The sequence below is a fragment of the Streptomyces sp. NBC_01197 genome, from assembly GCF_036010505.1.
Classification (GTDB): Bacteria; Actinomycetota; Actinomycetes; order Streptomycetales; family Streptomycetaceae; genus Streptomyces.
This window is the reverse complement of record NZ_CP108569.1, coordinates 2,946,445-3,001,797: the sequence shown is the minus strand read 5'-3', so window position 1 is coordinate 3,001,797 and position 55,353 is coordinate 2,946,445. Positions and strand designations below refer to the sequence as shown.

Sequence of the window (55,353 nt, the reverse complement as noted above, 5' to 3'; positions counted from 1 at the left end):
GCCGCCCGCGAGGCCGCCGAGGCCGAGGGCAAGCCGGCTCCGGCCCGCAAGGTCGAGGTCCAAGTGCTCGACTTCGAGGTCGGCGACTCGGTCACCGTCACCGACGGCCCGTTCGCGACGCTCCAGGCGACGATCAACGAGATCAACGCCGACTCGAAGAAGGTCAAGGGCCTCGTCGAGATCTTCGGCCGCGAGACCCCGGTCGAGCTCAGCTTCGACCAGATCCAGAAGAACTAGCAGTTCCCCGGAGCTTCTGAGGCTTCTGGAACACACGCCTTCCAAGCAGGTCAGACCGGCTCACGCAGGGGGTACCTCCCGCCTGCGGGGGACCGTCTGACCTGCTTGGTTTTTGGTCGCGCAGCTATACCCGTTATCGTTGCGCGGTATGCCTCCGTCCGGATGACCGGATGGCGGCGAAACACTCTCACTAGGACCCGGAGAGAGCAATGCCTCCCAAGAAGAAGAAGGTCACGGGGCTTATCAAGCTCCAGATCAAGGCCGGCGCGGCCAACCCGGCTCCGCCGGTCGGCCCCGCGCTGGGCCAGCACGGCGTCAACATCATGGAGTTCTGCAAGGCCTACAACGCCGCGACCGAGTCGCAGCGTGGCATGGTCGTGCCGGTGGAGATCACGGTCTACGAGGACCGCTCCTTCACCTTCATCACCAAGACCCCGCCGGCCGCGAAGCTGATCCTCAAGGCCGCGGGCGTGGAGAAGGGCTCCGGCGAGCCGCACAAGACCAAGGTCGCCAAGCTCACCGGCGAGCAGGTCCGCGAGATCGCCACGACCAAGATGCCCGACCTGAACGCCAACGACATCGAGGCCGCGGCCAAGATCATCGCCGGCACCGCCCGTTCCATGGGCGTCACGGTCGAGGGCTGATCAAGCCCCCCTCCGCACCACAGTGGCAGGGCCAGCGCCGGCCCGCACCACGACTCCCACTCCCCATCTAGGAGCAGAAGTGAAGCGCAGCAAGACTCTCCGCGCTGCGGACGCCAAGGTCGACGCGGACAAGCTGTACGCCCCGCTCGAAGCCGTCCGCCTCGCCAAGGACACCTCCGCGACCAAGTTCGACGGCACCGTCGAGGTCGCCATGCGTCTGGGCGTCGACCCGCGCAAGGCCGACCAGATGGTCCGCGGCACCGTGAACCTGCCGCACGGCACCGGCAAGACCGCCCGGGTCCTGGTCTTCGCGACCGGTGACCGTGCTGCGGCCGCGGAGGCCGCGGGCGCCGACATCGTCGGCGCCGACGAGCTCATCGACGAGGTGGCGAAGGGCCGTCTGGACTTCGACGCCGTCGTCGCCACCCCGGACCTCATGGGCAAGGTCGGCCGCCTCGGCCGCGTGCTCGGTCCGCGTGGGCTCATGCCGAACCCGAAGACCGGAACGGTCACCCCGGACGTGACGAAGGCCGTCACGGACATCAAGGGCGGCAAGATCGAGTTCCGCGTCGACAAGCACTCGAACCTGCACTTCATCATCGGCAAGGTCTCCTTCGACGAGACGAAGCTGGTCGAGAACTACGCCGCCGCGCTGGAGGAAGTCCTCCGTCTGAAGCCGTCGGCCGCCAAGGGCCGCTACATCAAGAAGGCCACGCTGGCCACCACGATGGGCCCCGGCATCCCGCTGGACTCCAACCGCACCCGCAACCTCCTCGTCGAGGAGGACCCGGCCGCCGTCTGATCCTCCGGATCGACAGGCAGCCGCGGGACACGAGTGCTGTGAGCCGGGCCCGCACCTCTCCGGAGGTGCGGGCCCGGTTTCTTTGCGTGGGCCCGTGGAGAAGCGCACCCGGGTCAAGGGCGCCGTGGCCCGGATCGGCGGCGTCACGGGGCGCCCTGGGCATCACGTACACCCGGCGGCACCCTGGTACGGCGCGGGACCTCTCCCGGCTCATGGAGGTCTCAGGCGCCGCTGGTGAAGACGCCGCCCTGTACCCCTGAGCCGGGCGCTCAATCAGCTGCCGGGGAACGGATTTGCTCGGCGTGCCCCCGTTCGCGTAGTCTTCCGACGAAGCCAAAGACCGCTGGTCGTTGCCGTGTGCTCGTAAGAGGGCGCGGTGGCCGAAGGATCCGCTGGAAGCGGGCGACTCGCGCAGGTGATCGTGGAAGTGCTCCCGGATTCGTCCGGTCGAGCTCGCGCCCCGTGCACCTGTGCCGGGGCGTTTCGTCTGTCCAGCCCCTTCTGAGCGGTCCTCATCACCCGGAAGGAGGCCGACGCTCTATGGCAAGGCCCGACAAGGCTGCCGCGGTAGCCGAGCTGGCGGACAAGTTCCGCAGCTCGAACGCCGCTGTGCTGACCGAGTACCGGGGTCTCACCGTGGCCCAGCTCAAGCAGCTGCGCCGTTCGCTCGGTGAGAACGCCCAGTACGCCGTGGTGAAGAACACGCTGACCAAGATCGCGGCCAACGAGGCCGGGATCAACACGCTGGACGACCTGTTCGCAGGTCCGACGGCGGTTGCCTTCGTCACCGGTGACCCGGTGGAGTCGGCGAAGGGTCTTCGTGACTTCGCCAAGGAGAACCCCAACCTCGTCATCAAGGGCGGTGTCCTTGATGGTAAGGCGCTGTCCGCGGATGAGATCAAGAAGCTCGCGGACCTCGAGTCCCGCGAGGTTCTGCTCGCCAAGGTGGCCGGTGGAATCAAGGCGTCGATGGCCAAGGCCGCGGCGACTTTCCAGGCCCCGCTGTCGGAGTTCGTCCGCACTGCGGACGCCCTCCGCGCCAAGGTCGAGCAGGGCGGTGCCGGTACGCCGGCTCCCGCCGAGGCCGACGCCGAGTAATTCGGCTTCGCGTCGCAGCGGGCCCCGTACGCCCGCCGTCATATACATCCGGCACCTGCCGAAAAGTGGAAGGACGCCATCATGGCGAAGCTGTCCCAGGACGAGCTGCTCGAGCAGTTCGAGACCCTGACCCTCATCGAGCTCTCCGAGTTCGTCAAGGCCTTCGAGGAGAAGTTCGACGTCAAGGCTGCCGCCCCGGTCGCCGTAGCCGCCGCTGGTGGTGCCGCTGCCGGCGCCACCGAGGCCGCTGAGGAGCAGGACGAGTTCGACGTCATCCTCACCGGTGCCGGCGACAAGAAGATCCAGGTCATCAAGGTCGTGCGTGAGCTGACCTCGCTGGGTCTCAAGGAGGCCAAGGACCTCGTGGACGGCGCCCCGAAGCCCGTCCTCGAGAAGGTCGCCAAGGAGGCCGCTGAGAAGGCCGCCGAGTCCCTCAAGGGCGCCGGCGCCTCGGTCGAGGTCAAGTAATACCCGGGAGTCCCCGGACTCCCTCGTACGCCCTCGGCGTACACCTGCACAGCGAAGGGCGATCACCCATCCGGGTGGTCGCCCTTCCGCGTGCCTGACGCCCCTCCTGCCTGCCTTGCTCTTCCCGCCGTGACGAGTATGGTGATCTTCGTTGCGCGCCGGGCCAGGTGGCTTCTCTCGCTCCGGCAGTGCGGCTGACGGCGACCCCCGAGGGGTGGGGGGCCTTGACGAACCGCACGGAGCGCGCAATTCTCAGGACGCGTCGTCACATCGATCCGTATCCGAGGCATGGATCGGCGACGAAGAGGGAAGCTTTGACGCAGGTGTTGAGAAGAAGAATGAGGGTCTCCCAGAACCCGCTCTGGACATCAGTGAGCCCAGTGGCTACACTGACCCTTTGCGCTGCCTGTTAGCTGCCTCCTGCCCGTCACCAGGGGCATGCCCACGCTTGAGCATTGACGACTGCCCTCCCTGACCTGGGATGTCTCTCTCTGTGCCCCGCTTGGGACCGGTACGCGCGTAGTGAGTCCGAGCCCTCGGAAGGACCCCCTCTTGGCCGCCTCGCGCAACGCCTCGACCTCCAATACGAACAACGGCGCCAGCACCGCCCCGCTGCGCATCTCCTTTGCAAAGATCAGGGAGCCCCTCGAGGTTCCGAACCTCCTTGCGCTGCAGACCGAGAGCTTTGACTGGCTGCTCGGGAATGCCGCTTGGAAGGGTCGCGTCGAGGCCGCTCTCGAGAGCGGACAGGACGTTCCCACCAAGTCCGGTCTGGAAGAGATCTTCGAAGAGATCTCGCCTATCGAGGACTTCTCGGGGTCGATGTCGCTGACGTTCCGCGACCACCGTTTCGAGCCCCCGAAGAACTCGATCGACGAGTGCAAGGACCGCGACTTCACGTTCGCTGCGCCGCTCTTCGTCACGGCCGAGTTCACCAACAACGAGACCGGTGAGATCAAGTCTCAGACGGTCTTCATGGGCGACTTCCCGCTCATGACCAACAAGGGCACGTTCGTCATCAACGGCACCGAGCGTGTCGTGGTGTCGCAGCTGGTCCGTTCGCCCGGTGTCTACTTCGACTCCTCCATCGACAAGACGTCCGACAAGGACATCTTCTCGGCCAAGATCATCCCGTCCCGGGGTGCCTGGCTGGAGATGGAGATCGACAAGCGCGACATGGTCGGTGTCCGCATCGACCGCAAGCGCAAGCAGTCCGTCACCGTCCTCCTCAAGGCTCTCGGCTGGACCACTGAGCAGATCCTTGAAGAGTTCGGCGAGTACGAGTCGATGCGCGCCACCCTGGAGAAGGACCACACCCAGGGCCAGGACGACGCACTGCTCGACATCTACCGCAAGCTGCGACCGGGCGAGCCGCCCACCCGCGAGGCTGCTCAGACGCTGCTCGAGAACCTCTACTTCAACCCCAAGCGCTACGACCTCGCGAAGGTCGGCCGCTACAAGGTGAACAAGAAGCTCGGCGCCGACGAGCCGCTCGACGCCGGTGTCCTCACCAGCGACGACGTCATCGCCACCATCAAGTACCTGGTCAAGCTGCACGCGGGCGAGACCGAGACGGTGGGCGAGTCCGGCCGTCAGATCGTCGTCGAGACCGACGACATCGACCACTTCGGCAACCGCCGTCTGCGCAATGTCGGCGAGCTCATCCAGAACCAGGTCCGTACCGGCCTGGCCCGGATGGAGCGCGTCGTGCGTGAGCGCATGACGACCCAGGACGTCGAGGCGATCACGCCGCAGACCCTGATCAACATCCGGCCCGTCGTCGCCTCCATCAAGGAGTTCTTCGGCACCAGCCAGCTGTCCCAGTTCATGGACCAGAACAACCCGCTGTCGGGTCTCACCCACAAGCGCCGCCTGTCGGCTCTTGGCCCGGGTGGTCTCTCCCGTGAGCGGGCCGGCTTCGAGGTCCGTGACGTGCACCCGTCCCACTACGGACGCATGTGCCCGATCGAGACGCCCGAAGGCCCGAACATCGGTCTGATCGGTTCGCTCGCCTCCTACGGCCGGGTCAACGCGTTCGGCTTCGTCGAGACGCCGTACCGCAAGGTCGTCGAAGGGGTCGTCACCGACGACGTCGACTACCTGACGGCCGATGAGGAAGACCGCTTCGTCATCGCCCAGGCCAACGCGACGCTCTCCGAGGACATGCGGTTCACCGAACCGCGCGTCCTGGTCCGCCGTCGTGGTGGCGAGGTCGACTACATCCCCGGCGACGACGTCGACTACATGGATGTCTCGCCGCGCCAGATGGTGTCGGTCGCGACCGCCATGATCCCGTTCCTCGAGCACGACGACGCCAACCGTGCCCTCATGGGCGCGAACATGATGCGTCAGGCCGTGCCGCTGATCCAGTCCGAGGCGCCGCTGGTCGGCACCGGCATGGAGTACCGCTGCGCGGTCGACGCCGGTGACGTCCTCAAGGCGGAGAAGGACGGTGTGGTCCAGGAGGTATCCGCGGACTACATCACCATCGCCAACGACGACGGCACGTACTCGACGTACCGCATCGCCAAGTTCTCCCGCTCGAACCAGGGCACATCGGTCAACCAGAAGGTCGTCGTCAACGAGGGCGACCGGGTGATCGAGAGCCAGGTGCTGGCCGACGGTCCCGCGACCGAGAACGGCGAGATGGCGCTCGGCAAGAACCTCCTTGTCGCCTTCATGCCGTGGGAGGGTCACAACTACGAGGACGCGATCATCCTGTCGCAGCGCCTCGTGCAGGACGACGTCCTCTCCTCGATCCACATCGAGGAGCACGAGGTCGACGCCCGTGACACCAAGCTCGGCCCGGAGGAGATCACCCGGGACATCCCGAACGTCTCCGAAGAGGTCCTCGCCGACCTCGACGAGCGCGGCATCATCCGTATCGGTGCCGACGTCGTCGCCGGCGACATCCTGGTCGGCAAGGTCACGCCCAAGGGCGAGACCGAGCTCACCCCGGAGGAGCGCCTGCTCCGTGCGATCTTCGGTGAGAAGGCGCGCGAAGTGCGCGACACCTCGCTGAAGGTGCCGCACGGTGAGATCGGCAAGGTCATCGGCGTCCGCGTCTTCGACCGCGAAGAGGGCGACGAGCTGCCGCCGGGCGTGAACCAGCTGGTCCGCGTCTACGTCGCGCAGAAGCGCAAGATCACCGACGGTGACAAGCTCGCCGGCCGTCACGGCAACAAGGGCGTCATCTCGAAGATCCTGCCGATCGAGGACATGCCGTTCCTGGAGGACGGCACGCCGGTCGACATCATCCTCAACCCGCTGGGTGTCCCGTCCCGGATGAACCCGGGCCAGGTCCTGGAGATCCACCTCGGCTGGCTCGCCAGCCAGGGCTGGAAGGTCGAGGGCAACGAGGAGTGGATGGAGCGCCTCAAGTCCATCGGCGCCGACGATGTGGCCCCCGGCACCAACGTCGCCACCCCGGTCTTCGACGGTGCGCGCGAGGACGAGATCTCCGGTCTCTTCGAGTCCACCATCCCGAACCGCGACGGTGACCGCATGGTCCTCCCGTCCGGCAAGGCCCGGATGTTCGACGGCCGCTCCGGCGAGCCTTTCCCGGACCCGGTCTCGGTCGGGTACATGTACATCCTCAAGCTCCACCACCTGGTCGACGACAAGCTGCACGCGCGCTCGACCGGTCCGTACTCGATGATCACCCAGCAGCCGCTGGGTGGTAAGGCTCAGTTCGGTGGACAGCGCTTCGGTGAGATGGAGGTGTGGGCGCTGGAGGCTTATGGCGCCGCGTACGCCCTCCAGGAGCTGCTGACGATCAAGTCCGACGACGTGACCGGCCGCGTGAAGGTCTACGAGGCCATCGTCAAGGGCGAGAACATCCCCGAGCCCGGCATTCCCGAGTCCTTCAAGGTGCTCATCAAGGAGATGCAGTCGCTCTGCCTCAACGTGGAGGTGCTGTCCTCGGACGGCATGTCCATCGAGATGCGCGACACGGACGAGGACGTCTTCCGTGCAGCGGAGGAGCTCGGTATCGACCTGTCCCGGCGCGAGCCGAGCAGCGTCGAAGAGGTCTGACGGGTTGGCCGGCCGCCTCGCACTGAGGCGGCCGGCTCTCCCCGGACCCGTTCAGACCATTGCTGAAGTGCCCATTTTTCTCGCTGACGCGAGGGGCTCGAACCCCCGAAAGAGGGATTGACGACAAGTGCTCGACGTCAACTTCTTCGACGAGCTGCGGATTGGCCTCGCCACCGCGGACGACATCCGGACCTGGTCCCACGGCGAAGTGAAGAAGCCGGAGACCATCAACTACCGCACGCTCAAGCCCGAGAAGGACGGACTCTTCTGCGAGAAGATCTTCGGCCCCACCCGGGACTGGGAGTGCTACTGCGGCAAGTACAAGCGTGTCCGCTTCAAGGGCATCATCTGTGAGCGCTGCGGCGTCGAGGTCACTCGCGCCAAGGTGCGCCGTGAGCGGATGGGCCACATTGAGCTGGCCGCTCCCGTCACCCACATCTGGTACTTCAAGGGTGTCCCGTCCCGTCTGGGCTACCTGCTCGACCTCGCGCCGAAGGACCTCGAAAAGGTCATCTACTTCGCCGCGTACATGATCACCTTTGTGGACGAGGAGCGCCGGACGCGCGACCTGCCCTCGCTGGAGGCACACGTCTCCGTCGAGCGCCAGCAGGTCGAGAACCGCCGCGACTCCGACCTGGAGGCCCGCGCCAAGAAGCTCGAGACCGACCTGGCCGAGCTGGAGGCCGAGGGCGCCAAGGCCGACGTGCGCCGCAAGGTGCGCGAAGGCGCCGAGCGCGAGATGAAGCAGCTGCGTGACCGTGCGCAGCGCGAGATCGACCGTCTCGACGAGGTGTGGAGCCGCTTCAAGAGCCTCAAGGTCCAGGACCTGGAGGGCGACGAGCTGCTCTACCGTGAGCTGCGTGACCGCTTCGGCACGTACTTCGACGGCTGCATGGGCGCTGCCGCCCTGCAGAAGCGCCTGGAGTCCTTCGACCTCGACGAGGAGGCCGAGCGCCTCCGCGAGATCATCCGTACCGGCAAGGGCCAGAAGAAGACCCGTGCGCTCAAGCGCCTCAAGGTCGTCTCCGCGTTCCTGCAGACCAGCAACAAGCCCAAGGGCATGGTGCTCGACTGCGTACCGGTCATCCCGCCGGACCTGCGTCCGATGGTGCAGCTGGACGGTGGCCGCTTCGCGACCTCCGACCTGAACGACCTGTACCGCCGTGTGATCAACCGCAACAACCGCCTCAAGCGTCTCCTTGACCTCGGTGCCCCCGAGATCATCGTGAACAACGAGAAGCGGATGCTGCAGGAGGCCGTCGACGCGCTGTTCGACAACGGCCGCCGCGGTCGCCCGGTCACCGGTCCCGGCAACCGTCCCCTGAAGTCCCTGAGCGACATGCTCAAGGGCAAGCAGGGCCGTTTCCGCCAGAACCTCCTCGGCAAGCGTGTGGACTACTCCGCGCGTTCCGTGATCGTCGTCGGCCCGCAGCTCAAGCTGCACCAGTGCGGTCTGCCGAAGGCCATGGCGCTGGAGCTCTTCAAGCCGTTCGTGATGAAGCGCCTGGTGGACCTGAACCACGCGCAGAACATCAAGTCGGCCAAGCGCATGGTCGAGCGTGGCCGCACCGTGGTGTACGACGTCCTCGAAGAGGTCATCGCCGAGCACCCGGTGCTGCTGAACCGTGCGCCGACCCTGCACCGCCTGGGCATCCAGGCCTTCGAGCCGCAGCTGGTCGAGGGCAAGGCCATCCAGATCCACCCGCTCGTCTGCACCGCGTTCAACGCGGACTTCGACGGTGACCAGATGGCCGTCCACCTGCCGCTGTCGGCAGAGGCGCAGGCCGAGGCCCGCATCCTGATGCTGTCCTCGAACAACATCCTGAAGCCGGCCGACGGCCGTCCCGTCACCATGCCGACCCAGGACATGGTGCTCGGACTGTTCTTCCTCACGACCGACGAGGCAGAGCGCAAGGTCATCGGCGAGGGCCGGAACTTCGGTTCCGCGGCCGAGGCGATCATGGCCTTCGACAACCGCGAGCTGTCGCTGCAGGCGAAGGTCGACATCCGCTTCCCGGTGGGCACCATCCCGCCGCGTGGCTGGGTGCCGCCGGTCGCCGAGCCGGGCGAGCCCGAGTACCAGCCGGGTGACACCTTCCGGCTGCGTACGACCCTGGGCCGTGCGCTCTTCAACGAGCTGCTGCCCGAGGACTACCCGTTCGTCGACTACTCGGTGGGCAAGAAGCAGCTCTCCGAGATCGTCAACGACCTGGCCGAGCGCTACCCCAAGGTCATCGTGGCGGCGACGCTCGACAACCTGAAGGCCGCGGGCTTCCACTGGGCGACCCGTTCCGGCGTCACCGTCGCCGTTTCGGACATCGTCGTCCCGGAGGCCAAGAAGGCCATCGTCCAGGGCTACGAGGCCCAGGACGAGAAGGTCCAGAAGCAGTACGAGCGCGGTCTGATCACCAAGGACGAGCGCACGCAGGAGCTCATCGCGATCTGGACCAAGGCGACCAACGAGGTTGCCGAGGCGATGAACGCGAACTTCCCCAAGACGAACCCCATCTTCATGATGGTTGACTCGGGTGCCCGAGGAAACATGATGCAGATGCGGCAGATCGCCGGTATGCGTGGTCTGGTGTCGAACGCGAAGAACGAGACGATCCCGCGTCCCATCAAGGCGTCGTTCCGTGAGGGTCTCTCCGTACTGGAGTACTTCATCTCCACCCACGGTGCCCGTAAGGGCCTCGCGGACACCGCCCTGCGTACCGCCGACTCGGGCTACCTGACCCGTCGTCTGGTGGACGTCTCGCAGGACGTGATCATCCGCGAGGAGGACTGCGGTACCGAGCGCGGTCTGAAGCTCAAGATCGCGGTCAAGGGCGAGGACGGCGTGCTCCGCAAGACGGAGGACGTCGAGACCTCGGTCTACGCCCGGATGCTCGCCGAGGACGTCGTCATCGACGGCAAGGTCATCGCGCCGGCCAATGTCGACCTGGGTGACGTCCTGATCGACGCCCTGGTGGGCGCCGGCGTCGAGGAGGTCAAGACCCGCTCGGTCCTGACCTGTGAGTCCGCGGTCGGCACCTGTGCCTTCTGCTACGGACGCTCGCTGGCCACCGGCAAGCTGGTCGACATCGGTGAGGCGGTCGGCATCATCGCCGCCCAGTCCATCGGTGAGCCCGGTACCCAGCTGACGATGCGTACCTTCCACACCGGTGGTGTGGCCGGTGACGACATCACGCAGGGTCTGCCGCGTGTCGTCGAGCTCTTCGAGGCCCGTACACCCAAGGGTGTCGCGCCGATCTCCGAGGCCGCGGGCACCGTCCGCATCGAGGAGACCGAGAAGACGAAGAAGCTCGTCGTAACCCCGGACGACGGCAGCGAGGAGACGCCCTTCCCGATCTCCAAGCGGGCCCGTCTGCTCGTGGGCGAGGGCGACCGCGTCGAGGTGGGCCAGAAGCTCACCGTGGGTGCCACCAACCCGCACGACGTGCTGCGCATCCTCGGCCAGCGCGCGGTCCAGGTCCACCTGGTCGGCGAAGTCCAGAAGGTCTACAACTCGCAGGGCGTGTCGATCCACGACAAGCACATCGAGATCATCATCCGGCAGATGCTGCGCCGGGTGACGATCATCGAGTCCGGCGACGCGGAACTGCTGCCTGGCGAGCTCGTCGAGCGCTCGAAGTTCGAGACCGAGAACCGTCGTGTGGTCACGGAAGGCGGCCACCCGGCCTCCGGCCGTCCGCAGCTGATGGGTATCACCAAGGCCTCGCTGGCCACCGAGTCGTGGCTGTCGGCGGCGTCCTTCCAGGAGACCACCAGGGTCCTGACCGACGCGGCGATCAACGCCAAGTCGGACTCCCTGATCGGCCTCAAGGAGAACGTCATCATCGGTAAGCTCATCCCGGCCGGTACGGGCCTCGCCCGCTACCGCAACATCCGGGTGGAGCCCACCGAGGAGGCCAAGGCCGCGATGTACTCGGCCGTCGGCTACGACGACATCGACTACTCGCCGTTCGGCACCGGCTCCGGCCAGGCCGTCCCGCTGGAGGACTACGACTACGGTCCGTACAACCAGTAAGGCGTATGTCTGACGAAGGGCGGTCATCCCAGCGGGGTGGCCGCCCTTCGGGGTGCCGGCTCACGGCGTACCCGGTCCCGGCCGGCCCGCTCTGTGCGGCCCCGGGGCGGTCTGTCCGCCCGCGTGGGCATTTGTTTTGACCGCAGCCGATGCGGTAGGTACGCTCTGACCTTGTGCCTGGGGTGTGCCCTGGCTCCTGTGCGTGTCTTCAACCGCATGACGAGCTGTAAGTGACCACCGCAATCTGTGCCCTTCCCGCCACCTCGGCGGGGGTCTGCAGTATTCGACACACCCGACCGCGTGGGTCGGAGTGGTTCCAGGTTAGTTCTACACGGCACACAGAAACCGGAGAAGTAGTGCCTACGATCCAGCAGCTGGTCCGGAAGGGCCGGCAGGACAAGGTCGAGAAGAACAAGACTCCCGCGCTTGAGGGCTCGCCCCAGCGTCGTGGTGTCTGCACCCGTGTCTTCACGACCACCCCGAAGAAGCCCAACTCGGCGCTCCGTAAGGTCGCGCGTGTTCGTCTGACCTCCGGCATTGAGGTCACGGCCTACATCCCGGGTGAGGGACACAACCTGCAGGAGCACTCGATCGTGCTCGTGCGTGGTGGCCGTGTGAAGGACCTGCCCGGTGTTCGCTACAAGATCATCCGCGGTTCGCTCGACACCCAGGGTGTCAAGAACCGCAAGCAGGCCCGCAGCCGCTACGGCGCCAAGAAGGAGAAGTAAGAATGCCTCGTAAGGGCCCCGCCCCGAAGCGCCCGGTCATCATTGACCCGGTCTATGGTTCTCCTCTTGTCACCTCGCTGATCAACAAGATCCTGCTGAACGGCAAGCGTTCCACCGCCGAGCGGATCGTGTACGGCGCCATGGAGGGCCTTCGCGAGAAGACCGGCGCCGACCCGGTCATCACGCTGAAGCGCGCTCTTGAGAACGTCAAGCCGTCTCTCGAGGTCAAGTCCCGCCGTGTCGGTGGCGCCACCTACCAGGTGCCGATCGAGGTCAAGCCCGGTCGCGCCGCCACCCTCGCGCTGCGCTGGGTCGTCGGCTACTCCCGCGCCCGTCGCGAGAAGACGATGACCGAGCGGCTCACCAACGAGCTGCTCGACGCCTCGAACGGTCTTGGCGCTGCCGTCAAGAAGCGTGAGGACACCCACAAGATGGCCGAGTCCAACAAGGCCTTCGCGCACTACCGCTGGTAGTCGCTACCCACATCGAGACCGAGAGAAGATTGAGCCTTATGGCCACCACTTCGCTTGACCTGGCCAAGGTCCGCAACATTGGGATCATGGCCCACATCGACGCGGGCAAGACGACCACCACTGAGCGGATCCTCTTCTACACCGGTGTGAGCTACAAGATCGGTGAAGTCCACGACGGCGCAGCCACGATGGACTGGATGGAGCAGGAGCAGGAGCGCGGCATCACGATCACGTCGGCCGCGACGACCTGCCACTGGCCGCTCAACGATGTCGATCACACGATCAACATCATCGACACCCCGGGTCACGTCGACTTCACCGTCGAGGTGGAGCGTTCGCTCCGCGTCCTCGACGGCGCTGTCACCGTGTTCGACGGTGTCGCGGGCGTCGAGCCGCAGTCCGAGACTGTCTGGCGTCAGGCGGACCGCTACGGCGTGCCGCGTATCTGCTTCGTCAACAAGCTTGACCGTACCGGTGCCGAGTTCCACCGCTGCGTCGACATGATCGTCGACCGCCTCGGTGCGGTTCCGCTGGTCATGCAGCTCCCGATCGGTGCCGAGGCCGACTTCAAGGGCGTCGTCGACCTCGTGACGATGAAGGCCTTTGTGTGGTCCGCCGAGGCGACCAAGGGCGAGATGTACGACGTCGTCGACATCCCGGAGACGCACACCGAGGCGGCCGACGAGTGGCGCGGCAAGCTGCTCGAAGCCGTCTCGGAGAACGACGACGAGATGATGGAGCTGTACCTGGAGGGCCAGGAGCCCACCGTGGAGCAGCTGTACGCGGCGATCCGCCGTATCACCCTTGCTTCCAAGGGCAGCGCGGACTCCGTCACCGTCACTCCCGTCTTCTGTGGCACGGCCTTCAAGAACAAGGGCGTTCAGCCCCTGCTCGACGCGGTCGTCCGCTACCTGCCTTCCCCCCTGGACGTCGAGGCCATCGAGGGCCACGACGTCAAGGACCCCGAGACCGTCGTCAAGCGCCAGCCGTCCGACGACGAGCCGTTCTCCGGTCTTGCGTTCAAGATCGCGAGTGACCCGCACCTCGGCAAGCTCACCTTCGTCCGGATTTATTCGGGCCGCCTCGAGGCCGGCACCGCGGTGCTGAACTCGGTCAAGGGCAAGAAGGAGCGCATCGGCAAGATCTACCGTATGCACGCGAACAAGCGTGAGGAGATCGCGTCGGTGGGCGCGGGCGACATCATCGCCGTCATGGGGCTGAAGCAGACCACGACCGGTGAGACGCTCTGCGACGACAAGCAGCCGGTGATCCTGGAGTCCATGGACTTCCCGGCGCCGGTCATCGAGGTCGCCATCGAGCCGAAGTCCAAGGGTGACCAGGAGAAGCTGGGTGTCGCCATCCAGCGGCTCTCGGAGGAGGACCCCTCCTTCCAGGTCCACTCCGAGGAGGAGACCGGCCAGACCATCATCGGTGGTATGGGCGAGCTTCACCTCGAGGTGCTCGTCGACCGCATGAAGCGCGAGTTCCGCGTCGAGGCGAACGTCGGCAAGCCCCAGGTCGCGTACCGCGAGACGATCCGCAAGACCGTCGACCGTATCGACTACACGCACAAGAAGCAGACTGGTGGTACCGGCCAGTTCGCGAAGGTGCAGATCGCGATGGAGCCCATCGAGGGCGGCGACGCGACCTACGAGTTCGTGAACAAGGTCACCGGTGGCCGCATCCCCCGTGAGTACATTCCCTCGGTGGACGCGGGCGCGCAGGAAGCCATGAAGTTCGGCATCCTGGCCGGTTACGAGATGGTGGGTGTCCGCATCACCCTTCTCGACGGTGGCTACCACGAGGTGGACTCCTCGGAGCTCGCCTTCAAGATCGCCGGTTCGCAGGCGTTCAAGGAGGGTGCCCGCAAGGCGTCCCCCGTGCTCCTCGAGCCGATGATGGCCGTCGAGGTCACCACGCCCGAGGACTACATGGGCGATGTCATCGGCGACCTCAACTCCCGCCGTGGCCAGATCCAGGCCATGGAGGAGCGCAGCGGCGCTCGCGTCGTGAAGGGCCTCGTGCCCCTCTCGGAGATGTTCGGCTACGTCGGAGACCTCCGCAGCAAGACCTCGGGTCGCGCAAGCTACTCGATGCAGTTCGACTCCTACGCCGAGGTTCCGCGGAACGTCGCCGAGGAGATCATCGCGAAGGCCAAGGGCGAGTAACTCTTCCGAGTCCACGCTTTAGGCTTATCACCGGAGCCACTGGGGCAATCGACGCAGAGCGCAAGCAATGCGGCGGGTGCCCCGGGCCCCGGCATCCCAGCAAAGATCACCTGGCGCCGATGAAGCAAGGCGTACAGAACCACTCCAGGAGGACCCAGTGGCGAAGGCGAAGTTCGAGCGGACTAAGCCGCACGTCAACATCGGCACCATCGGTCACATTGACCACGGTAAGACGACCCTCACGGCCGCCATTACCAAGGTGCTGCATGACGCGTACCCGGACCTGAACGAGGCCTCGGCCTTCGACCAGATCGACAAGGCTCCCGAGGAGCGCCAGCGCGGTATCACGATCTCGATCGCGCACGTCGAGTACCAGACGGAGCAGCGTCACTACGCGCACGTCGACTGCCCGGGTCACGCTGACTACATCAAGAACATGATCACGGGTGCGGCGCAGATGGACGGCGCCATCCTCGTGGTCGCGGCCACCGACGGCCCGATGCCGCAGACCAAGGAGCACGTGCTCCTGGCCCGCCAGGTCGGCGTGCCGTACATCGTTGTCGCGCTGAACAAGGCCGACATGGTGGACGACGAGGAGATCCTGGAGCTCGTCGAGCTCGAGGTCCGTGAGCTCCTCTCCGAGTACGAGTTCCCGGGCGACGACCTTCCGGTCGTCAAGGTCTCGGCGCTCAAGGCCCTTGAGGGCGACAAGGAGTGGGGCCAGACCGTCCTCGACCTGATGAAGGCCGTCGACGAGTCGATCCCGCAGCCCGAGCGTGACGTCGAGAAGCCGTTCCTGATGCCGATCGAGGACGTCTTCACGATCACCGGTCGTGGCACCGTCGTCACCGGTCGTATCGAGCGTGGTGTCCTCAAGGTCAACGAGACCGTTGACATCGTGGGCATCAAGCAGGACAAGACCACCACCACGGTCACCGGCATCGAGATGTTCCGCAAGCTGCTCGACGAGGGCCAGGCCGGTGAGAACGTCGGTCTGCTCCTCCGTGGCATCAAGCGCGAGGACGTCGAGCGCGGCCAGGTCATCATCAAGCCCGGTTCGGTCACGCCGCACACCGAGTTCGAGGCCCAGGCCTACATCCTGTCGAAGGACGAGGGTGGCCGTCACACCCCCTTCTTCAACAACTACCGCCCGCAGTTCTACTTCCGTACCACGGACGTAACGGGCGTTGTGACCCTTCCCGAGGGCACCGAGATGGTCATGCCGGGTGACAACACCCTCATGACCGTCGCGCTGATCCAGCCGGTCGCCATGGAAGAGGGCCTGAAGTTCGCCATCCGTGAGGGTGGCCGGACCGTGGGCGCCGGCCAGGTCACGAAGATCCTCAAGTAATCACTTGACGGTCTGACCTGGCTGCTCACACAGAGCACCTGGTAACAGCAGAGGGCCCCCTGCCCGCCGTTCGCGGCGGACCGGGGGCCCTTCTGTGTGTCCGGCTCTTCTGAGTCCGTCTCTTCGCCGTGTCGCTGGTCCGGCTGCTGTACGGCTACACGTCCCGGACCGGGCGCCACAGCCAGGGGAGTGCTCCCGGGCCGAGACCCGCCACGGTCGGGCCGGAAGAGTCCCCGGCGATCCTGGCGGTCCTGGTGCCCTCGGCCAGCAGGGAGGCCCCCCCGAGCGGTACGACGCCGTCGGTGCGCCGCAGCACCTTCCCGTTCAGCAGGAGCTGGATGCGGCCGAGATCGTCCTGGCCGAGCAGCGCGGGCTCCGCTGCGCGGGTGTCGGCGCGGGTGCCCGCACGGGCGCCGGGGCGGGTGCCGCCCAGGTGTACGTGGGTCGTCGCGGCCGTCGCCGGCCTGCGGTAGTACACGTCCACGCCGCCGTCCGGTGCGGCGGTCGCGGTGGGGGAGTCGCCCGGCAGTGGAAGGAGGGGGTCCGGGTACAGCAGCACCGGGCCGCCCGCGACGGTCTGGGTCCAGTGGTGCACGGTGTCCCGGCCCGATGCGAAGAGATGGACGCGGCCCGCCGAGTCGACCATGGCGGAGAGGCCGTCCTGGATCTGGCCGCCGCCCAGGCTCCGCCAGGGGGACCAGCTTCCCCCGGTGGACCGGACCCGGGTGCTGATGCCCTGGGCGGCGTCGCGTATGAAGAGGTGTACTTGCCCCGCGCGGTCGGTGATCGCGACGGGGACGCCTATTCGACGACCCCGGTCCGGGTCGCTCTCCGGGTTGCCGAGCCCGGTCCACGCCGCGAACTTCCCACCGGGCGTGCGCTGTTGGAGTAGCACTATCTCGCGCGTGTTGGCCGCGCCGTGGCCTGCTATCGAGGAGAACCGCAGCGCGAACAGCAGCTGCCGGCCGTCCTTGAGCGCGGCCGCACCGAGCGTCGGGGCCAGCGGTCCGCCGCCCAGGTCGTGCGGCGCCCCCCACTGGCCGCTGCCCGGCGCCGTCTCGCGCCAGCGGACCGCGCGCAGGCCGAGGACCCCGTACCCGACGAGGCGCCCGTCCTGCCCGGTGGCCAGGACGGGACGCGGGCCCGGATAGCGGTAGTGGGTGGAGCGGACCCACCCCTTCTTGTTGGTCAGCGGACGGCCGATGCCCACGTTGTAGTCGCCGCAGCCGCCCGGGTTTCCGCAGTTCCAGGCCTCGTTACCGCCGTACGGGAGCAGGTTCGCGGCCTTCTGGGCGAGCACCTTCGGCGACAGGTTCTTCGGCCAGTGGCGGTTGTAGTAGCCCCGGTAGGCGGTGGCTACGAAGGCGGGCACCTCGCCCTTCCCCTGCGTTGCCTCCGCGACCCAGCGGATCATCGCCGCCCAGCTGAAGGAGGCGGTGGCGGTGTGGTCCGCGTGGTCCGAGTAGCCGACCTGCTCGCTGTCCTTGCGGCGGACGGCGGTCGGGCTGTGCTGGATGTCCGGGTCGGGGTCGAGGGTGTGGATGACGGTCGGGCGGTACTGCGCCATCAGCCCGGTGAGCACGTCGACCAGGGCGTCGTACGTGTACGAGTCCGCCTCCTGGAGCGGGGAGCCCTCCGCGACCACGGTCCGCAGGCTGAGCCCCCGGTCGGCCCAGAGCGACGGCAGACCGAGCCGCCCGTGGGAGGTGTGCATGGCGGTGTTGAGGAAGACCAGTTCGACCCGGCGGACGCCCCGCACCAGCGTGTTGACCTCGGCGCGGCGGCCACCGCGCAGGGTCACGACGTCCTTCTGCCACTTCGTGAACGGGGAGAGGCCCAGCTGCACCGCGTACGCCTGGCGCAGGCCCTGGTGGCGGGCCGATGAGTAGGCGGGCTTGTCGGGGACGGGGCGCGGCTGGCCCGCGATGACGTTGATACCGGTGGCCTCACCTGCGGTGACGTACACGCAGACCAGGGGCGTTCCGGAGTCCAGCATCCGCTGGGTGTCCGGGTTCATGAAGTACATGTCGTCGTCGGGGTGGGCCAGTATCTGCATGAGCCGGTCGTGCCTGGCTATGGAGATGGCCTTGCCCGGCATGGGGTCGGCGGTGCTGGTGGTGCGGCGCGGCGAGGCGGGCACGGAGCAGGCGGTGAGCGCGGCGGCCGCGGCGGCCGTACCGAGCCCCGCGAGCAGGAACCTCCGGGAGGGGCCAGATCCTTGGCGGGCGGGACCGGGCTCCTGGTGGGCGGGGCCGGGCCCCTCCGATATCCCTGTGTGCGATATCCCCATGATGGTGCTCCGTCCGCTCCCCTGCACGGGCCCTCCCGTGCTCTCCCGGTCTGCTTGACGGGGTTCTCCGACCGGAGGTTGCCTCCAGGCCGGACGCTGTTACGGGAGGTGAAGGCGGTGGAGGAAGGTCCGGATGCCCGGCCGGGGCGGCGCCGGGTGCCGTGGCGGTGATGCTCCGGCCCTGTTTCGCGGTGGCTCGTACACAGCACGCGAACCGGCAGAAAGTGCCTGCCGTCAGCACTGCCGCGCCGCCGTCCGCCGGCCCGTCGGCCCCTCCGCCGTCTCAGTAACCGGACGGCTGGGCAGAGGTGTTCTCGCCGGGACGATCGTTGAGGGGAGACACTGGGGCCGGTGGCCGCCCGCCGCACACGGGCGGCCGCCGTCTGCGCCCGACCGGAAGGGACACCTGTGACACCGCCAACCACGAGTTCTTCGAAGGACAAGCTCGCTGCCCTGCGCACCGAGATCGAGCACCGCAACCCGGCCCAGCCCGAGTTCCACCAGGCAGTTCACGAAGTACTGGAGAGCCTGGCGCCGGTGCTGGCCGTGCGGGACGACTACGCGCAGGCGAGCCTGGTGGAGCGTCTCTGCGAGCCCGAGCGGCAGATCATCTTCCGGGTGCCCTGGCAGGACGACCGGGGCAGGGTGCACGTCAACCGCGGCTTCCGGGTCGAGTTCAACAGCGCGCTCGGCCCGTACAAGGGCGGTCTGCGCTTCCACTCGTCGGTGAACCTCGGCATCGTGAAGTTCCTGGGCTTCGAGCAGGTCTTCAAGAACGCGCTGACCGGTCTCGGTATCGGCGGCGGCAAGGGCGGCAGCGACTTCGACCCGCACGGCCGCTCCGACTCCGAGGTCATGCGCTTCTGCCAGTCCTTCATGACGGAACTGCACCGGCACATCGGCGCGCACACCGACGTGCCCGCCGGGGACATCGGCGTCGGCGGCCGCGAGATCGGCTATCTCTTCGGCCAGTACCGGCGCATCACCAACCGCTGGGAGTCCGGTGTCCTCACCGGCAAGGGCCTTTCCTGGGGCGGCTCGGCGATCCGTCCCGAGGCGACCGGTTACGGGAACGTCTACTTCGCCGCGGAGATGCTGCGCCGCCGCGGTGAGGACCTGCAGGGGCAGACCGCGGTGGTCTCCGGGTCCGGCAACGTCGCCATCTACACCATCGAGAAGCTCAAGGCCCTCGGCGCCAACGCCCTGACCTGCTCGGACTCCGGTGGCTACGTCATCGACGACAAGGGCATCGACGTCGAACTCCTGAAGCAGGTCAAGGAGGTCGAACGCGCCCGCATCAGCGAGTACGCGGAGCGCCGCGGCGCGTCCGCCCGGTACATCAGCGGCGGCAGCGTCTGGGACGTACCCGCGGACATCGCACTGCCGTCGGCCACCCAGAACGAGCTGGGCGCCGAAGCCGCCGCCACTCTCGTACGCAACGGGGTCAAGGCCGTCTCCGAGGGCGCCAACATGCCCACCACCATGGAGGCGGTGGACGTCCTGCACGAGGCCGGAGTCGCCTTCGGCCCCGGCAAGGCGGCCAACGCGGGCGGTGTCGCGGTCAGCGCCCTGGAGATGCAGCAGAACGCGGCCCGTGACACCTGGACGCCCGCGCGCGTCGAGGACGAGCTGCTGCGGATCATGCAGGACATCCACCACACCTGCTACGAGACCGCCGAGCGCTACGACACACCCGGCAACTACGTGACCGGTGCCAACATCGCCGGTTTCGAACGGGTCGCGGACGCGATGCTGGCCCAGGGCGTCATCTGAGAAGCTGAGAGAAGCGCCTGGTGATACTGGCCCCGCTCCCGCTGGAGCGGGGCCAGCCCGCTGTGAGGCGCAGCTGCGAGCAGCGGCGTCAGTCCTCGGTGAAGAGATCGTCCGCGGTGGTGGCGGTGAGCGCCCGGTCGAGCCAGCTCAGGAGGGTGTCCGGGTCGGCGCAGGCGGTGATCCGGTCGATCACTTCCTGAGAGGTCTCGATACCGCGCCGGTCAAGGATCCGCAGAACGGATTTCGCCTCGCCCTTGGCCTCCCCTTCGGCACGGCCCTCCGCGCGCAGACGCTGGGAGGTCTCCGAGCGGAAGAAGGAGAGGTCGGCGGCCATGAGTTTCCTCCAGATCGTGGCGGCCGGGTTGTCACCCAGGCCGAGTTCGGTGAGTTCGGCGAGAATCGTCGCTGTGTCCGGGTCGACGGTCTTGAGCGCGGGTGCCAGCGCCTTCAGTATGGCAGCCGCATACGGCTTCTTACCGTGTGTGATGGCGGAGAACACGGCCAGCGGGAGGTCCCGGGCCGCGACCGACGCATCGGTCACGACCGGGACGTTGTGAGGGCCAAGCACCAGGGGCCGCACCGTGAGCGAGGGCCATTCCGGTGGGCCGATACGAATCGGGCCGGTGGCCCAGCGTGCGGTGGACTCGTCCTGGCAGACCACCAGCAGGACCGGACCCAGGCCGTACTTTGCGTGCAGATGGGCCAGGTAGTACGCGGTGCATCGCCTCATGCGATGAATTGACCATGTGGGGAACGCTAGGAGTAATGGGCCTCTGGCATATGCAGAAGCAACCTGTATTCACCCATTGAGGTGATGGGGGCAACACCGCCCGACCGCCCCGTACGGCTTCACAGGTGGGCCGCGTCCGGCCGGGGGAGTGCTGGGGTACAGTCTCCGGCCGCGATTGGCGTCCGTGGTGACCCGTATGGCAGACTATCGGGGTTGCTCGGTTGAGTGCCGATGCTGCGCGCCTCCCGTCGGGAGGACTGGAAGCAAGTCCCACAGTACTCGTCGCCCCAACTGCCGTAAGGCAGCGCTGAGGCGGACGTACGGGAATCTTCCGGGAAGCGTCAGCGGGGTGCCGACCAGGCGCCCGGTGGGTGTTCGCCCCCGGCTCGCGGTCACTGGCCCGCACCCCTTGGTTGGGAAATCCTTCGGGAGATCTTCGTAGAGGGAATGCGACACGCCCGACCGCGTGGGTCGGAGACGGACGCAGGACCCGCCGGGTCCCAGAGCGTTACGAGAGACAGGACTACTGAGTAGCCATGGCGGGACAGAAGATCCGCATCCGGCTCAAGGCCTACGACCACGAGGTCATCGACTCTTCGGCAAAGAAGATCGTCGAGACGGTGACGCGAACTGGTGCGTCGGTCGCAGGCCCGGTGCCGCTGCCCACTGAGAAGAACGTGTACTGCGTCATCAAGTCGCCGCACAAGTACAAGGACTCGCGCGAGCACTTCGAGATGCGCACGCACAAGCGCCTCATCGACATCCTCGACCCCACGCCGAAGACGGTTGACTCGCTGATGCGTCTCGACCTGCCGGCGGGCGTCGACATCGAGATCAAGCTCTGAGGTGACGCGCGAGATGACTAAGAACATCAAGGGCGTCCTGGGCGAGAAGCTCGGCATGACCCAGGTCTGGGACGAGAACAACCGGGTTGTCCCGGTGACCGTCGTCAAGGCCGGGCCGTGCGTCGTGACGCAGGTCCGTACGAACGACATCGACGGCTACGAGTCGGTCCAGATCGCCTTCGGCGAGATCGACCCTCGCAAGGTGAACAAGCCCCTCAAGGGTCACTTCGCCAAGGCCGACGTGACTCCGCGCCGCCACCTGGTGGAGCTCCGCACCCCTGACGCCAGCGAGTACACGCTGGGCCAGGAGATCACCGCCCAGGTGTTCGAGTCCGGCATCAAGGTCGATGTCACGGGCAAGAGCAAGGGCAAGGGCTTCGCCGGTGTCATGAAGCGCCACAACTTCAAGGGTGGCAAGGCTTCCCACGGTGCCCACCGCGTGCACCGTAAGCCTGGCTCCATCGGTGGCTGTGCCACCCCGGGCCGTGTCTTCAAGGGCATGCGCATGGCGGGCCGCATGGGCAACGAGCGGGTCACCACCCAGAACCTGACCGTCCACGCCGTTGACGCGGAGAAGGGTCTGCTGCTCATCAAGGGCGCGGTCCCCGGTCCGAACGGCGGCCTCGTCCTGGTCCGTACCGCGGCCAAGGGGGCTTGAGGAACCGATGAGCACCATTGACATCCTTTCGCCGGCAGGCGACAAGGCCGGGACCGTCGAACTCCCCTCGGAGATCTTCGACGCCAAGATCAGCATCCCGCTGATCCACCAGGTCGTTGTCGCACAGCTGGCCGCGGCCCGTCAGGGCACGCACAAGACCAAGCGTCGTGGCGAAGTCCGCGGTGGCGGTAAGAAGCCTTACCGCCAGAAGGGCACCGGCCGCGCGCGCCAGGGTTCGACCCGTGCGCCGCAGTTCGCCGGCGGTGGCGTCGTCCACGGCCCGCAGCCGCGTGACTACTCGCAGCGCACCCCGAAGAAGATGAAGGTCGCCGCCCTGCGCGGTGCCCTCACCGACCGGGCGCAGAACGCTCGCGTCCACGTCGTATCCGGCGTGGTCGAGGGCGCTGCCTCCACGAAGGCCGCGAAGTCCCTCCTCGGCAAGGTCAGCGAGCGCAAGCACGTGCTCCTGGTCGCCGAGCGTTCGGACGAGGCCGCGTGGCTCTCCGCCCGCAACCTGCCCCAGGTGCACCTCCTGGAGCCGGGCCAGCTGAACACGTACGACGTGCTCGTATCCGATGACGTGGTCTTCACCAAGGCCGCCTTCGAGTCCTTCGTGTCTGGCCCCAAGGCCACCACTGAGACCGAAGGGAGCGACGTCTGATGGCTGAGGCGACCGTTACCAGCAAGACCTTCACGGACCCGCGCGACGTCCTCGTCAAGCCGGTTGTTTCCGAGAAGAGCTACGCGCTGCTCGACGAGAACAAGTACACGTTCATCGTCGCGCCGGGCTCCAACAAGACCCAGATCAAGCAGGCCGTGGAAGCGGTCTTCTCGGTCAAGGTCACCGGAGTCAACACGATCAACCGCCAGGGCAAGCGCAAGCGCACCCGCACCGGGTTCGGAAAGCGCGCTGACACCAAGCGCGCCATTGTGACCCTTGCCGAGGGCGACCGTATCGACATCTTCGGCGGCCCGGTCTCCTAACGGAGGCCTGAGTCGTCCAGAAGTCCGGAACATTCCGAGGACTGAGAAATGGGTATCCGCAAGTACAAGCCGACGACCCCGGGCCGTCGTGGCTCCAGCGTCGCCGACTTTGTCGAGATCACGCGGTCCACGCCGGAGAAGTCGCTGGTTCGCCCTCTGCACAGCAAGGGCGGCCGTAACAACACCGGCCGGATCACCGTTCGCCACCAGGGTGGCGGACACAAGCGCGCCTTCCGTGTGATCGACTTCCGTCGTCACGACAAGGACGGCGTGCCGGCCAAGGTCGCGCACATCGAGTACGACCCGAACCGCACCGCGCGCATCGCGCTGCTGCACTACGCAGACGGCGAGAAGCGCTACATCCTCGCCCCGGCCAAGCTGGGCCAGGGCGACCGGGTGGAGAACGGCGCAGGTGCCGACATCAAGCCGGGCAACAACCTGCCGCTGCGCAACATCCCGGTCGGTACGACCATCCACGCCATCGAGATGCGTCCCGGTGGCGGAGCGAAGATCGCCCGTTCCGCGGGTGCTTCGGTCCAGCTGCTCGCGAAGGAAGGCGCCATGGCGCACCTTCGTATGCCGTCGGGCGAGGTCCGCCTGGTCGACATCCGCTGCCGCGCCACCATCGGCGAGGTCGGCAATGCCGAGCAGTCGAACATCAACTGGGGCAAGGCCGGCCGTATGCGCTGGAAGGGCGTCCGCCCGTCCGTCCGCGGTGTCGCGATGAACCCGGTCGACCACCCGCACGGTGGTGGTGAGGGCAAGACCTCCGGTGGTCGTCACCCGGTCAGCCCGTGGGGTCAGAAGGAGGGTCGTACTCGCTCGCCGAAGAAGGCTTCGAGCAAGTACATCGTCCGCCGCCGCAAGACGAACAAGAAGCGCTAGGAGCGGGTTTAGATGCCGCGCAGTCTCAAGAAGGGGCCTTTCGTCGACGGACACCTTGTCAAGAAGGTGGACGTACAGAACGAAGCAGGCACCAAGAACGTCATCAAGACCTGGTCCCGGCGCTCGATGATCATCCCGGACATGCTGGGACACACCATCGCGGTGCACAACGGCAAGATCCACGTCCCGGTGTTCGTCACCGAGTCGATGGTCGGCCACAAGCTCGGCGAGTTTGCGCCGACCCGCACCTTCCGCGGCCACGTCAAGGACGACCGCAAGTCGAAGCGCCGCTAAGGCGGGGTGCGAAGACTATGAACGACACCGAAGGGACAACCATGGAAGCCAGGGCCCAGGCGCGGTACATCCGCGTCACGCCCATGAAGGCCCGCCGCGTGGTGGACCTTATCCGTGGCATGGATGCCACGGAGGCTCAGGCGGTCCTGCGTTTCGCCCCGCAGGCCGCGAGCGTGCCGGTTGGCAAGGTGCTTGACAGCGCCATCGCCAACGCTGCACACAATTACGACCACACCGACGCCGGCAGCCTCGTCATCTCCGAGGCGTACGTCGACGAGGGCCCGACCCTGAAGCGGTTCCGTCCGCGCGCCCAGGGCCGTGCCTACCGGATCCGCAAGCGGACCAGCCACATCACCGTGGTCGTCAGCAGCAAGGAAGGAACCCGGTAATGGGCCAGAAGGTTAACCCGCACGGGTTCCGACTCGGCATTACCACGGACTTCAAGTCCCGTTGGTACGCCGACAAGCTGTACAAGGACTACGTCAAGGAAGACGTCGCCATTCGTCGCATGATGACGAAGGGCATGGAGCGCGCCGGCATCTCGAAGGTTGAGATCGAGCGCACCCGCGACCGCGTCCGCGTCGACATCCACACCGCTCGTCCGGGCATCGTCATCGGCCGCCGCGGCGCCGAGGCCGACCGCATCCGCGGCGAGCTGGAGAAGCTGACCGGCAAGCAGGTCCAGCTCAACATCCTTGAGGTCAAGAACCCCGAGGTGGACGCTCAGCTGGTGGCCCAGGCCGTCGCCGAGCAGCTCTCCTCGCGTGTCTCCTTCCGTCGCGCCATGCGTAAGAGCATGCAGTCGACGATGAAGGCCGGCGCCAAGGGCATCAAGATCCAGTGCGGTGGCCGTCTCGGCGGCGCCGAGATGTCCCGTTCGGAGTTCTACCGCGAGGGCCGTGTGCCGCTGCACACGCTCCGCGCGAACGTGGACTACGGCTTCTTCGAGGCCAAGACGACCTTCGGCCGTATCGGCGTGAAGGTCTGGATCTACAAGGGCAATGTCAAGAACATCGCCGAGGTCCGTGCCGAGAACGCCGCGGCCCGTGCGGGTAACCGCCCGGCCCGTGGTGGCGGCAGTGACCGTCCGGCAGCCGGCGGCCGTGGTGGCCGTGGTGGCGAGCGTGGCGGCCGCGGCCGCAAGCCGCAGCAGTCCGCGCCGGCAGCCGAGGCCCCCAAGGCCGAGGCTCCCGCCGCCGCTGCTCCGGCTGAGAGCACTGGAACGGAGGCCTGACCGACATGCTGATCCCTCGTAGGGTCAAGCACCGCAAGCAGCACCACCCCAAGCGCAGTGGTATGGCGAAGGGTGGAACTGAGGTCGCATTCGGTGAGTACGGCATCCAGGCTCTGACGCCGGCGTACGTGACGAACCGCCAGATCGAGGCTGCTCGTATCGCGATGACCCGCCACATCAAGCGTGGCGGCAAGGTCTGGATCAACATCTACCCGGACCGTCCCCTCACCAAGAAGCCCGCCGAGACCCGCATGGGTTCGGGTAAGGGCTCCCCGGAGTGGTGGATCGCGAACGTCAAGCCCGGCCGGGTGATGTTCGAGCTGTCCTACCCGAACGAGAAGGTCGCTAAGGAGGCGCTCACCCGCGCCGCCCACAAGCTTCCGATGAAGTGCCGCATCGTGCGGCGCGAGGCAGGTGAGTCGTGATGGCGGCCGGTATCAAGGCGACCGAGCTGCGTGAGCTGAACGACGAGGACCTCGTCGCCAAGCTGCGTGAGGCCAAGGAAGAACTGTTCAACCTCCGCTTCCAGGCGGCGACCGGACAGCTCGAGAACCACGGTCGGCTCAAGTCCGTCCGTAAGGACATCGCCCGGATCTACACCCTGATGCGTGAGCGCGAGCTGGGCATCGAGACGGTGGAGAGCGCCTGATGAGCGAGAAGAATGTGACTGAGACGACTGAGCAGCGCGGATTCCGCAAGACCCGTGAGGGTCTCGTCGTCAGCGACAAGATGGACAAGACCGTCGTCGTCGCTGTCGAGGACCGCGTCAAGCACGCGCTGTACGGCAAGGTCATCCGCCGTACCAACAAGCTCAAGGCGCACGACGAGGCCAACGCCGCCGGTATCGGCGACCGTGTTGTCATCATGGAGACACGGCCGCTGTCGGCATCGAAGCGCTGGCGCATCGTCGAGATCCTCGAGAAGGCCAAGTAAGAATCCCTGAGCTCATCGCTCAGGTCAGTTCCGCCAGGCTCGGCGGGGGACCCGCGTAAGTCACTTACGTGAGTCCCCCGCCGGGAACCGGCAGACGATCAGGAGATAGACGTGATCCAGCAGGAGTCGCGACTTCGTGTCGCCGACAACACGGGTGCGAAGGAAATTCTCACCATTCGTGTTCTCGGTGGCTCGGGTCGCCGCTACGCGGGTATCGGTGACGTCATTGTCGCCACCGTCAAGGACGCGATCCCCGGTGGCAACGTGAAGAAGGGTGACGTCGTCAAGGCGGTCATCGTTCGCACCGTCAAGGAGCGTCGTCGTCAGGACGGCTCGTACATCCGCTTCGACGAGAACGCCGCCGTCATTCTGAAGAACGACGGCGACCCCCGCGGCACCCGTATCTTCGGCCCGGTGGGCCGTGAGCTGCGCGAGAAGAAGTTCATGAAGATCATCTCGCTCGCGCCGGAGGTGCTGTAAGCATGAAGATCAAGAAGGGCGACCTGGTTCAGGTCATCACCGGTAAGGACCGCGGCAAGCAGGGCAAGGTCATCGTTGCCTACCCCACGCAGAACCGTGTCCTCGTCGAGGGTGTCAACCGGGTCAAGAAGCACACCAAGGCCGGCCAGACCGCTCGTGGTTCGCAGACCGGTGGCATCGTGACGACCGAAGCCCCTGTCCACGTCAGCAACGTTCAGCTGGTGGTGGAGAAGGACGGCAAGAAGGTCGTCACCCGCGTCGGCTACCGCTTTGACGACGAGGGCAACAAGATCCGCGTTGCCAAGCGGACCGGTGAGGACATCTGATGACTGCCACCACTGCGCCGCGTCTCAAGACGCGCTACCGCGAGGAAATCGCCGGCAAGCTGCGTGAGGAGTTCTCGTACGAGAACGTCATGCAGATCCCCGGTCTCGTCAAGATCGTGGTCAACATGGGTGTGGGCGACGCCGCCCGCGACTCCAAGCTGATCGACGGTGCCATCAAGGACCTCACCACGATCACCGGTCAGAAGCCGGCCGTCACCAAGGCCCGCAAGTCGATCGCGCAGTTCAAGCTGCGCGAGGGGCAGCCGATCGGCTGCCACGTCACCCTCCGCGGTGACCGGATGTGGGAGTTCCTGGACCGTACGCTGTCGCTCGCGCTTCCGCGTATCCGCGACTTCCGCGGTCTGTCGCCGAAGCAGTTCGACGGCCGTGGCAACTACACCTTCGGTCTCACGGAGCAGGTCATGTTCCACGAGATCGACCAGGACAAGATCGACCGGGTCCGGGGCATGGACATCACCGTGGTCACCACGGCGACCAATGACGACGAGGGTCGTGCCCTCCTTCGTCACCTCGGCTTCCCGTTCAAGGAGAACTGACCGTGGCGAAGAAGTCCCTGATCGCTAAGGCCGCCCGCAAGCCGAAGTTCGGCGTCCGCGGGTACACCCGCTGCCAGCGCTGCGGCCGGCCCCACTCCGTCTACCGCAAGTTCGGCCTGTGCCGTGTGTGCCTTCGTGAGATGGCCCACCGCGGCGAGCTGCCGGGCGTGACCAAGAGCTCCTGGTAATTCCCTTTCCGGGAATTATCGGAGGCTCTCGGTAAGCATCTGGTCGGCAGAAGCCCTCCTCCGTATGCCGTAGGCTTGCGGGGTTGGGCCTCTGCCGCCCGACCGCCCGCGGGCGAAGCCCGCTGACAAAACGCTTACTACGCCGTAGGTCCCCGCACCGCACCCGTCCCGCCACTGAGTGGGGAGAGGGATGGCGCATACAGGAAACCCCGGCGAGAGAGGCCGAAGGCCAATTCATGACCATGACTGATCCCATCGCAGACATGCTCACGCGTCTGCGTAACGCAAACTCGGCGTACCACGACTCCGTCGTGATGCCGCACAGCAAGATCAAGTCGCACATCGCGGAGATCCTCCAGCAGGAGGGCTTCATCACCGGCTGGAAGACCGAGGACGCCGAGGTTGGCAAGAACCTCGTTCTCGAGCTGAAGTTCGGCCCGAACCGCGAGCGCTCGATCGCAGGCATCAAGCGGATCTCGAAGCCGGGTCTGCGTGTGTACGCGAAGTCCACCAATCTGCCGAAGGTTCTCGGCGGCCTGGGCGTGGCGATCATCTCCACGTCCCACGGTCTCCTGACCGGCCAGCAGGCCAGCAAGAAGGGCGTAGGTGGGGAAGTCCTCGCCTACGTCTGGTAGTCGGGAACGGAGGAAAAGCCAATGTCGCGAATCGGCAAGCTCCCCATTCAGGTTCCCGCCGGTGTGGACGTCACCATCGATGGCCGTACGGTCGCGGTGAAGGGCCCCAAGGGGTCCCTCTCGCACACCGTCGCGTCGCCGATCGAGGTCACCAAGGGCGAGGACGGCGTGCTCAACGTCGTCCGTCCTAACGACGAGCGTCAGAACAAGGCCCTTCACGGCCTGTCCCGCACGCTGGTGGCGAACATGATCACCGGCGTGACCACGGGATACACCAAGGCGCTCGAAATCAGCGGTGTCGGTTACCGCGTCCAGGCGAAGGGCTCCAACCTGGAGTTCGCCCTGGGCTACAGCCACCCGATCGTCGTTGAGGCCCCCGAGGGCATCACCTTCAAGGTCGAGTCGCCCACGAAGCTCAGCGTCGAGGGCATCGACAAGCAGAAGGTCGGCGAGGTCGCCGCTAACATCCGCAAGCTGCGGAAGCCCGACCCGTACAAGGCCAAGGGCGTCAAGTACGCCGGCGAGGTTATCCGCCGCAAGGTCGGAAAGGCGGGTAAGTAAGCCATGGCATACGGTGTAAAGATCGCCAAGGGTGACGCGTACAAGCGCGCTGCCATCAAGCGCCGCCACGTCCGTGTCCGCAAGCACGTCTCCGGCACGCCGGAGCGTCCGCGCCTGGTCGTGACGCGCTCCAACCGCAACATCGTTGCGCAGGTCATCGACGACATCGCGGGCCACACGCTCGCTTCGGCGTCGACCCTGGACACCTCGATCCGCGGTGGCGAGGGCGACAAGAGCGCCCAGGCACAGCAGGTCGGCGCGCTCGTCGCCGAGCGCGCGAAGGCCGCGGGTGTCGAGACTGTCGTGTTCGACCGTGGTGGCAACAGGTACGCCGGGCGCATTGCCGCTCTGGCTGACGCCGCCCGCGAAGCCGGGCTGAAGTTCTAAGCCCCGGTTCCGGGACTAACGGACGTAACAGAGAGAGGTAAATCCAATGGCTGGACCCCAGCGCCGCGGAAGCGGTGCCGGTGGCGGCGAGCGGCGGGACCGGAAGGGTCGCGACGGTGGCGCTGCCGCCGAGAAGACCGCTTACGTTGAGCGCGTAGTCGCGATCAACCGCGTTGCCAAGGTTGTCAAGGGTGGTCGTCGCTTCAGCTTCACCGCGCTCGTCGTGGTCGGAGACGGTGACGGCACCGTAGGTGTCGGATACGGCAAGGCCAAGGAAGTTCCCGCGGCCATCGCCAAGGGCGTCGAAGAGGCCAAGAAGAGCTTCTTCAAGGTCCCGCGTATCCAGGGCACCATCCCCCACCCGATCACGGGCGAGAAGGCTGCGGGCGTCGTCCTGCTCAAGCCTGCTTCCCCCGGTACCGGTGTTATCGCCGGTGGCCCGGTGCGCGCCGTTCTGGAGTGCGCCGGCGTCCACGACATCCTGTCGAAGTCGCTCGGCTCCGACAACGCGATCAACATCGTGCACGCGACCGTGGCGGCCCTCCAGGGCCTGCAGCGTCCCGAGGAGATCGCGGCTCGCCGTGGTCTGCCCCTCGAGGACGTCGCCCCCGCGGCTCTGCTCCGTGCGCGTGCGGGAGCGGGTGCGTAATGGCTCGCCTCAAGATCACGCAGACGAAGTCGTACATCGGCAGCAAGCAGAACCACCGCGACACCCTGCGTTCGCTCGGGCTCAAGCGCCTGCACGACGTGGTTGTCAAGGAGGACCGCCCCGAGTTCCGCGGAATGGCTAACACCGTCCGCCACCTCGTGACGGTTGAGGAGGTCGACTGACATGGCGGAGAACAACCCGCTGAAGGTCCACAACCTCCGGCCCGCCCCGGGCGCCAAGACCGCCAAGACCCGTGTGGGTCGTGGTGAGGCGTCCAAGGGTAAGACCGCAGGTCGTGGTACCAAGGGCACCAAGGCCCGTTACCAGGTTCCGGAGCGCTTCGAGGGCGGGCAGATGCCCCTCCACATGCGCCTCCCGAAGCTGAAGGGCTTCAAGAACCCGTTCCGCACCGAGTTCCAGGTTGTCAACCTGGACAAGCTCGGCGAGCTCTACCCCGAGGGTGGAGAGGTCACGGTGGCCGGCCTGGTCGCCAAGGGCGCGGTACGTAAGAACAGCCTCGTCAAGGTCCTGGGCCAGGGCGAGATCTCCGTGGCGCTGACGGTTTCGGTTGACGCCGTCTCCGGCTCCGCCAAGGAGAAGATTGCCGCCGCGGGCGGCACCGTCACCGAGCTCGTCTGAGACGACTCGATGATCTGAACACCCAACCGGGGATGCCTTTTTGAAAGGGCATCCCCGGTTGGTCGTTCCAAGGGGGGCAGGGTCGCCGGTATGGTGGCGCTGCACTTGTCTGTACTCAGCGTGGTGTATCGGTGCGCCTGTTGACCGATACGCATACCGTCCATCGTCGAATTCTCAAGACCGTCACCTCTACGCAGACGCGCGGGGGTCGCAGGAGGCACCGTGCTCACCGCGTTCGCCCGAGCGTTCAAGACGCCCGACCTGCGCAAGAAGCTGCTGTTCACACTCGCCATCATCGTGATCTACCGGCTCGGAACGCACATTCCGATCCCCGGGGTCAGCTACACGAACGTCCAGCAGTGTCTGGACCAGACGAAGACCAACCAGGGCCTCTTCGGTCTGGTCAACATGTTCAGTGGTGGCGCACTGTTGCAGATCACCATCTTCGCGCTCGGCATCATGCCGTACATCACGGCGAGCATCATCCTGCAGTTGCTGACCGTGGTGATCCCGCGGCTGGAAGCCCTGAAGAAGGAGGGGCAGTCCGGTCAGGCGAAGGTCACGCAGTACACGCGTTATCTGACCGTGGCGCTCGCGATCCTCCAGGGCACCGGTCTGGTGGCGACCGCCCGGACCGGCGCGCTCTTCGGCAGCTGCCCCGTGGCCAACCAGATCGTCCCCGACCAGTCGATCTTCACCACCGTGACCATGGTCGTCTGCATGACCGCGGGCACCTGCATGGTCATGTGGCTCGGCGAGCTCGTCACCGACCGCGGTATCGGCAACGGGATGTCGATCCTGATGTTCGTCTCGATCGCGGCCGGTTTCCCCGGCGCGCTGTGGGCCGTCAAGCAGCAGGGCAAGCTGGCCGGCGGCTGGATCGAGTTCGGCGCGGTGATCCTGGTGGGTCTGGCCATGGTCGGCCTCGTCGTCTTCGTGGAGCAGGCCCAGCGCCGCATCCCCGTTCAGTACGCGAAGCGCATGATCGGCCGTAAGTCCTACGGGGGTACGTCCACTTACATCCCGCTCAAGGTGAACCAGGCCGGTGTGATCCCGGTCATCTTCGCTTCTTCGCTGCTCTACATCCCGGGCCTCATCGTGCAGTTCAGCGGTTCGACCGCCGGCTGGGCGACCTGGGTCAAGGACAACCTGGTCAAGGGCGACCACCCTGCTTACATCATCACGTACTTCCTGTTGATCGTGTTCTTCGCCTTCTTCTATGTGGCGATCTCGTTCAACCCCGAGGAAGTCGCCGACAACATGAAGAAGTATGGTGGCTTCATCCCGGGCATCCGGGCTGGCCGACCGACCGCTGAGTATCTGAGTTACGTACTCAACCGGATCACCTGGCCGGGGTCGCTGTATCTGGGTGTGATCGCTCTCGTCCCAACGATGGCGTTGGTGGGCTTCGGTGCGAACCAGAACTTCCCGTTCGGCGGGACGAGCATCCTCATCATCGTGGGTGTGGGTCTGGAGACCGTGAAGCAGATCGAGAGCCAGCTCCAGCAGCGTAATTACGAAGGGTTCCTCCGCTGATGCGTATCGTCCTCGTCGGACCGCCCGGGGCGGGCAAGGGCACGCAGGCCGCGTACCTTGCCAAGGACCTGGCGATCCCGCACATTTCCACGGGCGACCTCTTCCGTGCCAATATCAGTCAGGGCACGGAGCTGGGCAAGCAGGCCAAGGCGCTGATGGACGCCGGCGAGCTGGTCCCCGACGAGGTCACCATCGGGATGGCGCAGGACCGGATGTCCCAGCCCGACGCCGAGGGCGGTTTCCTCCTCGACGGTTTCCCCCGCAACGTCACCCAGGCCAAGGCACTCGACGAGTGGCTGAGCGCCCAGGGGCTGAAGCTGGACGCGGTGCTGGACCTCGAGGTCCCCGAGGACGAGGTCGTGAAGCGGATCGCCGGCCGGCGTATCTGCCGCAACGACTCAAGCCATGTGTTCCACGTCGAGTACAGCAGGCCGAAGCACGAGGGTGTCTGCGACATCTGCGGCGGCGAGCTCTACCAGCGCGGCGACGACACCGAGGCGACGGTGCGCACCCGGCTGGAGGTCTACCACACGCAGACCGAGCCGATCATCGACCACTACAAGGCCCAGGGCCTGGTGTCGACGATCTCCGCGCTCGGCAAGGTCACCGAGGTGACCGCGAGGGCGATGGAGGCCCTGCAGACCGACAAGGTCTGACAGGCAGCACGTGTACGCACGGCCGCGGTGTCCCCAGGACGCCGCGGCCGTACTGTTGAGCAGATAGATCCCGGTTCGATGCGGAAGGCAATTTCGATGGTGGAGATCAAGACTCCCGAGCAGATCGCGAAGATGCGTGAGGCGGGGCTGGTCGTCGCCGCGATCCACGCCGCGACCCGTGAGGCCGCGGTACCCGGGGCCACCACGAACGACCTGGACCAGGTGGCCCGCAAGGTGCTCGCCGACCACAACGCGAAGCCGAACTTCCTCGGCTACGGCGGTTTCCCCGCCACTATCTGCACGTCCGTGAACGAGGTCGTGGTCCACGGCATCCCGGACGAGAAGACCGTCCTCAAGGACGGGGACATCATCTCGATCGACTGCGGCGCGATTATCGACGGCTGGCACGGCGACGCCGCCTACACCGCGTTCGTCGGCACCGGGCACGCCCCCGAGCTGGTCGAGCTCTCCCGGGTGACCGAGGAGTCGATGTGGGCCGGGATCGCCGCGATGAAGAAGGGCGCCAGGCTCGCCGAGGTGTCGAAGGCGATCGAGGGCTACATCCGCCGCCAGCCCCGCCCGTCCTCCGGCAAGTACGGGATCATCGAGGACTACGGCGGCCACGGCATCGGTTCCGAGATGCACATGGACCCGCATCTGCTGAACTACGTCGACAAGCGCCGCCTCATCGGCCGGCACAACCCGAAGCTGGTCCCCGGTTTCTGCCTGGCGATCGAGCCGATGGTCTCGCTCGGTACGCCCCGCACCCAGGTGCTGGAGGACGACTGGACGGTCATCACGACCGACGGGTCCTGGTCCTCGCACTGGGAGCACTCGGTCGCGGTGACCGACGAGGGGCTGATCGTGCTGACGGCGCCGGACGGCGGCAAGGCGAAGCTGGCGGAGCTCGGTGTGACGACGGCCCCCGACCCGCTCGGCTGACCACGTGGCCGAGTGCGGGGCGAGGGTGGCCGTTGTGCGGCCGGGTGGCTTAAGGATCTTGACAGCAGGGCAGTCTTCCCGGATTCGTCTTTATGGATGCCCTGACGTAGACTGACTCGTCGGCTCGCGTATACCCGTATGTCTTCATGCATGCCATGTCGACATCCGTGCTGTACGGGGCCGATCAAGGTAGCCGATTCGAAGGGCGAAGCGTGGCCAAGAAGCAAGGTGCCATCGAAATCGAGGGCACCGTGATCGAGTCCCTCCCGAACGCAATGTTCAAGGTGGAACTTCAGAACGGTCACAAGGTCCTAGCGCACATCAGCGGCAAGATGCGGATGCACTACATCCGTATCCTCCCGGATGACAGGGTCGTCGTGGAGCTGTCTCCGTACGACCTGACGCGTGGTCGGATCGTCTACCGCTACAAGTAGATCTTGCCCGCACCCCGCTTCACGGCGCGGTGGTGGCACCGACCCGGAGAACCTGACATCCCATGAAGGTCAAGCCGAGCGTCAAGAAGATCTGCGACAAGTGCAAGGTGATCCGCCGTCACGGTCGGGTCATGGTCATCTGCGACAACCTGCGCCACAAGCAGCGCCAGGGCTGACGCACGACCTGCACCTCGCAGTTCTTCGCGCGACGCACGTAAATACGTACATACGCAGGGCCCGCCCAGCTGACACAGCGGGCGACACCTCCGGCGGGGGCCGGGGACCCGGAATAGTGCCTACGCAACGTAGGCACTTTCGTCTGGGAGAGGCTCTGCGGAAGACCCCCGATATCAACAGGAGCCATTGAATGGCACGCGTTTCAGGTGTTGACATCCCGCGCGAAAAGCGCGTGGAGGTTGCCCTCACCTACGTCTTCGGCATCGGGCGCACCCGGTCCAAGGAGGCCCTGGCCGCCACCGGTGTTGACCCCAACACCCGCGTTCGTGATCTGGCCGAAGAGGACCTGGTCAAGATCCGCGAGTACGTGGACGCCAACCTCCGCACCGAGGGTGACCTCCGCCGCGAGATCCAGGCCGACATCCGCCGCAAGGTCGAGATCGGCTGCTACCAGGGTCTGCGTCACCGTCGTGGGCTTCCGGTCCACGGCCAGCGCACCAGCACGAACGCTCGTACCCGCAAGGGCCCGCGTCGCGCGATCGCCGGTAAGAAGAAGCCGGGCAAGAAGTAGTCCTCAGCTAGGGACGCTGTTCAGCGGTCTTCGCTGTAGGACCGATCACCTCCACTCCACCGGGAGTAAGACATGCCTCCTAAGGGCCGTCAGGGTGCTACCAAGAAGGTGCGCCGCAAGGAAAAGAAGAACGTCGCTCACGGGCATGCCCACATCAAGAGCACGTTCAACAACACGATCGTCTCGATCACGGACCCCTCGGGCAACGTGATCTCCTGGGCCTCCGCCGGCCACGTCGGCTTCAAGGGCTCGCGCAAGTCCACCCCCTTCGCCGCGCAGATGGCCGCCGAGTCGGCCGCCCGTCGCGCGCAGGAGCACGGCATGCGCAAGGTCGACGTCTTCGTGAAGGGTCCCGGCTCCGGCCGCGAGACCGCGATCCGCTCCCTCCAGGCCACCGGCCTCGAGGTCGGTTCGATCCAGGACGTCACCCCCACCCCGCACAACGGCTGCCGCCCCCCGAAGCGGCGTCGCGTCTGACGCTCAGGCGTCGGACTGTTCCACAGGGTTAGGCGGGCGGTACGGCCTCTTTTCGGCGTACCGCCCGTACCCTTGTAGGACTCGTACTCTTGTAGTACGTGTGCGGCAGGCGCGCGTCTCATGTGCCTGCGCAGCACCAAGCAGGACCGCATCACAGCAGGACCGCGTCACAGCAGAACATTGGGGGCGTCAAATAGTGGGCGCCCACGACTGAAGGATCACCGCATGCTTATCGCTCAGCGTCCGTCGCTGACCGAAGAGGTCGTCGACGAGTACCGCTCGCGGTTCGTGATCGAGCCGCTGGAGCCTGGTTTCGGATACACCCTCGGCAACTCGCTCCGCCGTACGCTCCTCTCCTCGATCCCCGGCGCCGCTGTCACCAGCATCCGCGTCGACGGTGTCCTGCACGAGTTCACCACCGTGCCGGGCGTCAAGGAGGACGTGACCGACCTCATCCTCAACATCAAGCAGCTGGTCGTCTCCTCGGAGCACGACGAGCCGGTCGTGATGTACCTGCGCAAGCAGGGCCCCGGCCTGGTCACCGCTGCTGACATCGCCCCGCCGGCCGGTGTCGAGGTGCACAACCCCGACCTGGTCCTCGCCACGCTGAACGGCAAGGGCAAGCTGGAGATGGAGCTGACCGTCGAGCGCGGTCGCGGCTACGTCTCCGCCGTGCAGAACAAGCAGCTGGGCCAGGAGATCGGCCGTATCCCGGTCGACTCCATCTACTCCCCGGTGCTGAAGGTCACGTACAAGGTCGAGGCGACCCGTGTCGAGCAGCGCACCGACTTCGACAAGCTGATCGTCGACGTCGAGACCAAGCAGGCCATGCGTCCCCGTGACGCCATGGCGTCGGCCGGTAAGACCCTGGTCGAGCTGTTCGGTCTGGCCCGCGAGCTCAACATCGACGCCGAGGGCATCGACATGGGCCCGTCGCCGACGGACGCCGCGCTCGCCGCCGATCTGGCCCTGCCGATCGAGGAGCTCGAGCTCACCGTCCGCTCGTACAACTGCCTCAAGCGCGAGGGCATCCACTCCGTGGGTGAGCTCGTGGCGCGATCAGAGGCCGACCTGCTCGACATCCGCAACTTCGGTGCGAAGTCGATCGACGAGGTCAAGGCGAAGCTGGCCGGTATGGGCCTCGCGCTGAAGGACTCGCCTCCCGGCTTCGACCCGACCGCCGCCGCCGACGCCTTCGGCGCCGACGACGACGCGGACGCCGGTTTCGTGGAGACCGAGCAGTACTGATACGCCTCCGGCCGGGCCCCGGGATCTCCCGGGGCCCGGCCGTGGACTTCCGGCGGGCAGCAGCCCGGCGGTTACTGACACCGGTACCTGATACGGCCGGTGCAGATCACAAGGAGAAACACCATGCCGAAGCCTGCCAAGGGTGCCCGTCTGGGCGGCAGCGCCGCGCACGAGCGTCTGCTTCTCGCGAACCTCGCGAAGTCGCTGTTCGAGCACGGCCGCATCACCACGACCGAGGCCAAGGCTCGCCGCCTGCGTCCGGTCGCGGAGCGTTTCATCACCAAGGCGAAGAAGGGCGACATCCACAACCGTCGCCTCGTGCTGAAGTCGATCACGGACAAGGGCGTCGTCCACACGCTCTTCACCGAGATCGCCCCCCGGTACGAGAACCGCCCCGGTGGCTACACCCGCATCACCAAGATCGGCAACCGTCGTGGCGACAACGCCCCGATGGCGGTCATCGAGCTGGTCGAGGCGCTGACCGTGGCCCAGCAGGCCACCGGTGAGGCCGAGGCCGCGACCAAGCGTGCCGCCAAGGACGCTGCCCCGAAGACCGAGGCCCCGGCCGAGGTCGTCGAGGACGCCAAGCCGGTCGAGGCGGAGTCCAAGGACGCCTGACCCTTCCGAGGGCGGCATTCTGAAGACGCAGGACAGCCGAACGGGCTCGTATCTCCCTCCGGGGCGGTGCGGGCCCGTTCTGCTTGTGGCGGGTGCGGACCTTGTGGCAGGTGCGGACGGTGTGCGGTGGGGCGCGTGAGGCTGAGAGGATGCGCTGGTGAGTGATGAGGTGGAGCCCGGTTCGGTACGGGTGCGGCTGGACCTTGCGTACGACGGCAGGGACTTCTCCGGCTGGGCGAAGCAGAACGAACGTCGCACGGTGCAGGGCGAGTTGGAGTCGGCCATCCGTACGGTGACCCGCTCGGCCACGACGTACGACCTGACGGTCGCCGGCCGCACCGACGCCGGGGTGCACGCCCGCGGCCAGGTCGCGCAGGTCGACCTCCCCCGTGAGGTGTGGGAGGAGCACCGGGAGATGCTGCTGCGGCGGCTGTCCGGGCGGCTTCCCCAGGACGTACGGGTGTGGCGGGTGGCGGAGGCGCCGCCGGGCTTCAACGCCCGGTTCTCGGCGATCTGGCGCCGGTACGCCTACCGCGTGAGCGACCGGCCCGGCGGGGTCGATCCGCTGCTGCGCGGGCACGTCCTCTGGCACGACCGGGAGCTGGACCTCGCGGCGATGAACGCCGCTTCGCAGGCCCTCATCGGGGAGCACGACTTCGCCGCGTACTGCAAGAAGCGCGAGGGCGCGACCACCATCCGCACCCTCCAGCAGCTGCTCTGGGAGCGCGGCACCGACGGGGTCGTCACCGGGACCGTGCGGGCCGACGCCTTCTGCCACAACATGGTCCGCTCACTGGTGGGCGCGCTGCTCTCCGTCGGCGACGGGCACCGGCCGGTGGAGTGGCCGGGGAAGGTGCTCACCGTCGCGGTGCGCGACTCCTCGGTGCGCGTGGTGCGGCCACATGGGCTGACGCTGGAGGAAGTGGGCTACCCCGCCGACGAGTTGCTCGCGGCCAGGAGCCGTGAGGCACGTAATATGCGGACCCTGCCGGGGGCCGGCTGCTGCTGAGGCCGAGGTCTGCTGAGACCGGGGCCGGCGTTGCGCGGGCCTGTGGCCCGCAGGGAAGCGCACATCGCCGACGTACGGAGATCCCATGCCCCAGCCCTCCGCGACCGGGCAGCTCCCCCAGGAGTGGGGCGCGCTGCCGCTGACCGTGGTGATGCCGACGTACAACGAGGCCGCCAGTCTGCCGCGCACCGCCGAGGCCGTGCTGGCCCTGCCGCTGCCCGGTCTCCAGCTGAAGGTGGTGGACGACGCCAGCCCCGACGGCACCGGCCGGCTGGCGGACGAGCTGGCAGCCCAGTACAACGCGGCCCAGCACAACACAGCGCGGCACAACGCAGCAGGCGCCGCCGGGGCGCGGCCGCGGATGACCGTGCTGCACCGCACGGAGAAGGACGGCCTGGGGCGCGCCTACGCCGCCGGGATGCTGGCCGCGCTCGACGAGGGCGCCGATTACGTCGTACAGATGGATGCCGACGGCAGCCACCCCGCTCACGTAGTGCCGCAGCTGCTGGGGACCGCGCTGGCGACCGACGCGGGCTTCGTCGTCGGCAGCCGGTACGTCGACGGCGGCTCGCTCGACGAGGACTGGGGCCTGCACCGGAAGCTGCTGTCGAGCTTCGCCAACCAGTACGCGCGCACCATCCTGGACACCCGGATCCGCGACATCACCGCGGGGTTCAACCTGTGGCGCGCGCAGACGCTGCGCGCGGTGGACCTGAGGACGCTGGGCAGCGCCGGATACGGCTTCCAGGTGGAGCTGAAGTTCCTGGCGGTACGCCGCGGCCACAACGGTGTCGAGATCCCGATCCGCTTCGAGGAGCGCGCCGAAGGGGTGTCGAAGATGGACCTGGCGACGCAGATCGAGTCCGCGCTGCTGCCCCTGCGGCTGCGGCTGCGCCACCGGGGCGGCAAAGTCGGCAGCGGCCGCTGAGCCGAGCGGCCTCAGCCCGCCGGGGCGGTGGCCGCCGCCGACGCCTGTGCCTGGCCGCGCGCCACGATCTGGCGGAAGGTGAACTCCGCCACGTCGTCGCCCGCCGTGAAGACGCCGGCGTCGGACTGCGTCACGTTCTTGCCACTGGTGAAACCGCCGACCGTGAAGTAGGCGTACCGGCCATAGGCGTTGGCGGTCCTGCGGCAGACCGAGCCGTTGCGGCAGAAGGTGGGGACACCCGCGCCGTTGAGCGAGGCGATGCCCCCGGCCGACTGCTTCATCGCCTTCTGCGCCTGCGCCTCGGTGTCGAAGACGGCGACACCGATGGTGACCGCGACGCCTCCCTTGCTGAACGTCGCCCGGATGACCTGCCCGCAGCCGTTGTTGACCAGCACGGACCCGAGCGCGCCCTGGGTGACCGACGAGCAGGCCGTGGTGCGGTGGGTGGCCGCCTTCTGGTACGTGTGGTCGCCCACCGCGATCGTCGCGCCGGGGAAGAGGGTGGCGGCGCTGAGCGGGGCCTTGTCCTTCTTCGAGCTGGAGATGAAGTCCTTGGGGTTGGGCGGCGGAGGCGGGGCCTTCGGCGTGAAGGACGGCAGGGCCTCGCCGCTCTTGCTCGGCAGCGCCTCGGGGGAGGGGAGGTCCTTGCCGGACGTGTCGGATCCGTTGCCCGCCGCCACGACCACGGCCGCGACGAGGGCACCCACCACGGCGGTCGCCAGTACCCCGCCGCCGATCAGCAGCAGCTTCCTGCGTTTGCCGCGCGCGGCGCTCTCGTCGGCCAGCGCCGCCCAGTCGGGTGTCCCGCCGGTCCCGCCGGGCGCCTGACCGCCCGGAGCCTGCCACCGGCCGTCCCGGCCGCTCGCGTTGTTCCGCTGTGAATCCCCCGGCCCCCAGGAGGGCCCCCCTTGCCCGAAGCTCATGGCGCGCATACTAATCGCGCTTTGTGGGGCCGGAGCCCCAGGGGCACCGGAATCCGGTTGCCTCGTCGGGGTGGGCGTGGGCGACAATCCGGTGCATGGGACATCTTGAAGCGGGCCATCTTGAGTACTACTTGCCGGACGGGCGGGTGCTGCTCGGTGATGCCTCGTTCCGGGTGGGCGACGGCGCGGTCGTGGCCCTGGTGGGTGCCAACGGCGCCGGCAAGACCACCCTGCTGCGGCTGATCGCGGGGGAGATCCAGCCGCACGGCGGGACGGTCTCGGTGAGCGGCGGCCTCGGCGTGATGCGGCAGTTCGTCGGCTCGGTCCGCGACGGCCGTACGGTCCGGGACCTGCTCGTCTCGGTTGCGCAGCCGCGGATCCGGGAAGCGGCGCAGGCCGTGGACGCCGCCGAGCACCTGATCATGACAGTCGACGACGAGGCCGCGCAGATGACGTACGCGCAGGCGCTGAGCGACTGGGCCGAGGTGCAGGGGTACGAGGCCGAGACCGTCTGGGACATGTGCACCATGGCGGCGCTCGGCGTCCCCTACGACAAGGCGCAGTTCCGCGAGGTGCGGACGCTCTCCGGCGGCGAGCAGAAGCGGCTGGTCCTTGAGGCGCTGCTGCGGGGGCCCGACGAGGTGCTGCTGCTCGACGAGCCGGACAACTACCTGGACGTGCCGGGCAAGCGCTGGCTGGAGGAGCGGCTGAAGGAGACCCGTAAGACGGTGCTCTTCGTCTCCCACGACCGGGAGCTGCTGTCGAGGGCCGCCGAGAAGATCGTGAGTGTGGAGCCCGGTCCGGCCGGCTCGGACGTCTGGGTGCACGGCGGCGGTTTCGACACATACCACGCGGCCCGCAAGGAGCGATTCGCGAGGTTCGAGGAGCTCAAGCGGCGCTGGGACGAGGAGCACGCCCGGCTGAAGGCGCTGGTGCTGCGGCTGCGGAACCAGGCGGCGAGCAGCCCCGACATGGCATCGCGCTACCGGGCCATGCAGACCCGCTTCCAGAAGTTCGAGGAGGCGGGGCCGCCGCCGGAGCCGCCGCGCGAGCAGGAGATCAGCATGCGGCTGCGCGGAGGCCGCACCGGCGTACGGGCTGTGACCTGCGAGAACCTTGAGCTGACCGGCCTGATGAAGCCCTTCTCGCTGGAGATCTTCTACGGCGAGCGGGTCGCGGTGCTCGGCTCCAACGGGTCGGGCAAGTCCCACTTCCTGCGGCTGCTCGCCGGCGGCGCCGTCGCCCACACCGGTCAGTGGAAGACGGGCGCCCGGGTGGTGCCCGGCCACTTCGCCCAGACCCACGCCCATCCGGAGCTGCTGGGCCGCACGCTCGTCGACATCCTGTGGTCGGAGCACGCGAAGGACCGGGGGGCGGCCATGGGCGTGCTGCGCCGGTACGAGATGGAGCGCCAGGGCGACCAGCTCTTCGACCGGCTCTCCGGCGGCCAGCAGGCGCGCTTCCAGATTCTGCTCCTGGAGCTGGCCGGCACCACGGCGCTTCTGCTGGACGAACCGACGGACAACCTGGACCTGGAGTCGGCCGAGGCACTTCAGGAGGGGCTTGAGGCGTACGAGGGGACGGTCGTCGCTGTCACCCACGACCGCTGGTTCGCGAAGTCCTTCGACCGGTATCTGGTCTTCGGCTCGGACGGCGTCGTACGGGAGACGGCCGAGCCGGTGTGGGACGAGCGGCGCGTGGAGCGGGTGCGGTAGGCGAGGCGGATGGTGCGGTGGGTGTGACGGGGGCGGCGGCCGGGGCAGCCGGTCCGGTGGCAGTACCCTCGTCACCCTCGTCCGGACCCGTGATCCCGGGCCCGGGCCGGCTGTTTTGACCCAGCCGGGGCGGCGCGGGTAGTCTCAGGGATTGTTATACGTATTGGCTTCGTCGTTCTCACGCGAAGGGCCCTTACGTAGGTTCCCTGGAGCAGTTACCAGTGGCTCGCATACGGGCAGCGTCCCCGGCATTGTGAGCCCCAGCTGCAGATCGCTTCAGGGGTGCCGTGTGTCTGGACCCCATCCACTGAAGAAGCGAAGGCTACGAAGTGCGTACGTACAGCCCCAAGCCCGGCGATGTCACTCGCCAGTGGCACATCATCGACGCGCAGGACATCGTCCTGGGCCGTCTGGCGACTACCGCCGCCACCCTCCTGCGGGGCAAGCACAAGGCGATCTACGCCCCGCACATGGACATGGGCGACTTCGTCATCATCATCAACGCCGAGAAGGTTCACCTCTCCGGCAACAAGAAGACCCAGAAGATGGCGTACCGCCACTCCGGTTACCCGGGTGGTCTGCGTTCCGTCCGCTATGACGAGCTGCTCGAGAAGAGCCCCGAGAAGGCCATCGAGAAGGCCATCAAGGGCATGATCCCGAAGAACACCCTGGGCCGTCAGGTGCTCTCGAAGCTGAAGATCTACGCGGGAGACCAGCACCCGCACGCTGCCCAGCAGCCTGTCCCGTTCGAGATCACCCAGGTCGCGCAGTAGTTCCGGCCACCCCCTAAGACGTAAAGAAAGATCTGAGGAGAATCGTGGCCGAGACCACTGCAGAGACGCCCACCGACGACGTGGCGGGCACCGAGGGCGAAGAGACCTTCGCCGAGGTGACCACCTTCGAGTCCGAGGTTCCCGTCGAGGGCGAGTACACCAGCGAGTCGCTCGCGGGCCGCTTCGGCGACCCGCAGCCGGCGGCCGGCCTGGGCCGTCGCAAGAACGCCATTGCCCGCGTCCGGATCGTTCCGGGCACCGGCAAGTGGAAGATCAACGGTCGCACCCTTGAGGACTACTTCCCCAACAAGGTGCACCAGCAGGAAGTCAACGAGCCCTTCAAGGTGCTCGAGCTCGACAACCGCTACGACGTCATCGCCCGCATCTCGGGTGGCGGCGTGTCCGGTCAGGCCGGCGCCCTGCGCCTCGGCGTGGCCCGATCGCTGAACGAGGCGGACGTGGACAACAACCGCGCCACGCTGAAGAAGGCCGGCTTCCTCTCCCGCGACGACCGTGCGGTCGAGCGCAAGAAGGCCGGTCTCAAGAAGGCCCGTAAGGCCCCGCAGTACAGCAAGCGCTAAACACGGCTTGCAGGGCTGCATGCACGACCCTGTTTGTACGTTCGCCCCGGCGGCACCTTCTGTGCTGCCGGGGCGTTCGTTTATCAGGTCCTCCGGCGTATAACGGCACAAGACGTTCACGGCGCTCAGAGACCTGGGTATTGGGTATTCGGAATTTCTCGGAGCATCTTTCGGAGGACAGCAGTGGGACGACTCTTCGGCACGGACGGTGTGCGCGGTGTCGCCAACGTGGACCTGACGGCGGAGCTGGCGCTCGGTCTCTCGGTCGCGGCGGCGCACGTACTCGCGGAAGCGGGCACATTCGAGGGCCATCGGCCGAAAGCGGTGGTCGGACGCGATCCGCGTGCCTCCGGAGAGTTCCTGGAGGCCGCAGTCGTCGCGGGCCTCGCGAGCGCGGGCGTGGACGTCCTGCGCGTCGGTGTGCTGCCCACCCCGGCGGTGGCGTATCTCACCGGTGCGCTGGGCGCCGACTTCGGCGTGATGCTCTCCGCCAGCCACAACGCCATGCCGGACAACGGCATCAAGTTCTTCGCGCGTGGCGGCCACAAACTCGCCGACGAGCTGGAGGACCGCGTCGAGACGGTCTACGACCAGCACCGCACCGGCGAGCCGTGGGAGCGCCCGACGGGCGGGGGCGTGGGCCGGGTCCGTACGTACGACCAGGGCTTCGACCAGTACGTCGCCCATCTCATCGGCGTCCTGCCCAACCGGCTCGACGGCCTCAAGGTCGTCCTCGACGAGGCACACGGCGCGGCGTCCCGCGTCTCGCCCGAGGCTTTCACCCGGGCCGGGGCCGAGGTCGTCACTCTGGGCGCCGAGCCCGACGGGCTGAACATCAACGACGGCTGCGGCTCGACCCATCTGGCGCTGCTCAAGGCCGCCGTGGTCGAACACGGCGCCGACTTCGGCATCGCGCACGACGGCGACGCCGACCGCTGCCTCGCCGTGGACGCGTCCGGCGAGGAGGTCGACGGTGACCAGATCCTCGCCGTCCTGGCCCTCGCCATGCGCGAGGCGGGCACGCTGCGGGGGAACACCGTGGTGGGCACCGTGATGTCCAACCTCGGGTTCAAGATGGCCATGGAGCGCGAGGGCATCGAGCTGGTCCAGACGGCGGTCGGCGACCGCTATGTCCTGGAGTCGATGAAGGAGCACGGCTACGCGCTGGGCGGCGAGCAGTCCGGCCACGTCATCGTGCTCGACCACGCGACGACCGGCGACGGCACCCTCACCGGACTGATGCTGGCCGCCCGGGTCGCGGCCACCGGCCGGACGCTGGCCGAGCTGGCGGGTGTGATGATGCGGCTGCCGCAGGTCCTGGTCAATGTGCCGGACGTGGACAGGTCGCGGGTCGCCACATCGGCCGAGCTGAGGGCGGCGGTGACCGAGGCCGAGCGCGAACTGGGCTCGACCGGCCGGGTACTGCTGCGTCCCTCCGGTACGGAACCGCTGGTGCGGGTCATGGTCGAGGCCGCGGACATCGAGCAGGCGAAGACGGTGGCGGCACGGCTGGCCGACGTGGTGAAGTCCGCGCTGGGGTAGGGCCGCCTCTCTTCCTCTCGCTCAGGGCCGGTGGGCTTCACCCGAGAGCTTTCTCGCAGGTCCGAGCGGGAGTCGGAGGGCCAGAGCGGTGGCGGTCCGGGTGAGGGGCGTGGGCATGATCCCGGCGACGCTGGTGCGGCCGGCGAGGTAGGCGTCGAGAAGGCGCCATGCCGGAGGCAGTCGGGTCAACGCTGTGCGAGGGACCGGGGAGACCCTGACGTCTGAGGAAGGGAAGTCCTCCTTGTAGGCCCGCAGGGCGACCGGGTTTCCACGGGCGGCCACCACTCCCGCGGTGCAGACGTCGCCCTTGGGGAAGACCCAGCCGAAGGAGCCCGGCCGGGCCCCCATTCCATCAGGGCCCGGCCTCTCCACCGGTCGGCCGTCCTTTCGCCGACCGGCATTTCGACCTCCAGGGCGAGGTCGACCTGTGCGCACCGCTCTCCTACGTACCGGGAGACTCTGCCGGCGCTGCCGTCAGCGCCGACGACGGCCCGGGCGCGGAGAGTGCCGCCGCGGTTGGCTCGCACGGTGACGGTCGCGCCCTGTTGTTCGAGGGTGGTCAGCGTGGTGCTGTCCCGGACCTCCGCGCCCGCCGCGGCGGCGGCCTCGGTCAGCGCCGCGTCGAGTTCGCTGCGATAGACCATGGCGCACGTCGGGGAGCGGGAGTCGAGGGTGCGTCAACCGCTTGAGTGGGTTTTCGGTGGGGTTTTGGTGGGTTTTTAAGGTCGCACCGGTCGCAGGGTGGTGAAGTCATCGCGGGCGTGCCCCGGTGTCGGCCGGCCGAGTCTCAGCCGCGGCCGCCAGGCCCGGCATTTCAGTGCGCGCGCCGGCGTCGTACCGACAGCAGGGCCTTCTGCACCAGCAGGGTCAGCGTGCCCGCGAGCACGATCCCGCCGAGGTTCGCGAGAAGCTGGCCGCCTGAACCCCAAGTCTGGCCGTACTCACCGTAGTTGAACGCCACCGCCGCATTGGCCGCAGCCGGTACGGTCGTCACCGAGATGGCCACACCGATCAGCGCCCCGGACTTCGCCGAGGTGAGCGAGAGCGTCCCCGCGATGCCGGCCAGGAACGCCACCACGAAGGACATCCAGTCCGGCTGCCAGATGAACGCCGTGTTGGGCCGGGCCGCTCCGATCATGTGCATGGTGAAGAGCCCGAACGCGTTCATCATCCAGGCGAACCCGGCCGTCAGTACCATCGCGGCGGCGAACCCCCCGATCAGCGCCCACAGCGACCGCGCCACCAGACGCGGAGCCCGCTGCACGAGCGCCGTCGAGATCCCCGCCAGCGGTCCGAAATCGGGCCCCACCGCCATCGCGCCCACGATCAGGATCGCGTTGTCGAGCATCACACCGCAGGCGGCCAGCATCGTCGCGACGGCCATGAACGCCACATAGGTGGCGCTGAACGTGGACTCCTCGTCGGTCGCCTGTGTCAGCTCCTCCCACAGCACCGCGTCCGAGCCCTCACCGGGCGCGTCGGCCTCGGCCTTGTCGGCGTACGCGGAGAGCGTCAGATCCGTGTTCTCGACAGCGATCGAACCGGTCCGGTCGATGCCGAGCCCGCGCAGCGCGGCGATCAGGTCGTCGCCGGCCTCGCGCGCCACATCGCACAGCACCACATCTCCCTGCGGATCGCGGGCCGCGCCCGGCATCACCACGAGGTGCGTGGTGCCCACGGTGCGGCCTATGAGGTCCAGAACCTCGTCCGTACGGTCGGCGGGCACGATCAGGCGCAGATGCAGCACGCGGGCACTCCAGGAAGGTCAGAGTTTGCGCAGCGAGAGACGCTGGACCTTGTGGTCCGGGCCCTTGCGCACGACGAGGGTGGCGCGGCTGCGCGTCGGTGCCACATTCTCCACCAGGTTCGGTTCGTTGATGGTCCGCCACATGGTGCGCGCGTACTCCAGCGCCTCGTCCTCGGAGACCTGGGTGTACTTCCTGAAATACGAGGACGGGTCCTGGAAGGCCGTCGCGCGCAGCTTCCTGAACCTGTTGAGGTACCAGCTCTCGATGTCATCGGCGCGCGCGTCCACGTACACGGAGAAGTCGAAGTAATCGGCGAGACCGATCCGGGTACGGCCGTCGCTGCCGGGAAGGGCGGGCTGCAGCACGTTCAGCCCCTCCACGATGAGGATGTCCGGGCGGCGTACGGTCAGCCGCTCGCCGGGCACGATGTCGTAGATCAGGTGCGAGTAGACCGGGGCGGTGACCTCGTCCCTGCCGGACTTCACGTCCGCGACGAACCGGGTGAGGGCACGACGGTCGTACGACTCGGGGAACCCCTTGCGGCCCATGAGCCCGCGCCGCTTCAACTCCTCCATCGGGTACAGGAACCCGTCGGTGGTGACCAGTTCGACGCGCGGGTGCTCCGGCCAGCGGGCGAGCAGCGCCTGGAGGAGGCGGGCGACGGTGGACTTGCCGACGGCGACGCTCCCGGCGACCCCTATGACGAAGGGGGTGCCGTGCTGGGTGCCGTGGCCGTTGCCCGCGTCGCCCAGGAAGGTGTTGAGGGCCCCGCGCAGCCCGTCCGACGCCTGGACGTAGAGGTTGAGCAGCCGGGACAGCGGGAGGTAGATGTCCCGTACCTCGTCGAGGTCTATGACGTCCCCGAGCCCGCGGAGCCGCTCGACCTCATCGGCGGTGAGCGGCAGCGGCGTCTTCTCCCGCAGCGCGCTCCACTCGGTACGGGTGAGGTCGACGTAGGGAGTCGCCTCCGGCCTGGGCCGGTGGGCGCTCCGCGGCGGCGGGGAGACCGGAGAGATCACCTGTTCATTGTGGCGGCTGTGCGACGGGGGTGGCGGGTGGGGTGTGTCACTCGGGGCCGGCTGGGTGGCCGGGGCGGGCTGGGTCACCCGGGGCCGGGTGCTGCGGTCATCCGGGGCCGCGGTGTCCCGGACGGCCGACCGCAGCAGGCTCTCCGGGCGGCTCCGCCGTAGGCTGCCGGGATGTGCGGAATCGTGGGGTACGTCGGCGGGCAGTCGGCGCTGGATGTTGTCATCGCGGGTCTCAAGAGGCTGGAGTACCGGGGCTACGACTCGGCCGGCGTGGCGGTGCTCGCCGACGGCGGGCTGGCGGCCGCGAAGAAGGCCGGGAAGCTCGCCAATCTGGAAAAGGAACTGGTCGACAGGCCTTTGCCGGCCGGAGCGACGGGGGTCGGGCACACCCGTTGGGCCACACACGGGGCGCCCAACGACGAGAATGCCCACCCGCATCTGGACAATGCGGGCCGAGTGGCCGTCGTCCACAACGGGATCATCGAGAACTTCGCCGCCCTGCGTGACGAACTGGCCGGACGCGGGCACGACTTGGCGTCCGAGACCGACACGGAGGTCACGGCGCATCTGCTGGCCGAGGCGTACTCCTCGTGCGGCGACCTGGCCGAGGCGATGCGGCAGGTGTGCCGCAGGCTGGACGGGGCGTTCACGCTGGTCGCGGTGCACGCCGACGAACCGGATGTGGTGGTCGGCGCGCGGCGGAACTCACCGCTGGTGGTGGGCGTTGGAGAGGGAGAGGCCTTCCTCGCGTCGGACGTGGCCGCGTTCATCGCCCATACGCGGTCCGCGATCGAGCTGGGGCAGGACCAGGTGGTGGAGCTCCGCCGGGACGGCGTGCTCGTCACCGGCTTTGACGGGACACCGGCCGACGTCCGTTCGTACCACGTCGACTGGGACGCTTCGGCGGCGGAAAAGGGGGGTTATGACTACTTCATGCTCAAGGAGATCGCCGAGCAGCCGAAGGCTGTCGCCGACACTCTGCTGGGGCGTATCGATACCGGCGGACTGCTGACGCTCGACGAGGTACGGATTCCCGCCGCCGTGCTGCGCGAGGTCAACAAGGTCGTCATCGTCGCCTGCGGGACCGCTTTCCACGCGGGGATGATCGCCAAGTACGCCATCGAGCACTGGACCCGGATTCCCTGCGAGACCGAGCTCGCCAGTGAGTTCCGCTACCGGGATCCGATCCTCGACCAGCAGACACTGGTGATCGCCATCTCACAGTCCGGCGAGACCATGGACACCCTGATGGCGCTGCGTCACGCCCGCGAGCAGGGCGCGAAGGTGCTGGCCATCTGCAACACCAACGGTTCGACCATTCCACGGGAGTCGGACGCAGTGCTCTATACGCACGCCGGACCCGAGGTGGCCGTCGCGTCGACCAAGGCCTTTCTGACGCAGCTGGTGGCCTGCTATCTCGTCGCGCTCTATCTGGGGCAGGTGCGCGGGACGAAGTGGGCGGACGAGATCCGGGTTGTCATCCGGGAGCTGTCCGAGATCTCCTGCCAGGTCGAGCGAGTGCTGGAAACCATGGAGCCGGTACGGGAGTTGGCGCGGTCGCTGGCCGGCAAGGACACCGTGCTGTTCCTCGGCAGGCATGTCGGGTATCCGGTCGCGCTGGAAGGTGCGCTCAAGTTGAAGGAACTCGCCTATATGCACGCGGAGGGATTCGCGGCCGGCGAGCTCAAGCACGGTCCCATCGCGCTGATCGAGGAGGATCTGCCGGTGGTCGTCGTCGTGCCCTCACCCCGCGGGCGGTCGGTGCTGCACGGGAAGATGGTGTCGAACATCCAGGAGATCCGGGCACGCGGAGCGCGGACCATCGTCATCGCGGAGGAGGGGGACGAGGCAGTCGTGCCGTACGCCGACCACCTGATCCGCATCCCGGCGACGCCCACCCTGCTGCAGCCCCTGGTCGCGGCCGTCCCGCTCCAGGTCTTCGCCTGCGAACTGGCGACCGCGCGGGGCAACGAGGTCGACCAGCCGCGCAACCTCGCGAAGTCGGTGACTGTGGAGTGATGGTAGGTGGCGGATTGATGGTGGGAGCGATTGAGCGGGTGATAGTGGGCGGTGAAGTGATGGTGCGCGGTGAAGTGATGGTGCGCGGTGAAGCGATGGTGCGCGGTGAAGTGATTGTGGGAGTCGGGGACGGTCAGGGCCGGCCGCACGGCCGCAGTCTCACAGAGCGGGAGCTGGCCGGGTGATTGTCGGAGTGGGGATCGACGTCGCGGAGATCGAACGGTTCGCCGCGGCGCTGGACCGGACCCCCGAGATGGCCGAACGGCTCTTCCTCCCGGACGAGTTGCGGCTTCCGGGCGGTGAGCGGCGGGGCATCGCGTCGCTGGCCGCCCGGTTCGCGGCCAAGGAGGCGCTGGCCAAGGCGCTCGGCGCGCCCGCTGGGCTGCGCTGGACGGACGCCGAGGTGTTCGTGGAGGACGGTGGCAGGCCCCGGCTGCGGGTGACCGGCACGGTAGCGGCGCGCGCCGCCGAACTGGGCGTGCAGTCGTGGCATGTCTCACTCAGCCATGACGCGGGGGTGGCCTCGGCCGTCGTGATCGCTGAGGGGTGAGGGCAGAAGCGGCCAGGGCAGAGCGGCTCAGGGCAGAGCGGCTCACGGGAGAGCGGCTCAGGACGGAACGGCTCAAGGGAGAAGCTGCCGCGAGAGAACCTGCTGGGGCGCAGCGGGCGGCCGGGTGAGGTCGGCGTGGCGTGGGTCGCGGGCGGTTGAGAGCGGCGGGGCGACAGTGGAGGGTTGAGGCATGCGTACTGCTTACAGCGTGGAGACCGTACGGACCGCCGAGCGCGAACTGATGGCCAGGCTGCCGGAGGGCGCCCTTATGCAGCGGGCCGCCGCCGGGCTCGCCGCGGCCTGCGCGGATCTGCTGGGGAAGGTGTACGGCGCCCGGGTCGTGCTGCTCGTCGGGAGCGGGGACAACGGGGGAGACGCCCTGTACGCGGGCGCCCGCCTGGCCCGGCGCGGCGCGGGGGTGGCGGCGGTGCTGCTGGCCCCCGACCGCGCCCATCAGGGCGGCCTGCGGGCGCTGCTCGCGGCCGGCGGGCGGGTCGACGACGTGTCGGCGGTCGGCCGGGCCGACCTCGTGGTCGACGGGATCACCGGCATCGGCGGCCGGGGCGGGCTGCGGCCCGATGCGGTGGCCGCCCTCTGGGCGGTGTCCGACGCGGTGCCGGTGGTCGCCGTGGACCTGCCGAGCGGGGTGTCCGCCGACACGGGAGAGGTCGTCGGCGAGGCCGTACGGGCAGACGCGACCGTGACGTTCGGCGCGTACAAGCCTGCGCTGCTCATCGATCCGGCCGCCGAGTACGCGGGGGCCCTGCGGCTCGTGGACATCGGGCTCGACCTGCCCGTCGTACCGGACTTGGAGTCGCTCCAGTACGCGGACGTGGCGGAACTGCTGCCGATGCCCTCGGCGGAGAGCGACAAGTACCGGCGGGGCGTCGTCGGCATCGTCGCCGGCTCGGCACGTTATCCGGGGGCGGCCGTGCTGGCCGTGTCGGGCGCCCTGCGGGGCGGGGCCGGGGCGGTGCGATACGTCGGGCCTGCCGCCGACGCGGTGATCGCGCGGTTCCCGGAGACCCTGGTGCACGCCGGGCCGCCGGCGAAGGCGGGACGCGTCCAGGCGTGGGTCGTGGGCCCGGGCCTCGGGGACGACAGGTCGGCGGTCGACGACGTACTGGCCTCCGACGTGCCGGTCCTGGTTGACGCGGACGGTTTGCGGCTGCTGGACGCGTCGGCCGTACAGGCCCGGTCGGCGCCGACCCTGCTCACCCCGCACGCGGGCGAGGCGGCTGCGCTGCTCGACGTATCACGCGAGGAGGTCGAGGGGGCGCGGCTCGCGTCGGTACGGGCGCTGGCGTCGCGTTACGGTGCGACCGTCCTGCTCAAGGGTTCGACCACCCTCGTCGCGGCCCCTTCGGGCGACACACCGGTCCGGGTGAACCCGACCGGCACCCCCTGGCTGGCCACGGCGGGCAGCGGCGATGTCCTGTCGGGCCTGGCGGGCTCACTGCTGGCGGCCGGACTCGACCCCAGGGACGCGGGCTCCGTCGCGGCCTATCTGCACGGCCTGGCCGCCCGTCGGGCTTCCGGCGGGGCCGCTGTGGTCGCCCAGGACGTGGCGGACGGCATCGCGGCGGCCTGGCGGGACGTCTGCGAGTGAGTCTGCGGGGGAGGGGAGCCGGGCTGCCTGGCCCTGGGGCGCCCCGTCCTGTCCCGGTCGGGTCCTATCCAGGTTCAGTCCAGTCCCGTTCAGTCCAGTCCCGTTCAGTCCAGTCCCGTTCGGTCCAGTCCCGTTCAGTCCAGCCCCGTCTCTTCCAGTCCCGCCCGGGGCCCGGCGGCATGAGGCCGCAGGGCGTGCGCCCGCGCTCTGGGAGGGACCCCGATAGGGAATCCGAGTGGGAAGGGGAGTGGGAATCCGCTCTGAGAGACTGGGTCGCGATGACGGGGACAGACAGATGACTGAGGCACGTAGATGACCGGGACTCGTAGTGAGCGGGGCACCGAGGCAGCTGGGGCGTGCGGTGACCGGGGCGCCGGAACACCCGGGGCACTCATGCGAGCGCGCGCGGAGATCGATCTCGGCGCGCTGCGTGCCAATGTGCGCGCGCTGCGCGCCCGTGCGCCCCGTGCCCAGCTCATGGCTGTGGTCAAGGCGGACGCGTACGGCCACGGCATGCTGCCCTGCGCCAGGGCCGCACTTGAGGCCGGAGCCGACTGGCTCGGTACTGCGACCCCGCAAGAGGCTCTCGCACTGCGCGCCGCGGGTATCGAGGCCCGGCTGCTCTGCTGGCTGTGGACGCCCGGCGGGCCGTGGCGGGAGGCGATCGAGGCCGATATCGACGTGTCTGTGGGCGGTATGTGGGCGCTCGACGAGGTACTGGACGCGGCGCGGGCAAGCGGCCGTACGGCCCGTATCCAGCTCAAGGCCGACACCGGTCTCGGGCGCGGCGGCTGCCAGCCCGCCGACTGGCCCGAACTCGTCGGAGCCGCAGTAGCAGCTGAGGCCGAAGGGCTGGCCGATGTCACCGGGATCTGGTCGCACTTCGCGTGCGCCGACGAGCCCGGCCATCCGTCCATCGCGGCGCAGCAGGCCCGCTTCGACGAGGCCATCGCGTACGCCGAGAAGGCGGGGCTCAGCCCCGAGGTCCGGCACATCGCCAACTCGCCTGCCGTGCTGACGCTGCCCGGGACGCAGTACGACCTGATCCGTCCGGGCGTCGCGCTCTACGGCATCTCACCCGTGCCGCAGCTCGGCACGGCCGCCGACTTCGGCCTGCGCCCCGTCATGACGCTCAGCGCCCGCCTGGGCCTGGTCAAACACGTACCGGCGGGGCACGGTGTCAGTTACGGCCACCACTACGTCACCTCGTCCGAGACCACACTCGGCCTGGTCCCCCTCGGGTACGCGGACGGTGTCCCGCGCCACGCTTCGGGTAAGGGGCCGGTGCTGGTCGGCGGGAGACTGCGGCGGGTCGCGGGCCGGATCGCCATGGACCAGTTCGTCGTGGACCTGGAGGGGGACGAACCCCCTCCGGGTGCGGAGGCGGTGCTGTTCGGGCCGGGCGACCGGGGCGAGCCGACCGCCGAGGACTGGGCCCGGGCCGCGGACACGATCGCGTACGAGATCGTCACCCGCATCGGGTCACGAGTGGACCGTGTGTACGTGAATGAGGGACCGGACGAGCAGCAACCGACCTGCAGTGACCCGGGCAATCCGTAACCCGGGCAATCCGTAACCCGGACGTCAAGTGAACCGGCGTTCAGTATCCGGACAGGCGGCAGCCGGACGATCAGTAGACGATCAGTAGGAGAGCGGCACGGTGAGCGAGAGCACCAGCGCGAATGTGGCCCAGGCCGCTGCGGCGGGCGTCAGCTGGCGCAGGGCCGGTGGCTTCGCCGGCGCCGCGATCGGTGTGCTTGCGGCCGGTGCGGCGGCAGGCGTGGCTGTCGAGCGGCTGACGGTCGGCCGCGGCATGCGCAAGAAGGCGCGGCTCGCCCTCGACGCCTCGGGTCCGTACGGCTCACTGCGCGGCAGGCCGGGCCGGGCGGCCGCCGATGACGGGACCGGGATCTACTACGAGGTCGACGAGGTGGACGCCTACCCGCCGGGGCAGCTCAGCGGCGTGCGGGCGTCGGATGCCGGAGGTGCGCCGGGGGGAGCCGGGGCCGCAGGTACGGCCGGTGAACCAGGTACGTCAGGGGCACCGGAGACGGCGGCTGGGACCGGCGGGGCAGCCGGCGCGGGTAAGCGGCGGCTGACCGGGCGCGGGGCCGCTGACCCCGTCACGGTCGTCTTCTCGCACGGTTACTGCCTCAGCCAGGATTCCTGGCACTTCCAGCGGGCCGCACTGCGCGGTGTCGTCCGGACCGTCCACTGGGACCAGCGCAGCCACGGCCGCTCGGAGCGCGGCAGGGCGCAGGCCGACGGCGTACCGCTCACGATCGATCAGCTCGGCCGCGATCTGAAGGCAGTCATCGACGCGGCAGCGCCGGAGGGGCCTCTGGTGCTGGTGGGGCATTCGATGGGCGGCATGACGATGATGGCGTTCGGCGAACAGTTCCCGGAACTGGTCAGAGACCGGGTCGTCGGCGCCGCTTTCGTCGGCACCTCCTGCGGGAAGCTCGGCGAGGTCAGTTTCGGGCTTCCGGTGGCGGGCGTGAACGCGGTGCGGCGCGTGCTTCCCGGCGTACTGAAGGCCCTCGGATCCCAGACGGAGCTGGTGGAGCGGGGGCGGCGGGCCACGGCGGACCTGTTCGCCGGGCTGATCAAGCGGTACTCGTTCGGTTCGAAGGACATCGACCCCGGCGTGGCGCGGTTCGCGGAGCGGCTGATCGAGGGGACAGCGATCGACGTGGTCGCGGAGTTCTATCCGGCCTTCACCGACCACGACAAGGCGGACGCGCTGGCTGCGGTCTTCGCCGAGGTGCCCGCACTCGTCCTGGCCGGTGAGAACGACCTGGTGACACCGAGTGCGCACAGCCAGATCATCGCCGATCTGCTGCCCGCGGCCGGACTGGTCATCGTTCCCGACGCCGGGCACCTGGTCATGCTCGAACATCCGGAGACCGTGACCGGACGGCTGACCGAACTGCTGGCGAGGGCGGGTGCGGTACCGGCAGACGCTAACGTTGGCCTGTATGGAAGCACCGCACAGCCCGGCAGCTGACACGGCCGCCGCATTCGCCACCCGTCTGACCATCGACTCCCCCGACCGCATGCAGGAGTTGGGACGTCGCCTCGCCGTACTGCTGCGTCCCGGCGATCTGGTGATGCTCTCCGGTGAACTCGGCGCGGGCAAGACCACGCTCACCCGTGGCCTGGGCGAGGGCCTCGGCGTGCGCGGGTCTGT

The 55,353-nt window shown here is 67.8% G+C and carries 61 protein-coding genes and 1 pseudogene (2 of these 62 cut by a window edge); 55 read left to right on the top strand and 7 right to left on the bottom strand.

What is annotated here, in order from left to right:
* The 11 genes from nusG to tuf all read left to right on the top strand — a co-directional run.
* A protein-coding gene (nusG, locus tag OG452_RS13545) for a transcription termination/antitermination protein NusG (RefSeq protein WP_327295866.1) crosses the window boundary here: on the top strand, positions 1-237 show its 3' end. 669 nt of this gene lie to the left of the window's left edge; 237 of the gene's 906 nt are visible here — the last part of the coding sequence; its start codon lies off the left edge, out of view; its stop codon occupies positions 235-237.
* A gap of 209 nt (positions 238-446) precedes the next feature.
* Positions 447-881: a 50S ribosomal protein L11 gene (gene rplK, locus OG452_RS13540; protein WP_164264062.1), complete on the top strand. Its 435-nt coding sequence runs from the start codon at positions 447-449 to the stop codon at positions 879-881.
* 79 nt (positions 882-960) lie between these two features.
* Entirely contained in the window at positions 961-1,683 is a 723-nt protein-coding gene (rplA, locus tag OG452_RS13535; RefSeq protein ID WP_327295865.1) for a 50S ribosomal protein L1, read from the top strand.
* 540 nt (positions 1,684-2,223) lie between these two features.
* Positions 2,224-2,781, top strand: a complete 558-nt coding sequence (gene rplJ, locus OG452_RS13530) for a 50S ribosomal protein L10 (protein WP_266854292.1) — start codon at positions 2,224-2,226, stop codon at positions 2,779-2,781.
* An 81-nt stretch (positions 2,782-2,862) separates the two neighbouring features.
* On the top strand, positions 2,863-3,249 hold the full coding sequence (rplL, locus tag OG452_RS13525; RefSeq protein WP_327295864.1) for a 50S ribosomal protein L7/L12: 387 nt from the start codon (positions 2,863-2,865) through the stop codon (positions 3,247-3,249).
* 552 nt (positions 3,250-3,801) lie between these two features.
* Positions 3,802-7,284 carry a DNA-directed RNA polymerase subunit beta gene (rpoB, locus tag OG452_RS13520; protein ID WP_266854288.1) on the top strand — a complete coding sequence of 1,161 codons (3,483 nt, stop codon included), beginning with the start codon at positions 3,802-3,804 and terminating at the stop codon, positions 7,282-7,284.
* 127 nt (positions 7,285-7,411) lie between these two features.
* Positions 7,412-11,311, top strand: coding sequence for a DNA-directed RNA polymerase subunit beta' (locus OG452_RS13515; protein ID WP_164264067.1), 3,900 nt, complete (start codon positions 7,412-7,414; stop codon positions 11,309-11,311).
* 356 nt (positions 11,312-11,667) lie between these two features.
* A complete protein-coding gene (gene rpsL / locus OG452_RS13510; RefSeq protein ID WP_003948652.1) occupies positions 11,668-12,039 on the top strand; it encodes a 30S ribosomal protein S12 in 372 nt (123 codons plus the stop codon).
* Between the two features lie 2 nt (positions 12,040-12,041).
* Entirely contained in the window at positions 12,042-12,512 is a 471-nt protein-coding gene (gene rpsG, locus OG452_RS13505; protein ID WP_164264073.1) for a 30S ribosomal protein S7, read from the top strand.
* Between the two features lie 38 nt (positions 12,513-12,550).
* Complete coding sequence (gene fusA, locus OG452_RS13500; protein ID WP_327295863.1) at positions 12,551-14,680, top strand: elongation factor G; 2,130 nt, start codon at positions 12,551-12,553, stop codon at positions 14,678-14,680.
* A gap of 157 nt (positions 14,681-14,837) precedes the next feature.
* Positions 14,838-16,031 carry an elongation factor Tu gene (tuf, locus tag OG452_RS13495; protein WP_327295862.1) on the top strand — a complete coding sequence of 398 codons (1,194 nt, stop codon included), beginning with the start codon at positions 14,838-14,840 and terminating at the stop codon, positions 16,029-16,031.
* 154 nt (positions 16,032-16,185) lie between these two features.
* Here the strand turns inward: tuf and OG452_RS13490 are convergent, their stop codons facing one another.
* The gene (locus OG452_RS13490; RefSeq protein ID WP_327295861.1) at positions 16,186-18,321 is read right to left on the bottom strand and encodes a PIG-L family deacetylase; all 2,136 of its coding nucleotides are present in this window, start codon (positions 18,319-18,321) and stop codon (positions 16,186-16,188) included.
* A gap of 408 nt (positions 18,322-18,729) precedes the next feature.
* Between OG452_RS13490 and gdhA the strand changes: the two genes are divergently transcribed.
* Positions 18,730-20,094 carry an NADP-specific glutamate dehydrogenase gene (gdhA, locus tag OG452_RS13485; protein WP_327295860.1) on the top strand — a complete coding sequence of 455 codons (1,365 nt, stop codon included), beginning with the start codon at positions 18,730-18,732 and terminating at the stop codon, positions 20,092-20,094.
* 88 nt (positions 20,095-20,182) lie between these two features.
* Here the strand turns inward: gdhA and OG452_RS13480 are convergent, their stop codons facing one another.
* Entirely contained in the window at positions 20,183-20,824 is a 642-nt protein-coding gene (locus tag OG452_RS13480; RefSeq protein ID WP_327295859.1) for a hypothetical protein, read from the bottom strand.
* Positions 20,825-21,360: 536 nt separating this feature from the next.
* Between OG452_RS13480 and rpsJ the strand changes: the two genes are divergently transcribed.
* From rpsJ to OG452_RS13320, 32 genes are all read left to right on the top strand, one after another.
* Positions 21,361-21,669, top strand: a complete 309-nt coding sequence (rpsJ, locus tag OG452_RS13475) for a 30S ribosomal protein S10 (RefSeq protein WP_003948644.1) — start codon at positions 21,361-21,363, stop codon at positions 21,667-21,669.
* Between the two features lie 13 nt (positions 21,670-21,682).
* Positions 21,683-22,327 (top strand): 50S ribosomal protein L3, encoded by a 645-nt coding sequence (rplC, locus tag OG452_RS13470; protein WP_250299280.1) that lies wholly within the window; start codon positions 21,683-21,685, stop codon positions 22,325-22,327.
* Positions 22,328-22,334: 7 nt separating this feature from the next.
* Complete coding sequence (gene rplD / locus OG452_RS13465; RefSeq protein WP_164264443.1) at positions 22,335-22,988, top strand: 50S ribosomal protein L4; 654 nt, start codon at positions 22,335-22,337, stop codon at positions 22,986-22,988.
* Complete coding sequence (gene rplW / locus OG452_RS13460; RefSeq protein WP_327295858.1) at positions 22,988-23,311, top strand: 50S ribosomal protein L23; 324 nt, start codon at positions 22,988-22,990, stop codon at positions 23,309-23,311. Before rplD ends, rplW begins: the two co-directional genes overlap by 1 nt.
* 48 nt (positions 23,312-23,359) lie before the next feature.
* Entirely contained in the window at positions 23,360-24,196 is an 837-nt protein-coding gene (gene rplB / locus OG452_RS13455) for a 50S ribosomal protein L2 (protein ID WP_164264445.1), read from the top strand.
* A 12-nt stretch (positions 24,197-24,208) separates the two neighbouring features.
* The gene (gene rpsS / locus OG452_RS13450) at positions 24,209-24,490 is read left to right on the top strand and encodes a 30S ribosomal protein S19 (protein ID WP_164264446.1); all 282 of its coding nucleotides are present in this window, start codon (positions 24,209-24,211) and stop codon (positions 24,488-24,490) included.
* A 41-nt stretch (positions 24,491-24,531) separates the two neighbouring features.
* Positions 24,532-24,879 (top strand): 50S ribosomal protein L22, encoded by a 348-nt coding sequence (gene rplV / locus OG452_RS13445; protein ID WP_006604878.1) that lies wholly within the window; start codon positions 24,532-24,534, stop codon positions 24,877-24,879.
* Complete coding sequence (rpsC, locus tag OG452_RS13440) at positions 24,879-25,724, top strand: 30S ribosomal protein S3 (protein WP_327295857.1); 846 nt, start codon at positions 24,879-24,881, stop codon at positions 25,722-25,724. Before rplV ends, rpsC begins: the two co-directional genes overlap by 1 nt.
* Before the next feature lie 5 nt (positions 25,725-25,729).
* On the top strand, positions 25,730-26,149 hold the full coding sequence (rplP, locus tag OG452_RS13435; RefSeq protein WP_164264448.1) for a 50S ribosomal protein L16: 420 nt from the start codon (positions 25,730-25,732) through the stop codon (positions 26,147-26,149).
* The gene (gene rpmC, locus OG452_RS13430) at positions 26,149-26,373 is read left to right on the top strand and encodes a 50S ribosomal protein L29 (RefSeq protein ID WP_030368408.1); all 225 of its coding nucleotides are present in this window, start codon (positions 26,149-26,151) and stop codon (positions 26,371-26,373) included. Before rplP ends, rpmC begins: the two co-directional genes overlap by 1 nt.
* Positions 26,373-26,657: a 30S ribosomal protein S17 gene (rpsQ, locus tag OG452_RS13425; RefSeq protein WP_327295856.1), complete on the top strand. Its 285-nt coding sequence runs from the start codon at positions 26,373-26,375 to the stop codon at positions 26,655-26,657. The genes rpmC and rpsQ overlap by 1 nt, the downstream gene beginning before the upstream one ends.
* 111 nt (positions 26,658-26,768) lie before the next feature.
* Entirely contained in the window at positions 26,769-27,137 is a 369-nt protein-coding gene (gene rplN / locus OG452_RS13420; protein WP_003966950.1) for a 50S ribosomal protein L14, read from the top strand.
* A 2-nt stretch (positions 27,138-27,139) separates the two neighbouring features.
* Positions 27,140-27,463, top strand: coding sequence for a 50S ribosomal protein L24 (rplX, locus tag OG452_RS13415; RefSeq protein WP_164264450.1), 324 nt, complete (start codon positions 27,140-27,142; stop codon positions 27,461-27,463).
* Entirely contained in the window at positions 27,463-28,020 is a 558-nt protein-coding gene (rplE, locus tag OG452_RS13410; RefSeq protein WP_164264451.1) for a 50S ribosomal protein L5, read from the top strand. The genes rplX and rplE overlap by 1 nt, the downstream gene beginning before the upstream one ends.
* 2 nt (positions 28,021-28,022) lie before the next feature.
* A complete protein-coding gene (locus OG452_RS13405; protein ID WP_024491590.1) occupies positions 28,023-28,208 on the top strand; it encodes a type Z 30S ribosomal protein S14 in 186 nt (61 codons plus the stop codon).
* Positions 28,209-28,444: 236 nt separating this feature from the next.
* Positions 28,445-28,843, top strand: coding sequence for a 30S ribosomal protein S8 (gene rpsH / locus OG452_RS13400; protein WP_164264452.1), 399 nt, complete (start codon positions 28,445-28,447; stop codon positions 28,841-28,843).
* A 21-nt stretch (positions 28,844-28,864) separates the two neighbouring features.
* Positions 28,865-29,404 (top strand): 50S ribosomal protein L6, encoded by a 540-nt coding sequence (gene rplF, locus OG452_RS13395; protein WP_164264453.1) that lies wholly within the window; start codon positions 28,865-28,867, stop codon positions 29,402-29,404.
* A gap of 3 nt (positions 29,405-29,407) precedes the next feature.
* Complete coding sequence (gene rplR, locus OG452_RS13390) at positions 29,408-29,791, top strand: 50S ribosomal protein L18 (protein WP_327295855.1); 384 nt, start codon at positions 29,408-29,410, stop codon at positions 29,789-29,791.
* A 46-nt stretch (positions 29,792-29,837) separates the two neighbouring features.
* Positions 29,838-30,440: a 30S ribosomal protein S5 gene (rpsE, locus tag OG452_RS13385; RefSeq protein ID WP_164264455.1), complete on the top strand. Its 603-nt coding sequence runs from the start codon at positions 29,838-29,840 to the stop codon at positions 30,438-30,440.
* Positions 30,440-30,622 (top strand): 50S ribosomal protein L30, encoded by a 183-nt coding sequence (gene rpmD, locus OG452_RS13380; protein ID WP_024491595.1) that lies wholly within the window; start codon positions 30,440-30,442, stop codon positions 30,620-30,622. Before rpsE ends, rpmD begins: the two co-directional genes overlap by 1 nt.
* Position 30,623: 1 nt before the next feature.
* Positions 30,624-31,079, top strand: coding sequence for a 50S ribosomal protein L15 (gene rplO / locus OG452_RS13375; protein WP_266854252.1), 456 nt, complete (start codon positions 30,624-30,626; stop codon positions 31,077-31,079).
* Between the two features lie 222 nt (positions 31,080-31,301).
* On the top strand, positions 31,302-32,615 hold the full coding sequence (gene secY / locus OG452_RS13370) for a preprotein translocase subunit SecY (protein ID WP_327295854.1): 1,314 nt from the start codon (positions 31,302-31,304) through the stop codon (positions 32,613-32,615).
* Positions 32,615-33,271 carry an adenylate kinase gene (locus OG452_RS13365; RefSeq protein ID WP_327295853.1) on the top strand — a complete coding sequence of 219 codons (657 nt, stop codon included), beginning with the start codon at positions 32,615-32,617 and terminating at the stop codon, positions 33,269-33,271. The genes secY and OG452_RS13365 overlap by 1 nt, the downstream gene beginning before the upstream one ends.
* A gap of 96 nt (positions 33,272-33,367) precedes the next feature.
* Complete coding sequence (gene map, locus OG452_RS13360) at positions 33,368-34,213, top strand: type I methionyl aminopeptidase (protein ID WP_327299614.1); 846 nt, start codon at positions 33,368-33,370, stop codon at positions 34,211-34,213.
* Positions 34,214-34,425: 212 nt separating this feature from the next.
* Complete coding sequence (gene infA, locus OG452_RS13355; protein ID WP_003956442.1) at positions 34,426-34,647, top strand: translation initiation factor IF-1; 222 nt, start codon at positions 34,426-34,428, stop codon at positions 34,645-34,647.
* 62 nt (positions 34,648-34,709) lie between these two features.
* Complete coding sequence (gene rpmJ, locus OG452_RS13350; protein ID WP_003956441.1) at positions 34,710-34,823, top strand: 50S ribosomal protein L36; 114 nt, start codon at positions 34,710-34,712, stop codon at positions 34,821-34,823.
* A 191-nt stretch (positions 34,824-35,014) separates the two neighbouring features.
* The gene (gene rpsM / locus OG452_RS13345) at positions 35,015-35,395 is read left to right on the top strand and encodes a 30S ribosomal protein S13 (RefSeq protein ID WP_164264459.1); all 381 of its coding nucleotides are present in this window, start codon (positions 35,015-35,017) and stop codon (positions 35,393-35,395) included.
* 72 nt (positions 35,396-35,467) lie between these two features.
* A complete protein-coding gene (rpsK, locus tag OG452_RS13340) occupies positions 35,468-35,872 on the top strand; it encodes a 30S ribosomal protein S11 (RefSeq protein ID WP_125496499.1) in 405 nt (134 codons plus the stop codon).
* Positions 35,873-36,097: 225 nt separating this feature from the next.
* Positions 36,098-37,120, top strand: coding sequence for a DNA-directed RNA polymerase subunit alpha (locus OG452_RS13335; RefSeq protein WP_164264460.1), 1,023 nt, complete (start codon positions 36,098-36,100; stop codon positions 37,118-37,120).
* 123 nt (positions 37,121-37,243) lie between these two features.
* Positions 37,244-37,738, top strand: coding sequence for a 50S ribosomal protein L17 (rplQ, locus tag OG452_RS13330; protein WP_327295852.1), 495 nt, complete (start codon positions 37,244-37,246; stop codon positions 37,736-37,738).
* A gap of 157 nt (positions 37,739-37,895) precedes the next feature.
* Complete coding sequence (truA, locus tag OG452_RS13325) at positions 37,896-38,747, top strand: tRNA pseudouridine(38-40) synthase TruA (protein ID WP_327295851.1); 852 nt, start codon at positions 37,896-37,898, stop codon at positions 38,745-38,747.
* Between the two features lie 85 nt (positions 38,748-38,832).
* The gene (locus OG452_RS13320; RefSeq protein WP_327295850.1) at positions 38,833-39,675 is read left to right on the top strand and encodes a polyprenol monophosphomannose synthase; all 843 of its coding nucleotides are present in this window, start codon (positions 38,833-38,835) and stop codon (positions 39,673-39,675) included.
* Positions 39,676-39,686: 11 nt separating this feature from the next.
* Here the strand turns inward: OG452_RS13320 and OG452_RS13315 are convergent, their stop codons facing one another.
* Entirely contained in the window at positions 39,687-40,598 is a 912-nt protein-coding gene (locus tag OG452_RS13315; protein WP_327295849.1) for a hypothetical protein, read from the bottom strand.
* Between the two features lie 95 nt (positions 40,599-40,693).
* On the opposite strand from OG452_RS13315, the gene OG452_RS13310 reads away from it, so the two are divergent.
* From OG452_RS13310 to glmM, 4 genes are all read left to right on the top strand, one after another.
* Complete coding sequence (locus OG452_RS13310) at positions 40,694-42,313, top strand: ABC-F family ATP-binding cassette domain-containing protein (RefSeq protein WP_327295848.1); 1,620 nt, start codon at positions 40,694-40,696, stop codon at positions 42,311-42,313.
* A gap of 329 nt (positions 42,314-42,642) precedes the next feature.
* Positions 42,643-43,086: a 50S ribosomal protein L13 gene (rplM, locus tag OG452_RS13305; RefSeq protein WP_250299329.1), complete on the top strand. Its 444-nt coding sequence runs from the start codon at positions 42,643-42,645 to the stop codon at positions 43,084-43,086.
* Positions 43,087-43,130: 44 nt separating this feature from the next.
* A complete protein-coding gene (gene rpsI / locus OG452_RS13300; RefSeq protein WP_371535952.1) occupies positions 43,131-43,667 on the top strand; it encodes a 30S ribosomal protein S9 in 537 nt (178 codons plus the stop codon).
* A gap of 183 nt (positions 43,668-43,850) precedes the next feature.
* Positions 43,851-45,209, top strand: a complete 1,359-nt coding sequence (gene glmM / locus OG452_RS13295) for a phosphoglucosamine mutase (protein WP_327295847.1) — start codon at positions 43,851-43,853, stop codon at positions 45,207-45,209.
* Between the two features lie 21 nt (positions 45,210-45,230).
* Here the strand turns inward: glmM and OG452_RS13290 are convergent, their stop codons facing one another.
* The 4 genes and pseudogenes from OG452_RS13290 to coaA form a co-directional block, all read right to left on the bottom strand.
* Positions 45,231-45,557, bottom strand: coding sequence for a hypothetical protein (locus OG452_RS13290; RefSeq protein WP_327295846.1), 327 nt, complete (start codon positions 45,555-45,557; stop codon positions 45,231-45,233).
* Positions 45,558-45,646: 89 nt separating this feature from the next.
* Positions 45,647-45,862, bottom strand: a pseudogene (locus tag OG452_RS35420) (NAD(P)/FAD-dependent oxidoreductase); the annotation flags it as partial.
* A gap of 161 nt (positions 45,863-46,023) precedes the next feature.
* A complete protein-coding gene (locus tag OG452_RS13285; protein WP_327295845.1) occupies positions 46,024-46,956 on the bottom strand; it encodes a DUF389 domain-containing protein in 933 nt (310 codons plus the stop codon).
* Positions 46,957-46,974: 18 nt separating this feature from the next.
* On the bottom strand, positions 46,975-47,976 hold the full coding sequence (gene coaA, locus OG452_RS13280) for a type I pantothenate kinase (RefSeq protein WP_327295844.1): 1,002 nt from the start codon (positions 47,974-47,976) through the stop codon (positions 46,975-46,977).
* Positions 47,977-48,156: 180 nt separating this feature from the next.
* Between coaA and glmS the strand changes: the two genes are divergently transcribed.
* The 7 genes from glmS to tsaE form a co-directional block, all read left to right on the top strand.
* The gene (glmS, locus tag OG452_RS13275; protein ID WP_327295843.1) at positions 48,157-50,004 is read left to right on the top strand and encodes a glutamine--fructose-6-phosphate transaminase (isomerizing); all 1,848 of its coding nucleotides are present in this window, start codon (positions 48,157-48,159) and stop codon (positions 50,002-50,004) included.
* Between the two features lie 17 nt (positions 50,005-50,021).
* Positions 50,022-50,189, top strand: coding sequence for a hypothetical protein (locus OG452_RS13270; RefSeq protein WP_327295842.1), 168 nt, complete (start codon positions 50,022-50,024; stop codon positions 50,187-50,189).
* The gene (locus OG452_RS13265) at positions 50,186-50,554 is read left to right on the top strand and encodes a holo-ACP synthase (protein ID WP_327295841.1); all 369 of its coding nucleotides are present in this window, start codon (positions 50,186-50,188) and stop codon (positions 50,552-50,554) included. Before OG452_RS13270 ends, OG452_RS13265 begins: the two co-directional genes overlap by 4 nt.
* A 190-nt stretch (positions 50,555-50,744) precedes the next feature.
* Complete coding sequence (locus OG452_RS13260) at positions 50,745-52,163, top strand: NAD(P)H-hydrate dehydratase (RefSeq protein ID WP_327295840.1); 1,419 nt, start codon at positions 50,745-50,747, stop codon at positions 52,161-52,163.
* A gap of 393 nt (positions 52,164-52,556) precedes the next feature.
* A complete protein-coding gene (alr, locus tag OG452_RS13255; RefSeq protein WP_327295839.1) occupies positions 52,557-53,723 on the top strand; it encodes an alanine racemase in 1,167 nt (388 codons plus the stop codon).
* A gap of 100 nt (positions 53,724-53,823) precedes the next feature.
* On the top strand, positions 53,824-55,170 hold the full coding sequence (locus tag OG452_RS13250; RefSeq protein ID WP_327295838.1) for an alpha/beta fold hydrolase: 1,347 nt from the start codon (positions 53,824-53,826) through the stop codon (positions 55,168-55,170).
* Positions 55,142-55,353, top strand: the 5' end (the start) of a protein-coding gene (gene tsaE, locus OG452_RS13245; RefSeq protein WP_327295837.1) for a tRNA (adenosine(37)-N6)-threonylcarbamoyltransferase complex ATPase subunit type 1 TsaE. It continues 337 nt past the right edge of the window; only the first 212 of its 549 coding nucleotides appear in the window; the start codon lies at positions 55,142-55,144; its stop codon lies off the right edge, out of view. The genes OG452_RS13250 and tsaE overlap by 29 nt, the downstream gene beginning before the upstream one ends.

Excerpts from the sequence above, each read along its gene's own strand:
- rpsQ (WP_327295856.1), top strand. The coding sequence starts at position 26,373 with ATGAGCGAGAAGAATGTGACTGAGACGACTGAGCAGCGCGGATTCCGC.
- rplE (WP_164264451.1), top strand. The coding sequence starts at position 27,463 with ATGACTGCCACCACTGCGCCGCGTCTCAAGACGCGCTACCGCGAGGAA.
- rpsE (WP_164264455.1), top strand. The coding sequence starts at position 29,838 with ATGGCTGGACCCCAGCGCCGCGGAAGCGGTGCCGGTGGCGGCGAGCGG.
- alr (WP_327295839.1), top strand. The coding sequence starts at position 52,557 with ATGCGAGCGCGCGCGGAGATCGATCTCGGCGCGCTGCGTGCCAATGTG.
- rpsG (WP_164264073.1), top strand. The coding sequence starts at position 12,042 with ATGCCTCGTAAGGGCCCCGCCCCGAAGCGCCCGGTCATCATTGACCCG.
- OG452_RS13315 (WP_327295849.1), bottom strand. The coding sequence starts at position 40,598 with ATGAGCTTCGGGCAAGGGGGGCCCTCCTGGGGGCCGGGGGATTCACAG.
- OG452_RS13365 (WP_327295853.1), top strand. The coding sequence starts at position 32,615 with ATGCGTATCGTCCTCGTCGGACCGCCCGGGGCGGGCAAGGGCACGCAG.
- OG452_RS13490 (WP_327295861.1), bottom strand. The coding sequence starts at position 18,321 with ATGGGGATATCGCACACAGGGATATCGGAGGGGCCCGGCCCCGCCCAC.
- rpsM (WP_164264459.1), top strand. The coding sequence starts at position 35,015 with ATGGCACGCGTTTCAGGTGTTGACATCCCGCGCGAAAAGCGCGTGGAG.
- rpsS (WP_164264446.1), top strand. The coding sequence starts at position 24,209 with ATGCCGCGCAGTCTCAAGAAGGGGCCTTTCGTCGACGGACACCTTGTC.
- rplO (WP_266854252.1), top strand. The coding sequence starts at position 30,624 with ATGGCGGAGAACAACCCGCTGAAGGTCCACAACCTCCGGCCCGCCCCG.
- rplL (WP_327295864.1), top strand. The coding sequence starts at position 2,863 with ATGGCGAAGCTGTCCCAGGACGAGCTGCTCGAGCAGTTCGAGACCCTG.
- rpmD (WP_024491595.1), top strand. The coding sequence starts at position 30,440 with ATGGCTCGCCTCAAGATCACGCAGACGAAGTCGTACATCGGCAGCAAG.
- rpsJ (WP_003948644.1), top strand. The coding sequence starts at position 21,361 with ATGGCGGGACAGAAGATCCGCATCCGGCTCAAGGCCTACGACCACGAG.
- rplD (WP_164264443.1), top strand. The coding sequence starts at position 22,335 with ATGAGCACCATTGACATCCTTTCGCCGGCAGGCGACAAGGCCGGGACC.
- rplQ (WP_327295852.1), top strand. The coding sequence starts at position 37,244 with ATGCCGAAGCCTGCCAAGGGTGCCCGTCTGGGCGGCAGCGCCGCGCAC.
- rplB (WP_164264445.1), top strand. The coding sequence starts at position 23,360 with ATGGGTATCCGCAAGTACAAGCCGACGACCCCGGGCCGTCGTGGCTCC.
- rplP (WP_164264448.1), top strand. The coding sequence starts at position 25,730 with ATGCTGATCCCTCGTAGGGTCAAGCACCGCAAGCAGCACCACCCCAAG.
- rpmJ (WP_003956441.1), top strand. The coding sequence starts at position 34,710 with ATGAAGGTCAAGCCGAGCGTCAAGAAGATCTGCGACAAGTGCAAGGTG.
- rplR (WP_327295855.1), top strand. The coding sequence starts at position 29,408 with ATGGCATACGGTGTAAAGATCGCCAAGGGTGACGCGTACAAGCGCGCT.
- fusA (WP_327295863.1), top strand. The coding sequence starts at position 12,551 with ATGGCCACCACTTCGCTTGACCTGGCCAAGGTCCGCAACATTGGGATC.
- OG452_RS13335 (WP_164264460.1), top strand. The coding sequence starts at position 36,098 with ATGCTTATCGCTCAGCGTCCGTCGCTGACCGAAGAGGTCGTCGACGAG.
- rplK (WP_164264062.1), top strand. The coding sequence starts at position 447 with ATGCCTCCCAAGAAGAAGAAGGTCACGGGGCTTATCAAGCTCCAGATC.
- rpsK (WP_125496499.1), top strand. The coding sequence starts at position 35,468 with ATGCCTCCTAAGGGCCGTCAGGGTGCTACCAAGAAGGTGCGCCGCAAG.
- OG452_RS13270 (WP_327295842.1), top strand. The coding sequence starts at position 50,022 with ATGGTGGGAGCGATTGAGCGGGTGATAGTGGGCGGTGAAGTGATGGTG.
- rpmC (WP_030368408.1), top strand. The coding sequence starts at position 26,149 with ATGGCGGCCGGTATCAAGGCGACCGAGCTGCGTGAGCTGAACGACGAG.
- OG452_RS13310 (WP_327295848.1), top strand. The coding sequence starts at position 40,694 with ATGGGACATCTTGAAGCGGGCCATCTTGAGTACTACTTGCCGGACGGG.
- rplV (WP_006604878.1), top strand. The coding sequence starts at position 24,532 with ATGGAAGCCAGGGCCCAGGCGCGGTACATCCGCGTCACGCCCATGAAG.
- rplW (WP_327295858.1), top strand. The coding sequence starts at position 22,988 with ATGGCTGAGGCGACCGTTACCAGCAAGACCTTCACGGACCCGCGCGAC.
- rplX (WP_164264450.1), top strand. The coding sequence starts at position 27,140 with ATGAAGATCAAGAAGGGCGACCTGGTTCAGGTCATCACCGGTAAGGAC.
- rpsH (WP_164264452.1), top strand. The coding sequence starts at position 28,445 with ATGACCATGACTGATCCCATCGCAGACATGCTCACGCGTCTGCGTAAC.
- rplJ (WP_266854292.1), top strand. The coding sequence starts at position 2,224 with ATGGCAAGGCCCGACAAGGCTGCCGCGGTAGCCGAGCTGGCGGACAAG.
- OG452_RS13290 (WP_327295846.1), bottom strand. The coding sequence starts at position 45,557 with ATGGGGGCCCGGCCGGGCTCCTTCGGCTGGGTCTTCCCCAAGGGCGAC.
- rplF (WP_164264453.1), top strand. The coding sequence starts at position 28,865 with ATGTCGCGAATCGGCAAGCTCCCCATTCAGGTTCCCGCCGGTGTGGAC.
- OG452_RS13480 (WP_327295859.1), bottom strand. The coding sequence starts at position 20,824 with ATGAGGCGATGCACCGCGTACTACCTGGCCCATCTGCACGCAAAGTAC.
- OG452_RS13260 (WP_327295840.1), top strand. The coding sequence starts at position 50,745 with ATGCGTACTGCTTACAGCGTGGAGACCGTACGGACCGCCGAGCGCGAA.
- map (WP_327299614.1), top strand. The coding sequence starts at position 33,368 with ATGGTGGAGATCAAGACTCCCGAGCAGATCGCGAAGATGCGTGAGGCG.
- glmS (WP_327295843.1), top strand. The coding sequence starts at position 48,157 with ATGTGCGGAATCGTGGGGTACGTCGGCGGGCAGTCGGCGCTGGATGTT.
- OG452_RS13320 (WP_327295850.1), top strand. The coding sequence starts at position 38,833 with ATGCCCCAGCCCTCCGCGACCGGGCAGCTCCCCCAGGAGTGGGGCGCG.
- rpsC (WP_327295857.1), top strand. The coding sequence starts at position 24,879 with ATGGGCCAGAAGGTTAACCCGCACGGGTTCCGACTCGGCATTACCACG.
- rplC (WP_250299280.1), top strand. The coding sequence starts at position 21,683 with ATGACTAAGAACATCAAGGGCGTCCTGGGCGAGAAGCTCGGCATGACC.